Origin of the sequence: Streptomyces endophyticus, from assembly GCF_035798155.1 — a bacterium.
Taxonomy (GTDB): Bacteria; Actinomycetota; Actinomycetes; order Streptomycetales; family Streptomycetaceae; genus Streptomyces; species Streptomyces endophyticus.
In genome coordinates, this window is the sequence record NZ_JAOZYC010000113.1 from 1 (window position 1) to 57,281 (window position 57,281).

General features: G+C 70.7%; 49 protein-coding genes and 1 riboswitch (1 of these 50 running past the window's edge). Of the genes, 10 read left to right on the plus strand and 39 right to left on the minus strand.

Going from position 1 to position 57,281, the window contains the following annotated elements:
• A partial coding sequence (locus OKJ99_RS17170; protein WP_326017198.1) for a PucR family transcriptional regulator occupies positions 1–323 on the plus strand: 323 nt, incomplete at its 5' end.
• Here OKJ99_RS17170 and OKJ99_RS17175 read toward each other — a convergent pair.
• The gene (locus tag OKJ99_RS17175) at positions 312–902 is read right to left on the minus strand and encodes a TetR/AcrR family transcriptional regulator (protein ID WP_326017200.1); all 591 of its coding nucleotides are present in this window, start codon (positions 900–902) and stop codon (positions 312–314) included. The two genes, OKJ99_RS17170 and OKJ99_RS17175, sit on opposite strands and share 12 nt — an antisense overlap.
• Positions 903–998: 96 nt before the next feature.
• On the opposite strand from OKJ99_RS17175, the gene OKJ99_RS17180 reads away from it, so the two are divergent.
• Together OKJ99_RS17180 and OKJ99_RS17185 are read left to right on the plus strand one after the other, a co-directional pair.
• Positions 999–2,573: an MFS transporter gene (locus OKJ99_RS17180; protein ID WP_326017201.1), complete on the plus strand. Its 1,575-nt coding sequence runs from the start codon at positions 999–1,001 to the stop codon at positions 2,571–2,573.
• Between the two features lie 82 nt (positions 2,574–2,655).
• Entirely contained in the window at positions 2,656–5,622 is a 2,967-nt protein-coding gene (locus tag OKJ99_RS17185; protein WP_326017203.1) for a helix-turn-helix transcriptional regulator, read from the plus strand.
• An 83-nt stretch (positions 5,623–5,705) separates the two neighbouring features.
• On the opposite strand, the gene serA is transcribed toward OKJ99_RS17185, so the two are convergent.
• The 6 genes from serA to OKJ99_RS17215 form a co-directional block, all read right to left on the minus strand.
• A complete protein-coding gene (serA, locus tag OKJ99_RS17190; RefSeq protein ID WP_326017205.1) occupies positions 5,706–7,307 on the minus strand; it encodes a phosphoglycerate dehydrogenase in 1,602 nt (533 codons plus the stop codon).
• A gap of 227 nt (positions 7,308–7,534) precedes the next feature.
• Entirely contained in the window at positions 7,535–8,536 is a 1,002-nt protein-coding gene (gene ilvC, locus OKJ99_RS17195) for a ketol-acid reductoisomerase (protein ID WP_326017207.1), read from the minus strand.
• A 107-nt stretch (positions 8,537–8,643) separates the two neighbouring features.
• Positions 8,644–9,168 carry an acetolactate synthase small subunit gene (gene ilvN, locus OKJ99_RS17200; protein ID WP_266714397.1) on the minus strand — a complete coding sequence of 175 codons (525 nt, stop codon included), beginning with the start codon at positions 9,166–9,168 and terminating at the stop codon, positions 8,644–8,646.
• 31 nt (positions 9,169–9,199) lie between these two features.
• The gene (locus tag OKJ99_RS17205; RefSeq protein ID WP_326017209.1) at positions 9,200–11,056 is read right to left on the minus strand and encodes an acetolactate synthase large subunit; all 1,857 of its coding nucleotides are present in this window, start codon (positions 11,054–11,056) and stop codon (positions 9,200–9,202) included.
• A gap of 259 nt (positions 11,057–11,315) precedes the next feature.
• Positions 11,316–14,171, minus strand: a complete 2,856-nt coding sequence (locus tag OKJ99_RS17210) for a putative bifunctional diguanylate cyclase/phosphodiesterase (RefSeq protein ID WP_326017211.1) — start codon at positions 14,169–14,171, stop codon at positions 11,316–11,318.
• 491 nt (positions 14,172–14,662) lie between these two features.
• Positions 14,663–15,613, minus strand: coding sequence for a 2-hydroxyacid dehydrogenase (locus tag OKJ99_RS17215; protein WP_326017212.1), 951 nt, complete (start codon positions 15,611–15,613; stop codon positions 14,663–14,665).
• A gap of 241 nt (positions 15,614–15,854) precedes the next feature.
• Here OKJ99_RS17215 and OKJ99_RS17220 point away from each other — a divergent pair, with 241 nt between their 5' ends.
• Positions 15,855–16,907 (plus strand): aldo/keto reductase, encoded by a 1,053-nt coding sequence (locus OKJ99_RS17220; protein ID WP_326017214.1) that lies wholly within the window; start codon positions 15,855–15,857, stop codon positions 16,905–16,907.
• Positions 16,908–17,015: 108 nt separating this feature from the next.
• Positions 17,016–18,185: a PQQ-dependent sugar dehydrogenase gene (locus OKJ99_RS17225; RefSeq protein WP_326017216.1), complete on the plus strand. Its 1,170-nt coding sequence runs from the start codon at positions 17,016–17,018 to the stop codon at positions 18,183–18,185.
• On the opposite strand, the gene OKJ99_RS17230 is transcribed toward OKJ99_RS17225, so the two are convergent.
• The 17 genes from OKJ99_RS17230 to OKJ99_RS17310 all read right to left on the minus strand — a co-directional run bounded on the left by OKJ99_RS17230 (position 18,178) and on the right by OKJ99_RS17310 (position 38,588).
• The gene (locus OKJ99_RS17230) at positions 18,178–18,411 is read right to left on the minus strand and encodes a DUF6191 domain-containing protein (protein WP_326017218.1); all 234 of its coding nucleotides are present in this window, start codon (positions 18,409–18,411) and stop codon (positions 18,178–18,180) included. The two genes, OKJ99_RS17225 and OKJ99_RS17230, sit on opposite strands and share 8 nt — an antisense overlap.
• 45 nt (positions 18,412–18,456) lie before the next feature.
• Entirely contained in the window at positions 18,457–21,525 is a 3,069-nt protein-coding gene (locus tag OKJ99_RS17235; protein ID WP_326017220.1) for a helix-turn-helix transcriptional regulator, read from the minus strand.
• 59 nt (positions 21,526–21,584) lie between these two features.
• Positions 21,585–21,785, minus strand: a complete 201-nt coding sequence (locus OKJ99_RS17240) for a hypothetical protein (RefSeq protein ID WP_326017222.1) — start codon at positions 21,783–21,785, stop codon at positions 21,585–21,587.
• A 178-nt stretch (positions 21,786–21,963) separates the two neighbouring features.
• Positions 21,964–22,572 carry a hypothetical protein gene (locus tag OKJ99_RS17245; RefSeq protein WP_326017224.1) on the minus strand — a complete coding sequence of 203 codons (609 nt, stop codon included), beginning with the start codon at positions 22,570–22,572 and terminating at the stop codon, positions 21,964–21,966.
• A 35-nt stretch (positions 22,573–22,607) separates the two neighbouring features.
• On the minus strand, positions 22,608–23,177 hold the full coding sequence (locus OKJ99_RS17250; protein ID WP_326017226.1) for a GNAT family N-acetyltransferase: 570 nt from the start codon (positions 23,175–23,177) through the stop codon (positions 22,608–22,610).
• Positions 23,155–25,401, minus strand: coding sequence for an MMPL family transporter (locus tag OKJ99_RS17255; RefSeq protein WP_326017228.1), 2,247 nt, complete (start codon positions 25,399–25,401; stop codon positions 23,155–23,157). The genes OKJ99_RS17250 and OKJ99_RS17255 overlap by 23 nt, the downstream gene beginning before the upstream one ends.
• 140 nt (positions 25,402–25,541) lie before the next feature.
• The gene (locus OKJ99_RS17260; protein WP_326017230.1) at positions 25,542–26,780 is read right to left on the minus strand and encodes an arsenic transporter; all 1,239 of its coding nucleotides are present in this window, start codon (positions 26,778–26,780) and stop codon (positions 25,542–25,544) included.
• 121 nt (positions 26,781–26,901) lie between these two features.
• Entirely contained in the window at positions 26,902–28,422 is a 1,521-nt protein-coding gene (gene gatB, locus OKJ99_RS17265) for an Asp-tRNA(Asn)/Glu-tRNA(Gln) amidotransferase subunit GatB (protein ID WP_326017232.1), read from the minus strand.
• Positions 28,423–28,441: 19 nt separating this feature from the next.
• Entirely contained in the window at positions 28,442–28,675 is a 234-nt protein-coding gene (locus OKJ99_RS17270) for a hypothetical protein (RefSeq protein ID WP_326017347.1), read from the minus strand.
• 5 nt (positions 28,676–28,680) lie between these two features.
• Positions 28,681–30,186, minus strand: a complete 1,506-nt coding sequence (gene gatA, locus OKJ99_RS17275) for an Asp-tRNA(Asn)/Glu-tRNA(Gln) amidotransferase subunit GatA (protein WP_326017234.1) — start codon at positions 30,184–30,186, stop codon at positions 28,681–28,683.
• 6 nt (positions 30,187–30,192) lie between these two features.
• Positions 30,193–30,489 (minus strand): Asp-tRNA(Asn)/Glu-tRNA(Gln) amidotransferase subunit GatC, encoded by a 297-nt coding sequence (gene gatC, locus OKJ99_RS17280; protein WP_016432511.1) that lies wholly within the window; start codon positions 30,487–30,489, stop codon positions 30,193–30,195.
• Positions 30,490–30,727: 238 nt separating this feature from the next.
• A complete protein-coding gene (locus tag OKJ99_RS17285; RefSeq protein ID WP_407700714.1) occupies positions 30,728–32,941 on the minus strand; it encodes a putative bifunctional diguanylate cyclase/phosphodiesterase in 2,214 nt (737 codons plus the stop codon).
• Positions 32,942–33,592: 651 nt separating this feature from the next.
• Complete coding sequence (ligA, locus tag OKJ99_RS17290) at positions 33,593–35,794, minus strand: NAD-dependent DNA ligase LigA (protein WP_326017351.1); 2,202 nt, start codon at positions 35,792–35,794, stop codon at positions 33,593–33,595.
• 32 nt (positions 35,795–35,826) lie between these two features.
• The gene (locus OKJ99_RS17295; RefSeq protein WP_326017238.1) at positions 35,827–36,846 is read right to left on the minus strand and encodes a methionine synthase; all 1,020 of its coding nucleotides are present in this window, start codon (positions 36,844–36,846) and stop codon (positions 35,827–35,829) included.
• A 42-nt stretch (positions 36,847–36,888) separates the two neighbouring features.
• Positions 36,889–37,587 (minus strand): SDR family oxidoreductase, encoded by a 699-nt coding sequence (locus tag OKJ99_RS17300; RefSeq protein ID WP_326017240.1) that lies wholly within the window; start codon positions 37,585–37,587, stop codon positions 36,889–36,891.
• A 7-nt stretch (positions 37,588–37,594) separates the two neighbouring features.
• Positions 37,595–38,140 carry an LOG family protein gene (locus OKJ99_RS17305; RefSeq protein WP_326017242.1) on the minus strand — a complete coding sequence of 182 codons (546 nt, stop codon included), beginning with the start codon at positions 38,138–38,140 and terminating at the stop codon, positions 37,595–37,597.
• Positions 38,141–38,183: 43 nt separating this feature from the next.
• The gene (locus tag OKJ99_RS17310) at positions 38,184–38,588 is read right to left on the minus strand and encodes a nuclear transport factor 2 family protein (RefSeq protein WP_326017244.1); all 405 of its coding nucleotides are present in this window, start codon (positions 38,586–38,588) and stop codon (positions 38,184–38,186) included.
• Between the two features lie 83 nt (positions 38,589–38,671).
• On the opposite strand from OKJ99_RS17310, the gene OKJ99_RS17315 reads away from it, so the two are divergent.
• The gene (locus OKJ99_RS17315; protein WP_326017353.1) at positions 38,672–39,001 is read left to right on the plus strand and encodes a DUF427 domain-containing protein; all 330 of its coding nucleotides are present in this window, start codon (positions 38,672–38,674) and stop codon (positions 38,999–39,001) included.
• A gap of 59 nt (positions 39,002–39,060) precedes the next feature.
• On the plus strand, positions 39,061–39,525 hold the full coding sequence (locus OKJ99_RS17320; protein ID WP_326017245.1) for a hypothetical protein: 465 nt from the start codon (positions 39,061–39,063) through the stop codon (positions 39,523–39,525).
• Here OKJ99_RS17320 and mnmA read toward each other — a convergent pair.
• On the minus strand, positions 39,522–40,658 hold the full coding sequence (mnmA, locus tag OKJ99_RS17325; RefSeq protein ID WP_326017247.1) for a tRNA 2-thiouridine(34) synthase MnmA: 1,137 nt from the start codon (positions 40,656–40,658) through the stop codon (positions 39,522–39,524). The genes OKJ99_RS17320 and mnmA overlap by 4 nt on opposite strands.
• 84 nt (positions 40,659–40,742) lie before the next feature.
• On the opposite strand from mnmA, the gene OKJ99_RS17330 reads away from it, so the two are divergent.
• Positions 40,743–41,438, plus strand: a complete 696-nt coding sequence (locus OKJ99_RS17330) for an N-acetylmuramoyl-L-alanine amidase (protein ID WP_326017249.1) — start codon at positions 40,743–40,745, stop codon at positions 41,436–41,438.
• Positions 41,439–41,445: 7 nt separating this feature from the next.
• On the opposite strand, the gene OKJ99_RS17335 is transcribed toward OKJ99_RS17330, so the two are convergent.
• The 3 genes from OKJ99_RS17335 to OKJ99_RS17345 are packed head-to-tail and all read right to left on the minus strand — an operon-like array spanning position 41,446 to position 43,146.
• Positions 41,446–42,615: a cysteine desulfurase family protein gene (locus OKJ99_RS17335; protein WP_326017251.1), complete on the minus strand. Its 1,170-nt coding sequence runs from the start codon at positions 42,613–42,615 to the stop codon at positions 41,446–41,448.
• A 42-nt stretch (positions 42,616–42,657) separates the two neighbouring features.
• Positions 42,658–42,954 (minus strand): hypothetical protein, encoded by a 297-nt coding sequence (locus OKJ99_RS17340; protein WP_326017253.1) that lies wholly within the window; start codon positions 42,952–42,954, stop codon positions 42,658–42,660.
• A gap of 36 nt (positions 42,955–42,990) precedes the next feature.
• A complete protein-coding gene (locus tag OKJ99_RS17345) occupies positions 42,991–43,146 on the minus strand; it encodes a hypothetical protein (RefSeq protein WP_326017255.1) in 156 nt (51 codons plus the stop codon).
• A 101-nt stretch (positions 43,147–43,247) separates the two neighbouring features.
• On the opposite strand from OKJ99_RS17345, the gene OKJ99_RS17350 reads away from it, so the two are divergent.
• Both OKJ99_RS17350 and OKJ99_RS17355 read left to right on the plus strand, forming a co-directional pair.
• Positions 43,248–43,871, plus strand: coding sequence for a TetR family transcriptional regulator (locus OKJ99_RS17350; RefSeq protein WP_326017257.1), 624 nt, complete (start codon positions 43,248–43,250; stop codon positions 43,869–43,871).
• Between the two features lie 18 nt (positions 43,872–43,889).
• Positions 43,890–44,744 carry an alpha/beta fold hydrolase gene (locus tag OKJ99_RS17355; protein WP_326017259.1) on the plus strand — a complete coding sequence of 285 codons (855 nt, stop codon included), beginning with the start codon at positions 43,890–43,892 and terminating at the stop codon, positions 44,742–44,744.
• A gap of 10 nt (positions 44,745–44,754) precedes the next feature.
• Here the strand turns inward: OKJ99_RS17355 and OKJ99_RS17360 are convergent, their stop codons facing one another.
• The 11 genes from OKJ99_RS17360 to OKJ99_RS17410 form a co-directional block, all read right to left on the minus strand.
• Positions 44,755–45,630, minus strand: coding sequence for a thioesterase family protein (locus OKJ99_RS17360; protein ID WP_326017261.1), 876 nt, complete (start codon positions 45,628–45,630; stop codon positions 44,755–44,757).
• A gap of 61 nt (positions 45,631–45,691) precedes the next feature.
• The gene (locus OKJ99_RS17365; RefSeq protein ID WP_326017263.1) at positions 45,692–46,363 is read right to left on the minus strand and encodes a trimeric intracellular cation channel family protein; all 672 of its coding nucleotides are present in this window, start codon (positions 46,361–46,363) and stop codon (positions 45,692–45,694) included.
• A 33-nt stretch (positions 46,364–46,396) separates the two neighbouring features.
• Positions 46,397–47,794: a M1 family metallopeptidase gene (locus tag OKJ99_RS17370; RefSeq protein WP_326017265.1), complete on the minus strand. Its 1,398-nt coding sequence runs from the start codon at positions 47,792–47,794 to the stop codon at positions 46,397–46,399.
• Between the two features lie 183 nt (positions 47,795–47,977).
• Positions 47,978–49,117: an ABC transporter ATP-binding protein gene (locus OKJ99_RS17375; RefSeq protein WP_326017267.1), complete on the minus strand. Its 1,140-nt coding sequence runs from the start codon at positions 49,115–49,117 to the stop codon at positions 47,978–47,980.
• Positions 49,118–49,143: 26 nt separating this feature from the next.
• On the minus strand, positions 49,144–50,241 hold the full coding sequence (locus OKJ99_RS17380) for an ABC transporter ATP-binding protein (RefSeq protein ID WP_326017269.1): 1,098 nt from the start codon (positions 50,239–50,241) through the stop codon (positions 49,144–49,146).
• Complete coding sequence (locus OKJ99_RS17385) at positions 50,238–51,239, minus strand: ABC transporter permease (RefSeq protein WP_326017355.1); 1,002 nt, start codon at positions 51,237–51,239, stop codon at positions 50,238–50,240. Before OKJ99_RS17385 ends, OKJ99_RS17380 begins: the two co-directional genes overlap by 4 nt.
• A gap of 143 nt (positions 51,240–51,382) precedes the next feature.
• Positions 51,383–53,155 carry an ABC transporter substrate-binding protein gene (locus tag OKJ99_RS17390; RefSeq protein WP_326017271.1) on the minus strand — a complete coding sequence of 591 codons (1,773 nt, stop codon included), beginning with the start codon at positions 53,153–53,155 and terminating at the stop codon, positions 51,383–51,385.
• Positions 53,156–53,270: 115 nt separating this feature from the next.
• A complete protein-coding gene (locus OKJ99_RS17395; RefSeq protein ID WP_326017272.1) occupies positions 53,271–54,275 on the minus strand; it encodes an ABC transporter permease in 1,005 nt (334 codons plus the stop codon).
• A gap of 305 nt (positions 54,276–54,580) precedes the next feature.
• Positions 54,581–55,369: an enhanced serine sensitivity protein SseB C-terminal domain-containing protein gene (locus tag OKJ99_RS17400; protein WP_326017274.1), complete on the minus strand. Its 789-nt coding sequence runs from the start codon at positions 55,367–55,369 to the stop codon at positions 54,581–54,583.
• Between the two features lie 127 nt (positions 55,370–55,496).
• On the minus strand, positions 55,497–56,321 hold the full coding sequence (locus tag OKJ99_RS17405; RefSeq protein WP_326017275.1) for an enhanced serine sensitivity protein SseB: 825 nt from the start codon (positions 56,319–56,321) through the stop codon (positions 55,497–55,499).
• A 111-nt stretch (positions 56,322–56,432) separates the two neighbouring features.
• Entirely contained in the window at positions 56,433–57,035 is a 603-nt protein-coding gene (locus OKJ99_RS17410; RefSeq protein WP_326017357.1) for an AAA family ATPase, read from the minus strand.
• A 178-nt stretch (positions 57,036–57,213) separates the two neighbouring features.
• Positions 57,214–57,281, plus strand: a riboswitch (glycine riboswitch) (it continues 31 nt past the right edge of the window).

The following is a 57,281-nucleotide window of genomic DNA, read 5'->3' on the forward strand; positions in this document are numbered from 1 at the left end:
CGCTGGCCGACCCGCGGCTCGGCCCCGACGCGCAGTGGTCGTCGATCGGCCCGTACCGGCTGCTGACCGCGCTCCCCGCGGAGGCCGCGCACGACCCCGCGGTCGCGCCCCTGCTCTCCCCCGCCCACCGTCAACTGGCGCGCACCGCCGAGATGTTCCTCGACTGCGCGGGCCAGGCGGGCCGCACGGCCGCGGCCCTCGGCATCCACCGCCAGACGCTGTACTACCGGCTGTCGCGGGTGGAACAGCTCACCGGGCTCGACCTGGACGAGGGCGAGGACCGGCTGCTCCTCCACATGGGGCTGAAGGCGTCACGGCTGTGAGACTTCCGTGGACTGTGCGGCCGTGATCAACCGACGCATTCCCTCGGTGAGTTCCTCGGCGCTCGGCGCGCTCTCCGGGTCGAGCATGTACTCCGCGATGAGCCCGGTCATCAGCGTCATGTAGAGCTTGCCGAGGGTGCCGACGCTGGGGTGGTCGACCGGCGGTTCCTCGCCACCCATGAACGCGGGGATGACCCCACGGCCGCCCTCGCCCTGGGCCTTCGCCACGATCTCCCGCACGGCGGGCAACTTGTCGCCCATCACCACGAGTTCCATGCCCAGATGCCACATGGTGCCGGGCCTGCCCAGGCTCTCGATGACATTGCCCCACACCTCCTGGAAGCGCTCCAGGGAGCCGGCCGGAGCCGTCAGATCACCCCGGTCGAAGGCGTCGCCGGACTCCTCGGCCAGTACGAGGTAGGCCTGCGCCAGCAGCGCGTCCTTCGACCCGTAGTGGTAGCCGATCGACGCCAGGTTCGCCCCCGACTCCTTGACGATGTCGCGCGCCGTCGTACGCACGAACCCCTTCTCCAGCAGGCAGCGCTTGGCGCCTTCGAGCAGATCCTCACGATGTCCCATGGCCCCACTCTAACCGGAATTCAGACGCACGTCTTAAACGCATGTCCTACACACTCGTACTAGACAAGCGTTTAAGACGCTCGTACAGTTCCTGCCATGACGAACCCGACGAGCACCACCCCACCCGCCGACTCCCTCGCGGGGCGCCGCGAGTGGACCGCCCTCGGCGTGCTGATGCTTCCGCTGCTCCTGGTCTCGATGGACGTCTCCGTCCTCTACTTCGCGATCCCCCAGATCAGCGCCGACCTGGAGCCGAGCGGCACCCAGCAACTGTGGATCTTCGACATCTACGCGTTCGTGCTCGCCGGCCTGCTGATGACGATGGGCTCGCTCGGCGACCGCATCGGGCGCCGCAAGCTGCTCCTGATCGGCGCCGCCGCCTTCGGCACCGCCTCGCTCCTGGCCGCGTACGCGAACAGCGCCGAGACGCTCATCGCCGCCCGCGCGCTCCTCGGGGTCGGCGGCGCGACGCTCATGCCGTCCACCATGGGAATCGTCCGCACGATGTTCACCGACCCCGGCCAGCGCGCGAAGGCCATCGGCATGTGGTCCGGCGTCATGACCGGCGGCATCGCCCTCGGTTCGGTGATGAGCGGAGTCCTCGTCGAGCACTTCTGGTGGGGCTCGGTCTTCCTCGTCAACCTGCCCGCGATGGTGCTGCTCCTGGCCCTCGGCCCGGTCCTGCTGCCGGAGTCCAGGAACCCGGAGCCCGGCCGCTTCGACCTGCTCAGCGTGCCGCTGTCGATGGCCGCCGTACTGCCCGTCATCTACGGCATCAAGGAGATCCCGTCCGAGGGCTGGAACGTGCGGTACGTCGTCTCGATCACCGTGGGGCTGCTGTTCGCCGCCCTGTTCGTGCACCGCCAGCGCACCGCGAAGTCGCCGCTGGTCTCCCCCGCCCTGTTCCGCGGCCGGGGATTCGCCCCCGGAGTCGTCCTGAACCTCGTCTCCTCCTTCGGCATGATGGGCTCGGCGTACTTCACCACGCAGTACCTCCAGTCCGTGCTCGGCAAGAGCTCCATGGCGGCCGCCCTCTGGTCGCTGCTGCCCACCGTCCTGGTCGGTGTGGCGGCTCCCGTCTCGGCGCGGCTCGTCGCGAAGGGTGTGCACCGCGCCCATGTCGTCGCCGGCGGTTTCACCGTCGCCGCCTGCGGATACGCGCTGCTCGCCCTGGCCGGCACCGACTCGCTCTGGCTGGTCCTGGCCGGCGCGGGTGTCCTCGCCTCCGGAATCGTGACCGTGATGTCCCAGATGATGGACCTGGCGCTGGGCGCCGTCCCGGTCGCCAACTCGGGCTCCGCCGCGTCCCTGTTGGAGACGGGAGCCGAGTTCGGCGGCGCCCTCGGCATGGCCGTCCTGGGCTCCATCGGTACGGCCGTCTACCGCCACGGCGTCCCCGCCGACGCCCCGGCCGCGGCCCACGAAACGCTGGGCGGCGCCCTCGCGGTCGCCGGGAAGCTGCCGGGCGACGCGGGCCGGGCCCTGACGGCCGCCGCACGGGAGGCCTTCACCGACGGCATGCAGGCGGCGGCGATCGCCGGGGCGGTCCTGCTCCTGGCCGCCGCGGTCCTCTCCGTGGCGACCCTGCGCAAGGTGGTGGTCCGCGAGACCGCGGCGGCCGACGAAGACACGGCCCCCGACGCGGCGCCGGGCGAGAAGGCGACGGTCTGACAGCGCGGGCAGCGCTCCGGCAGCCCTCGCCAGCGCCCTCCGGTCAGGATGGACCGCGCCAGGACCGTGCCAGGATGGGCCCGTGGCTCAGACATTCGATACGCCGTTCATCGGCCGGGCGGACGAACTCGCCCGGCTCACCGGCGTCCTGGAGCGGGCCGCGGCCGGCGACCCCCGCGCCGTCCTGGTGGCGGGGGACGCCGGCGTCGGCAAGACCCGGGCGCTGACGGAGGCCGCGGCGCACGCCGTCGCCACCGGCCTGACCGTCCTGACCGGCCACTGCGTGGACCTCGGCGACGTGGGCCTGCCGTACCTCCCGTTCACGGAGATCCTCGGCGCGGCGGCCGCCGACGACAGGCTCGCCCCGGCCTTCGCCGCGTACCCCGCGGTGGACCGGCTCATCGGCGGGGCCTCGGGGGCAGGCCCCGCGCCCGACCCGGGCAGCCGCCTCCAGCTCTTCGAGGGCGTCGCCGGGCTCCTCGCCGACCTGGCCGACCTGGCCCCGCTGCTCCTGGTCGTCGAGGACCTCCACTGGGCCGACCAGTCCTCCCGCGACCTGCTCCGCTTCCTGCTCAGCCGGGGCGTCCTGCAGCGGCCCGCGCCGGGCGGCCCGCGCCGCCGCCTCGCGGTCTTCGCCTCGTACCGCGCGGACGACCTGCACCGCCGCCACCCCCTGCGGCCGCTGCTCGCCGAGCTGATCAGGCTGCCCGCCGTCGACCGTCTCGACCTGCGCCCGATGGCCGACGCGGACATGGCCCGGCTCGTACGCGCACGACGCACAGGCCCGGTGCCCGACGGCACGGTCCGCCGCATCGTCGACCGCGCCGAGGGAAACGCCTTCTACGCCGAGGAGTTGCTCGCCGCACTGCCCGGCGACGACGAGGGGGCCGACTCCCTCTCCATGCCCAGCGGCCTGGCAGACGTGCTCCTCATCCGGATCGAGCAACTCACCGAGACCGCCCAGCAGGTCCTGCGCACGGCGGCCGTCGCGGGCCGCCGGGTCGGGCACGAGCTGCTGCGGGCCGCCGTACAACTGCCCGAGGAGGAGCTGGAGTCGGCGCTGCGCGAGGCCGTCGGACGCCAGCTCCTCGTGCCGGGCGACGACGCGACGTACTCGTTCCGGCACGCACTCACCCGCGAGGCCGTGTACGCGGACCTGCTGCCCGGTGAACGGGTCCGGCTGCACGGGCGGTTCGCCGCGCTCCTCGCGGGCGAGGGCCGTTCGCCGCAGAGCGCGGCCGAGCGCGCCCATCACTCGCGCGAGAGCCACGACCTGGCCGACGCCCTCGCCGCCTCCCTCGAAGCCGCCGACCACGCCCAGCGCGTCGGCGCGCCCGCCGAGGAGCTGCGGCACCTGGAGGCCGCGCTGGAACTTCTGGCCGTGGTGGACCCGTCCGCACGCCCCGATGCCGGCGACACGACCACCCTCACCCTGCGCGCCTCGGCCGCCGCCGCCCGCGCGGGCGACCCCCATCGCGCGGTCCAGCTCACCCGCTCCGCGCTCGCCCGGGCCGGCTCCGACGCCGACTCCGAACTCGCGGCGCGCGTGCGCTACACCCTCGCGGGCAATCTGATCCGGATCGACCACCTGGAGGCCGCGTTCACGTACAGCAGTGAGGCGCTGGCACTGATCCCGGCCGAGCCGCCCTCGGGCACCTGGGTGTGGGCCGCCGCGACCCATGTCCTGACCGCGCGGCACGTGGGCCGGAACGAGGACGCCGAGCGGGTCGCCCGGCAGGCGCTCGACGTCGCGGAACGGCTCGAACTGGCCGACGCCCAGGCCGACTTGATGATCTCGCTGGTCGTCCTGGAGGCAAACAACCGGCGTACCCAGCAGGGCCGGGACCGCCTGCTCAGCGCCCGTGAGCTGGCCGGCGCCGCCGGGAACCTCGGCGTGGAGATGCGGGCGTTGTACAACCTCGCCGTCGGCTGTTACGAATCCGGCGACCTGGACGGGTGCCTGCCCTGGCTCACGGACGGCCTCGACCTCGCCCGCCGCGCAGGCCTCCTCACCTCGCCGTACGCCCTGGAACTGCGCTACCTGCAGTCCCTGCTGCTCTACACCCTGGGCCGCTGGGACGAGTGCGCGCGTGCGGCGGCCGCCGACACCGAACTGCTGCCGCCCGCGGGCGGGTTCGCGATCGCGCCCGCACTGTACGTGGCCCTGGCCCGCGGCGAGTACGACGCGGCCGTCACCGGGGCGCGGGGGCTGCTCGACCAGCACTTCGACTGGATGGCGGCGCTCGTCGCCGCGATCGTGCTGACCGACGCGGCGGCGCTGCGCGGCGCCGCCGAGGACTGTGTACGGCAGATGCGCGCGTCGGTCGATTCACTCACCGATGTCGCGGGGGGCGCGCGGCCCGACGTCGTGGTGCGGCTCGCCGCGCTGGCCCTGGCGGCCGTCGCGGACGCGGCGGAGGAGGCCCGCCTGTCCGGCGACACGGCGGGCGCGGACCGCTGGGCGGGGACCGCCACCGAGCTGGTGGAGCTGGCCCGCGACACGGCGGCCCACGGTGAGGACGGCACGGAGCAGGGCCCCGAGGGCCTGGCCTGGCTGGCCCGCGCCGAGGCCGAGCGGATCCGCGCCGCGACCGGTCCCGACGTCGCGGCCTGGGAGCGGGCCGTGACGGCGTTCGACTACGGCGATCCGTACGAACTGGCCCGCTGCCAACGGCGGTTGGCCGAGGCCCTGCTCACCGACGACCGCCGCGAGGAGGCCACCGAGCAGGCCTACGCGGCCCGGGACACGGCCGTACGGCTCGGGGCGGAGCCGCTGCGCGCGGCCCTGGACACCCTGATCCGGCGGGGCCGCCTCGCCGCCGGGGACCGCATCGCCGCACTGACCGCCCGGGAGAGCGACGTGCTGCGGCTGCTCGGTCGGGGGCGTACCAACCGCCAGATCGGCGAGGAGCTGTTCATCAGCGGCAAGACCGCGAGCGTCCACGTCTCGAACATCCTGGCCAAGCTGGGCGCCGCGAGCCGCACCGAGGCCGTGGGCATCGCCTACCGCGAGGGCCTGATCGAACCGGAGACGAGCGCTTCCGGCTAAAGACACGAGCTGAACGCACGAGGACCGGGTCACCCGTGGATGACCCGGCCCTCGGTTCAGCTCTGGCAGTGCGCCGTCAGGACTCAGACGAGGTTGACGGACCGCGACAAGGTCGCGCCGATCTCGGCGGCCAGCTCGTTGAGAACCGACTGCGGCACCGTGTCGTCCACGGTCAGGACCGCGAGGGCCTCGCCGCCGACGTCGGCGCGCGAGACCTGCATGCCGCCGATGTTGATGCCCGCCTCGCCGAGGACACGGCCCACCGTGCCGACGACGCCCGGACGGTCCTCGTAGCGCAGGACGACCATGTGCTCGGCGAGCGCCAGGTCCACGTCGTACTCGCCGACCGCGACGATCTTCTGCAGGTGCTTCGGGCCCGCGAGCGTGCCGGAGACCGAGACCTCCTGGCCGCTGCCGAGGGTGCCGCGCACCGTGACGACGTTGCGGTGCTCGGGCGACTCGGACGAGGTCGTCAGACGGACCTCGACGCCGCGCTCCTGCGCGAACAGCGGGGCGTTGACGTACGACACCGTCTCGTCGACGACGTCCTCGAACACGCCCTTGAGCGCGGAGAGTTCGAGCACCTTCACGTCGTGCTGGGTGATCTCGCCGTACACCTCGACGTCGAGGCGGGCCGCGACCTCGCCCGCGAGCGCCGTGAAGATCCGGCCGAGACGCTCGGCGAGCGGCAGGCCCGGCTTGACGTCCTCGGCGATGACGCCGCCCTGGACGTTCACCGCGTCCGGCACGAGCTCGCCGGAGAGCGCGAGGCGCACCGACTTGGCGACGGCGACGCCCGCCTTCTCCTGCGCCTCGTCCGTGGAGGCGCCGAGGTGCGGGGTACAGACGACCTGGTCGAACTGGAACAGCGGGGAGTCCGTGCAGGGCTCCTTCGCGTACACGTCGAGGCCGGCGCCCGCGACGCGGCCCTCCTTGATCGCCGAGTACAGCGCCTCTTCGTCGACGATCCCGCCGCGCGCGGCGTTGACGATGCGCACGTTCGGCTTGACCTTGTGCAGCGCCTCGTCGCCGATGAGACCGAGGGTCTCGGGGGTCTTGGGGAGGTGGACGGTGATGAAGTCCGAGACCTCGAGCAGCTCGTCGAGGGTGAGGACCTTCACGCCCATCTGCGCGGCGCGCGCGGGCTGCACGTACGGGTCGTACGCGACGACCTTCATGCCGAAGGCGGACATGCGCTGCGCGACGAGGGCACCGATGCGGCCCAGGCCCACGACACCCAGCGTCTTCTCCGCGAGCTCGACGCCCGTGTACTTGCTGCGCTTCCACTCGCCGGCCTTGAGGGCCTGCGAGCCCTGCGGGATGTTGCGCGCGGTGGCGATGAGCAGACCGCAGGCGAGCTCAGCGGCGGTGACGATGTTGGAGGTCGGCGCGTTGACGACCATCACGCCTGCCTTGGTGGCGGCGGACACGTCGACGTTGTCGAGGCCGACGCCGGCTCGTGCGACGACCTTCAGCTTCTTCGCGGCGGCGATCGCCTCGGCGTCGACCTTGGTGGCCGAGCGGATCAGGATCGCGTCGACGTCGGCGATGGCGGGCAGCAGAGCAGCCCGGTCCGCGCCGTTGCACTGGCGGATCTCGAAGTCCGGGCCCAAGGCGTCGACCGTCGCAGGCGACAGCTCTTCGGCGATGAGTACGACGGGTTTGCCGTTGGCAGCAGTGCTCACGTGAGTCCTCACAGGTCCATTGCGGACGGCCGTCCCGACGGCCGCAGGCGGTGGAGGGTGCTTGCCGCGATTAAGACGCACGACGCTGTGGGCCCAACGCGAATGTAGTCAGCAGTGTAGTGGCGCTGAGGAGGGCTTCTTACGCCTCCTCGGAAGGATCACCCGTCCGAGGCTGGACGGAATGGACAACGGGCCGCGGCATCGGCCGCGGCCCGTTGTCGTGAGGCCTAGGCCTCTTCGTCGTTCACCCAGCTCATGAGCTTGCGCAGCTCCTTGCCGGTGGTCGCCAGGAGGCTGTTCTCGTCCTGGGTCTTGTACTCGTTGTACTTCTTCAGACCGCCGTGGTACTCGTCCATCCACTGCTGGGCGAACGTGCCGTCCTGGATCTCGGCGAGGACCTTCTTCATCTCGGCCTTGGTGGCGTCCGTGATGATCCGCGGGCCGGTGACGTAGTCGCCCCACTCGGCGGTCTCGGAGACCGACCAGCGCATCTTCTCCAGGCCGCCCTCGTACATGAGGTCGACGATGAGCTTCAGCTCGTGCAGGCACTCGAAGTACGCGATCTCCGGCTGGTAACCGGCCTCGGTCAGCGTCTCGAAGCCGGCCTTGACCAGCGCGGCCGTGCCACCACAGAGGACGGCCTGCTCACCGAACAGGTCGGTCTCGGTCTCCTCGGTGAAGGTCGTCTTGATGACGCCGGCGCGCGTGCCGCCGATGCCCTTCGCGTAGGAGAGGGCCAGCTCGAAGCCCTTGCCGGTGGCGTCCTGCTCGACGGCCGCGATGCACGGAACGCCGCGACCCTCCTCGTACTGACGGCGCACGAGGTGGCCCGGGCCCTTCGGGGCGACCATGCAGACGTCCACGCCGGCCGGGGGCTTGATGAAGCCGTAGCGGATGTTCAGGCCGTGGCCGAAGAACAGCGCGTCGCCGTCCTTCAGGTTCGGGGCGATGGTCTCCTCGTAGACCTGGCCCTGGATCGGGTCCGGGACGAGGATCATGATGACGTCGGCCTCGGCCGCGGCCTCGGACGGCGTGACCACGCGCAGGCCCTGCTCCTCGGCCTTGGCCTTGGACTTGGAGCCCTCGTGCAGACCGACGCGCACGTCGACGCCCGAGTCGCGCAGCGAGAGCGCGTGGGCGTGGCCCTGGGAGCCGTAGCCGATCACCGCGACCTTGCGGTTCTGGATGATGGACAGGTCGGCATCGTCGTCGTAGAACAGCTCGGCCACTGGGGTTCTCCTTGGTGTGCTGGTGTTACGTCCCACCGTACGGCGGGGTGCGGAAGGGAAGTTTTCAGGTCTCGCCATGCGAGAGGGCGCGCGGTGGTGCCGCGCGGTTACGCGGTGCGGTCGAGCGCCCGCAGGCTCCGGTCGGTGATGGAGCGCGAGCCGCGGCCGACCGCGATGGTGCCGGACTGGACGAGCTCCTTGATGCCGAAGGGTTCCAGCATCTTGAGCATCGCCTCCAGCTTGTCGCTGGAGCCGGTGGCCTCGATGGTGACGGCCTCCGGGGAGACGTCCACGGTCTTGGCGCGGAACAGCTGGACGATCTCGACGATCTGCGAGCGCGTCTCGTTGTCGGCGCGGACCTTGGCGAGCACCAGCTCGCGGGCCACGGCCGCGTCGGGCTCCAGCTCGACGATCTTCAGGACGTTGACCAGCTTGTTGAGCTGCTTCGTGACCTGTTCGAGCGGGAGCGATTCGACATTCACGACAATGGTGATGCGCGAGATGTCGGGGTGCTCGGTGACGCCGACGGCGAGCGAGTCGATGTTGAAGCCGCGGCGCGAGAAGAGGGCGGTGATCCGGGCCAGGACACCGGGCTTGTTCTCGACCAGGACGGAGAGCGTGTGCTTGGACATATCTCTTGGTCTCTCTCTACGTCTCGGCGTCTCAGTCGTCTTCGCTGTCGCCGAAGTCGGGACGGACGTCCCGAGCGGCCATGATCTCGTCGTTGGAGGTGCCGGCGGCGACCATCGGCCACACCATGGCGTCCTCGTGGACGATGAAGTCGACCACGACCGGGCGGTCGTTGATCGAGTTCGCCTCCTCGATGCACTTGTCGAGGTCCTCGGGGCGCTCACAGCGGATGGCGTAGCAGCCCATGGCCTCGCTCAGCTTCACGAAGTCCGGGATACGGGTGCCCTTGTTGGGCGGGGTCTCGCCGTCCGGGCCCGCGTGCAGCACGGTGTTCGAGTAGCGCTGGTTGTAGAACAGCGTCTGCCACTGGCGGACCATCCCGAGGGCGCCGTTGTTGATGATGGCGACCTTGATCGGGATGTTGTTCAGGGCGCAGGTGGTCAGCTCCTGATTGGTCATCTGGAAGCAGCCGTCGCCGTCGATCGCCCAGACCGGCCTGTCCGGCGCGCCGGCCTTGGCGCCCATCGCGGCGGGCACCGCGTAGCCCATGGTTCCGGCGCCGCCCGAGTTCAGCCAGGTGGCGGGCTTCTCGTACTGGATGTAGTGCGCGGCCCACATCTGGTGCTGGCCGACGCCCGCCGCGAAGATCGTGTCCTCGGGGGCGAGTTGGCCGATGCGCTCGATGACCTGCTGCGGGGAGAGCGAGCCGTCCGCGGGCTGGTCGTAGCCCAGCGGGTACGTCTCGCGCCAGCGGTTGAGGTCGTTCCACCAGGCGCTGTAGTCGCCCGTGTGACCGTCGCTGTGCTCCTTCTGGACCGTCTGGATCAGGTCGGCGATGACCTCGCGGGCGTCCCCGACGATCGGCACGTCGGCGACGCGGTTCTTGCCGATCTCCGCCGGGTCGATATCGGCGTGCACGATCTTCGCGTACGGGGCGAAGCTGTCCAGGTTGCCGGTGACGCGGTCGTCGAAGCGGGTTCCGAGGGCGACGATCAGGTCGGCCTTCTGCAGCGCGGTGACGGCGGTGACCGCACCGTGCATGCCCGGCATTCCCACGTGCAGCGGGTGGCTGTCGGGGAATGCGCCGAGCGCCATCAGGGTGGTGGTGACGGGCGCTCCGGTGAGCTCGGCGAGCATCTTGAGCTCGGCGGTGGCCTGCGCCTTGAGGACGCCGCCACCGACGTAGAGGACGGGCCGCTTCGCATTTGTGATCAGCTTCGCGGCCTCGCGGATCTGCTTGGCGTGCGGCTTCATCACCGGGCGGTAGCCGGGCAGGTCCTGCTGCGGCGGCCAGGTGAACGTCGTCTGCGCCTGCAGGATGTCCTTCGGGATGTCCACGAGGACCGGGCCGGGGCGGCCGGTGGCCGCGATGTGGAACGCCTCGGCGATCGCCTTCGGGATGTCCTCGGCCTTCGTGACCAGGAAGCTGTGCTTGGTGATCGGCATGGTGATGCCGACGATGTCCGCCTCCTGGAAGGCGTCCGTACCGATCGCCTTGGAGACGACCTGGCCGGTGATCGCGACGAGCGGCACCGAGTCCATCATCGCGTCGGCGATCGGCGTCACCAGGTTGGTCGCACCCGGACCCGAAGTCGCCATGCAGACACCGACCTTGCCGGTGGCCTGCGCGTAACCGGTGGCCGCGTGGCCTGCGCCCTGCTCGTGACGGACGAGCACGTGACGCACCCGGCTCGAGTCCATCATCGGGTCGTACGCGGGAAGGATCGTGCCGCCGGGGATACCGAATACGGTGTCGACCCCGACCTCCTCAAGCGAGCGAATGAGGGACTTCGCACCCGTGACGTGCTCGACGGGGGCGGACTGCTGTCCTCCGGAACGGGGCCGCGGCTGCGGCTGGCTGGCCCCGGTGGCCTGCTCGGTCATCGGCATTCTCTTCTCGATGCTGAGGGTTTTTGCGAGGGTTATGCAGGGTCTTACGTGTGTGTCGGGCGGTTGGCGGCGGATCTGAACCGGCACCAGTGCAACAAAAAACCCCCCGTGCCGTGAGGCAAGCGAGGGGAGCGCGCCGGGTGCGGTCGCTGGGTTTCCGGTGTTCGAACCAGTGGTCCCAGCGTCAGCCGACGCGCTTTCCAAGTACGAGAATTCGGGTGCGCATGGCACTGACCCTCCCCCCGGCGCCCAGGGCGTGTCAAGTGGGTGGGACGGCCGTCTCATTATGTGAGCGCAGGGTGGTGAAGCCCGCGAACACCGGCTCGGCGGAGCTCCCGGGGACCGGATACTCCCCCGAGGTGAGCGCGCGACGCAGCCGGTACTCGTCGAGCGGCCCGGAGAACGCCATGCCCTGCCCGTGCGTGCACCCCATCGCACGCAGCGCGGCGACCTGCTCGGGCAGGTCCACACCGTCCGCCACGGAGTTGAGTCCGAGGTCGCCCGCGATCCGCAGCAGCCCGCTGGTGATCTTGTGCAGCCGCGCGGACTCCACGACGCCCTCGATCAGCGAGCGGTCCAGCTTCAGTACGTCGACGGGGAGTCGACGCAGCGCCGTAATGGCCGCATAGCCGCTGCCGAATCCGTCCAGCGCGATCCGGACGCCGAGGCGGCGCAGCGCCGTCAGACGCCGCTCCAGCTCGTCCAGCGGGACTCTGGGATCGCTGTCCGCCAGCTCGATCACGAGCGCGCCCGAGGGCAGCCCGTGCCGGGTGAGGAGCGCTTCTATCGAGCCGAGCGGCATGGCCCGGTCAAGGAGTCTGCGGGCGCCGATCCGCACCGCGACCGGCGTCGCATGCCCGCTGTGTCCGCGCTCGGCGGCCTGCTCGACGGCCTCCTCCAGCATCCAGCGGCCGAGCTCCGCGGTGCGCTCGCTGTCGTCGGCCACCCGAAGGAACTCGGCGGGCGTGAACAGGATGCCCTGCGCGCTGCGCCATCTGGCCTGCGCGGCGACCGCCGTGATCCGGCCGTCGTCGAGCGAGACGATCGGCTGGTGGAGCAGCGCGAACTCGCCCTCGTGCAGCGCCGATCGCAGCCGCGTCGCCAGCTCCGCCTTGCGTACGACGTCGGCCTGCATCTGCGGCGCGTACAGCTCGACGCGGCCCTTGCCCGCCGCCTTCGCCCGGTACATCGCCAGGTCGGCATTGCGCAGCAGCTCGCCCGCCCCTATGTCCGGCTCGGCGAAGGCGACACCGATGGAGGCGGCGACCCGCACACCGTCGTGCCCGTCGATCGAGTACGGCTGGGACAGGGTGATTCTGAGCCGGTCGGCCAGCTCGTAGATCTGCTGTTCTCTCGCGGTGTGGTCGCGCCCCCCGTCACCCACGATCAGCGCCGCGAACTCGTCACCGCCCAGCCGGGCCGCGGTGTCCGAGGCGCGTACGGATTCGGCCAGCCTTCTCGCCGCCTGGACCAGCAGCTCGTCGCCCGCCTGATGGCCGATCGTGTCGTTGACCTGCTTGAAGCCGTCGAGGTCGATGAAGAGCACGGCGGTGCCCAGGTCGCCGGCCCGCCGCCCGGCGAGGGCCTGTCCGACCCGCCTGGTGAACAGCGACCTGTTGGGCAGGTCGGTCAGCGGGTCGTGCTCCGCGTTGTGCTGCAACTGGGCCTGAAGACGCACCCGCTCGGTCACGTCCCTGCTGTTGAGGATCAGCCCGCCGTGGTGGCGGTTGACCGTCGACTCCACGTTCAGCCAGGTGCCCGTGCCGGAGCGGAAGCGGCATTCGATGCGCGTAGTGGGCTCCTCGACCTGGCTCGCGGCGAGGAATCTGCGCACCTCGTGCATCACACGCCCGAGGTCCTCGGGATGGATGATCGACGCGAGCTCGGAGCCGACGAGGTCCTCGGCGTCCCGTCCGTAGACACCCGCGGCGGCCGGGCTGACGTATCTCAGCGTCCCGTTCGGCGCGGCGATCATGATGACGTCGCTGGAGCCCTGGACCAGTGAGCGGAAGTGGTTCTCCTTCTGCGCCAGTTCCTGGGTGAGCGTGATGTTGTCGAGCAGCATGATGCCCTGGCGCATGACGAGTGCCAGGACGACGGTGCAGGCCGTGAAGAGCACGACGCGGTCCACCCGATGCCCGTTCAGCACGTTGTAGAGAATGCCCAACGTGCAGACGGCGGCGGCCAGATACGGGGTGAGCGCGGCCAGCGAGCCGGAGATGGGCCGGGTGTAGCTGACCTGGTAGCGGCCGCCGGGCCCGAGCGAGTGGTCCTCCTCGCGCACACCGCGCCGCGCCCCCACCCACGGCGCGTACGCGAGCAGCAGCGAGCCGGCGAACCAGCCGGCGTCCAGGATCTCGCCCGAGCGGTAGCTGGCGTGCAGCAGCGGCGAGGTGAACAGGGCGTCGCACATCACGGTGAGGGCGAGCGCGCCGATCGCGGTGTTCACCGCCGTGCGGTTCCCGGGAGAGCGCCGGAAGTGCAGCGCGAGCACCATGCTGACCAGGGCGATGTCGAGCAGCGGATACGCGAGGGAGAGCGCGGTGCGGGTGACGCTCTGGCCCTCGAACTCGGCGGTGTGCGCGAGGGCGAGGCTCCAGGAGAGGGTGACCAGGGAGCCGGCGATGAGCCAGGCGTCGAGCGCGAGGCAGATCCAGCCGGCCTTGGTGACGGGCCGCCGGGCCAGGACGAGCAGGCCGATGATGGCGGGCGGCGCGAAGCAGAGGAAGAACAGGTCGGCGAGGCTCGGCGTGGGCACCGGCTCGCGCAGGACGACCTCGTACCAACCCCACACCCCGTTGCCGAGGCTGGCCATGAGCGAGGAGAAGGCGAACAGGAGCCAGGCGGGTCGAAAGCGGCTGCGACTGCTGCGCGCGTACACGAAATTCGACACGGCGGCGATCGCCGCCGCGATGCTCAGGCCGAAGTCACCCATGATCAGGGCGAGTCGGTCCGATCCCCAGCCGAGCGCGGACCCCACCGCGAAGCCGGCGCACAGCAGGGCGAGGAACAACTGGGCTCCCGTGCCGCCCCGCTGCGGGGCGCGGGCGGGGGCCTGGCCGCCGGAGTACATCGAGGCGCCCAGTGCCGTCGTCGGCGTGGGGTGCGTGCTCACCGGGCCGCCTCGGTCCGCGGCGCGGCTCCCGTGTCCGCCTTCCCCTGGCCCGCCGGCTGATGCCTTCTGCGGCCGCCGCGCGGACCGGTCCGATGCACATGCGTCCTGCGGCAGCCGGGACTTCGGCCCCGCATCGCCGCGCGGGTCAGCGCACAGGACCGCCGTCGGCGGCCCCGTCGCGTCGGATCGTTCGCCCATAGGCCGTGCATCGCCCGTCGCCCCCCTCGCAGTCCGTCACTCTTCCCCGGCGCCGCGTGCTGGCACGGCGCTGCCCCAGTCGGGACGATACACCAGTCTCGTCACTCAGGGACATAGTTCCTCTACTCTCCGTGACGACCAGGCACGATGCGGGCGGCGGGTGGGCACGGGGTGCATCCGAGCGGGCGCACAGCGTGCCCGACGAACGCCGTGCGGCGACGCGGGAGTTACCCGTGGGGCCGGTGTGGTTCGCGGACTCTGCGGGGTGTGCCGAGTCGCGGGGTGACCAGGTGTCAGTCGCTGCGCCCGTCGATGGTGAGCACGACGTTCTCGAGCGGCTCCCCCGCCGCGAACCGCGTGAGCTGAGCGGCGAGGAGACGCTTGGCCCGCGGCAGGAAGGCGGATGTGGGTCCGCCCACGTGCGGCGAGATGAGCACCCCTGGAGCCTGCCACAACGGGTGCTCCTGGGGCAGCGGTTCGGGGTCGGTGACGTCGAGGGCCGCTGTGATTCGGCCGGTCTCCAGTTCCGCGAGGAGGGCCTTGGTGTCGACGACCGGGCCGCGGCCGACGTTCACGAGCAGCGCGCCGTCCTTGAGGCGCGCGAGGAACTCGGCGTTCACCAGGCCGCGGGTGTCCTCGGTGAGCGGGGTCACCATGATGACGACATCGGCCTCCGGCAGCAGTTCCGGCAGTTCGGTGAGCGGGTGCACGGGCCCGCGCTCCGTTGTACGTGCGGAGCGCGCGACGCGTGCCACCCGCGCGACCTCGAACGGCGTGAGCCGGTCCTCGATGGCACCGCCGATGGCGCCGTACCCCACGATGAGGACGTGCTTGTCGGCGAGCGCAGGCCGAAATCCGCCGCGCCACTCGCCGCGGTCCTGCCCACGGACGAAGTCGGGGATGCCGCGCAGGGAGGCGAGGATCAGGGTGAGCGCGAGCTCGGCGGTGCTGGCGTCGTGCACGCCCCGCGCATTGCACAACTGGACGCCGGGGCGCAGGTACTTCAGCCCGCCCTGTACGTGGTCGACCCCCGCGGAGAGCGTCTGCACAGCACGTAGGGACGTCATCTCGGGCATCGGGCGGACGCCGAGGCCCGGCGGCTTCATGTAGGGGACGACGTAGTACGCGCAGTCGGCGGGGTCCGCCGGGAAGTCGGGTTCGCCGTTCCAGAAGCGGTAGTTGAGCCCTTGCGGGAGGTCCGGAATCTCATCGGCGCGGAAGGGCAGCCACACATCACCAGTCATGGCCAGGAGGCTATGTCAACCGAGTGAAGGTACAGAGGTTAGGTTGGGGACCTCGGCAGGAGGGGCCGGAGGGCCAGGGCCTTTCCGGCGGATCAGGTCGCATACGGGCGGCCGTAATGGATCGGTGCAGGTGAGCGAGGGCTGGTGCGTGCAGCTGCAAGGCGGAGGATTGAGGCATCGCGGAGCGATGGTGATTGACGACAACGCCGCAGATGTGCGTGCCAGCCCTCGCGACCGCGACATGATCCGCCGGACAGGCCCTGGGGAGGGTCACGGGCACGTGAAGCAAGGTGGTGCGCGCAAGGCGATCGGCGCGACGGGCCTCGACGTGGGTGCCGTCGGAATCGGCTGCATGCCGATGAGCTGGGCGTACACGGGCTCGCGGCAGCGCGGTGAGGAGTCCCTGCGCACCCTGCACACCGCCCTGGACCACGGGTGCAGCCTGGTCGACACCGCGGACATGTACGGGCCCTTCACCAATGAGCTGCTGCTCGGCCGCGTGCTCAAGGAGCGGCGGGCCGACGCCTTCGTGTCGACGAAGGTGGGGCTGCTCGTCGGCGAGCAGCACATCGTCGCCAACGGCAGGCCCGGTTATGTGAAGCGGGCCTGCGACGCGTCGCTGCGGCGCCTGCAGACCGATGTCATCGACCTGTACCAACTGCACCGCGAGGACCCCGAGGTTCCCGTCGAGGAGACATGGGGCGCGATGGCGGAGCTCGTGAGCGCGGGCAAGGTGCGCTCGCTCGGGTTCTGCGCCGTGGGCGCGCGGGGCTCGCGGCGCGGTGGCCGGGCCGCGCGGCATGCCGGAACGATCCGCCAGTTGGAGCGGATCCAGCAGGTCTTCCCGGTCAGCGCGGTCATGGCCGAGCTGTCGGTGTGGTCGCCTGAGGCGCTCGGGGCGCTGCTGCCGTGGTGCGCGGCGCGCGGCGTCGGGTTCCTCTCCGCGATGCCGTTGGGCAGCGGGTTCCTGACCGGCACGCTCACCCCCGGAGGGGGCTTCGAGCCGGACGATCTGCGCGCCCGCCACCCCCGTTTCACCGCCGAGATGATGGCGGCGAACCAGCCGATCGTGGCGGGCCTGCGCCGTGTCGCCGCGCGCCACGGCGAGCACGTGACACCGGCCCAGGTGGCGCTCGCCTGGGTGGCGGCGCAAGGTGCGGGCGTGGTGCCGGTGCCGGGCACCAAGCAGGAGCGCTGGGCGCTGGAGAACGCGGCTTCCACGCAACTGCGGCTCACCGCGGAGGACTTCACGGAGATCGCGGGGCTTCCGGCGGCGCAGGGGTCGTGGGACTGAGCGACCGGGTTCACCGCGAGGGGTTCGGGAACCTGAGCGGCGTGCGAGGTGTTTGGACGGTAGAGCAGTGTGTGAACGGCAGAGCTTCGCGTCGAAGGGATCCTGATCGTGCAACGTTCAGCTGTGCGGCCCGCGTTGGCCCTCACCGCCTGTGCCGCACTCCTGCTCACGGCCGGGTGCTCCTCCGGTGACGACTCCCCCTCGCCGAGCAAGGACTCGACGTCCGCGCCGAGTGAGGGCGGTTCGGGCGGCTCTTCGTCCCCCAAGGGGAACGTGCCTCCGGCGAAGGGCTCGGTGCGCGTCGAGCGGACCGTCACGGACGGCCTGAAGTCACCGTGGGGGCTCGCCGAGCTGCCCGGTGGCGACCTGCTCGTCTCGTCCCGCGACGAGGGGACGATCACGCGTGTCGACACGAAGACCGGAAAGAAGACCGTGCTCGGCGAGGTGCCCGGCGTCGCGCCCGAGGGCGAGGGCGGGCTCCTCGGCCTCGCCCTCTCCCCCACGTACGCCTCCGACCACATGGTCTACGCGTACTTCACGACGGAGTCGGACAACCGCGTCGTGCGGATGATCTACGACGAGAAGAAGCCCTCCGGCGAGCAGTTGGGCGCCCCCGACACCGTGTTCCGTGGCATCCCCAAGGGCACGAACCACAATGGCGGGCGGATCGCGTTCGGTCCGGACAAGCTGCTGTACGTGGGGACCGGCGAGACGTACGACAAGCCGCTGGCGCAGGACAAGAAGTCGACGGGCGGCAAGATCCTCCGGCTGACCGCGGAGGGCGAGCCCGCGCCGGGCAACCCCTTCGGCGACTCCCCCGTGTACTCGTACGGGCACCGCAATGTGCAGGGGCTGGCCTGGGACGAGGACAAGCGGCTCTGGGCCTCGGAGTTCGGGCAGGACACCTGGGACGAGCTGAACCGCATCATGGCGGGTGACAACTACGGCTGGCCCGACGCCGAGGGGAAGAGCGGCGACGAGAAGTACCACGACCCGGTCGCCCAGTGGCACACCTCGGACGCCTCGCCCAGCGGCATCGCGTACGCCAAGGGGTCGATCTGGATGGCCGGGCTGCGCGGCGAGCGGCTCTGGCGGATTCCGCTCGACGGGGCGAAGGCGGCCCATGATCCGCAGTCGTTCCTGGAGGGGAAGTACGGGCGGCTGCGCACCGTGGTCGCGGCGGGCGGCGACAAGCTGTGGCTCGTGACGAGCGAGACGGACACGCGCGGGACGCCGGAGAAGGGCGACGACCGGATCCTGGAGCTGAAGGTCAGCTGACGTCCTCGTCCGGCTCCGGGATCCGCTCCTCCGCGGATTCCGTTTCCGGGGACTCCGCTTCCGGAGGCTGCGGCGGGCGGACGACGACCTTGCCCGACGTGAGGTCTATCGGGCCGCGGCCCGGATCTCCGTCGCTCGTGTCGGTGCGGGTCAGCTCCAGGCGCTTGCGCTCGTCGTTGGTGTGCTTGCGGCCGGGCGAGAACAGCTCCTCGAACATGTTGAACACGGCGCCTCCAGGTGGCGTGGGCCCGGCCGGGCGGGCCCTCCCTCCTCAGCGTACGGGAGCGCTCCCCGCCGGGAAGAGGTGCAGGCGGTGGGCCAGGGCCGCCGCCTCGCCGCGGCCCGCGACGCCCAGCTTCGCGAGGATGTTGGAGACGTGGACGCTGGCGGTCTTCGGCGAGATGAACAGTTCCTCGGCTATCTGACGGTTGCTGCGGCCCGCAGCGACCAGGCGCAGCACGTCCCGCTCGCGGCTCGTGAGGCCGAACTCCTGCGCGGGGTCGGCCGGAGCGCTCTGCCGCGGCACGTCGCGGGTCAGGGGCAGCCGGGCACGCCGACCGAGCAGGGCGACGGATTCGGCGAGCGGGCGCGCGCCCAGGTGCTCGGCGACGGCGCCGGCGAGGCGGAGCAGCTCGGTGGCGCGGTCCCTGTCGTCCTCGGCGCCCCGCGCGACCAGGGATTCCGCGAGGCGGAACCGGACGCGGCCCAGGTCGTGGGGACGGTCGAGGGGTTCGAACGCGGTGGCCGTGGCGGACCAGTCGTCGGCGGTGTCGCGGCCCTCCGCGCGCAGGAGCTCGGCACGCACCCACTGCTCATGGGCCTGCCAGACGGGGACCGCGGTGGCCTGACGCTTGGCCGCGTCCCGGATACGGGCGACCGCGTCGGCGCGACCGGCGTCGGCGGCCGGCAGACCGCGGGCGTCCGCCTCGGCCGCGGCGGCGGTGCGCAGGAGCGGCCACACGTAGCGGTGCATGGAGGGCGGCAGCCCGGCCGTGACCAGCCGGTCGAGCTCGGCGCGGGCGTCCAGGAGGCGGCCCTGGGCGGCGGCGAGCGCGAGGGCGAGGTGGGCGCGGGGCAGCGTGTACTGGGGCTGCGGGTCGTGCGCGCCGTAGTACCCGTTGGCCGCGGCGAGGTGGTCGGCCGCTTCCTGAAGGGCGCCGCGGCCGAGTGCGATCACCGCGAGGTGCGCGCACGCGGTGCCGCGAGGCTTGTCGCTGAGCCCGAAGCGCCGGCTCACCCAGTCGGCCACCTCGACCGCTTCGTCCCAGCGGCCGAGGGAGACGAGGGACTCGGCCAGATTGGAGCGGACCCAGCCCTTGTTGTCGGTGAGGCCGTAGCGGCGGCACAGGACGACGGCCTCTTCGCAGATGCGCGCGGCTTCGGCGGAACGCCCGACGCCCTCCAGGTGGGAGGGCAGGTTGACATTGACATTGATGAGGCGGGTGGTCATGCCATGCGCCAAGGAGCGCTCGCGGACCGCGTACATCTCGGCGAAGCCCTCCTCGATGGCCCCCGCGTCGACGAGGAGTCCGCCGCGGACCAGACGCGCGTGGAGTTCGATCTCCTCGGCGTCGTCGACCATGCGCGCGTACTCGACGGCTCGCTCGGCGGCGGCGAGGGTCTCGGCACCGGGGCTGTGCAGCATGCCCCAGGCCGCCACGTTCGCCAGGACCTCGGCGTGCACGGCGGACGGCGGGAGGCCCCGGACGAGCTCCTGAGCCGTGGCGATCTCGTCCCACCCGTCGCCACGGCCGATATGGGAGACGATCTTGGAGTTCTGGATGTGGAACCACGCGGCCCGCAAGGGGTCCGCCTTCCCGCTCCCCTCGGCCTCCGCCAGGATGCCCAGCGCCCGCTTGCCGGTCTTCAGCGCACGCTCCCGCTCCCCGCACAGACGCGCCGCCACCGCGGCCTCGGACAGCAAGTCGAGGTAGTCGAGCGGGGTCTCGGCGGGGTCGCAGCCGCAGGAGTTGAACGCGATGACGTAGGCGCCCATGCGCAGCGCGGCGCGGATCTCCTGCGGCGCGCCGTCCCACAGCTCCATCGCCCGCTCAAGGAGGCGCAGTTGCTCGGAGTACGCGTGCCGGCGGCGGGCCGCCACGGACGCGTCGAGGACGGCGGGCAGGGCCTTGGCCGCGTCGTGCGCGTGGTACCAGTAGCTGGCGAGTCGCGTCACGCGCGCGTCGGCGGGCACCAGCGTCGGCTCGGCCTCCAGGGCCTCCGCGTAGCGGCGGTTGAGCCGGGAGCGCTCGCCGGGCAGCAGATCGTCACTGACCGCTTCGCGCACCAGGGAGTGGCGGAACCGGTAGCCGTCACCGTCCGGCGAGGCGAGCAGGATGTTGGCGCCGACGGCCGCGCGCAGCGCCTCGATGAGCTCGTCCTCACCGAACCCGGCGACGGCCGCGAGCAGCGGGTACTCGACCGTGGAGCCGCCTTCCGCGCAGATCCGGGCGACGCGCTGGGCGGACTCGGGCAGCGATTCGACGCGGACGAGGAGGACGTCGCGCAGCGAGTCGGTCAGGCCCGTGGCGCAGCCCTCGGCGGCGGACACGGCGAGCTCCTCGACGAAGAACGCGTTGCCGTCGGAGCGCCGGAAGATGTTGTCCACGTCGGCGGGTTCGGGTTCCGCGGCCATGATTCCGGCGATCTGGCGGGCCACCTCGCCGCGGCTGAGGCGGCCGAGGTCGATGCGGGTGACGGTGCGCAGCCGGTCGAGTTCGGCGAGCAGGGGGCGCAGGGGGTGGCGGCGGTGCACGTCGTCCGCGCGGTAGCTGGCGATGACGGCGAGGCGGCCGCTGCGCAGCGTACGGAACAGGTAGGTGAGCAGGTGGCGGGTGGAGGCGTCCGCCCAGTGCAGGTCTTCGAGGATGACGACGACGGTGCGCTCGGCGGCGACGCGTTCCAGGAGCCGGGCGGTGAGTTCGAAGAGGCGGGCCGTGGCGCTCTCGTCCCCGCGCCCGTTGAAACCCCGGCCTTCGTGGTCGCCCAACTCCGGTAGCAGGCGGGCGAGTTCGTCCTCGCGGCCCGCGACGGCCGCGTCCACCACGTCGGGCAGGGTGCGGCGCAGGGCGCGCAGGGCGGTGGAGAACGGCGCGAACGGCAGTCCGTCGGCGCCGATCTCGACGCAGCCGCCGGTGACGACGACCGCGCCCCGCTCGCGGGCGGCCGCGCCGAACTCCTCGACGAGGCGCGTCTTGCCCACGCCGGCCTCGCCGCCGAGCAGCAGTGCCTGCGGCTCGGCGGCCTCGGCCCGCTCAAGGGCCTTGCTCAGTACGCCCAGTTCATCGGCTCGGCCGACGAATACCGGGCTGACGGACCTGGTCTCCACATCGCTGAGCATCGCACACGGCTCTGACAGCGGGGCCGCGGTTTCGGCGCCGCCGACCGCGGCGGGCGCGCTCACGCCGCGCGCGGGGCGCGGCGCCGGCGGATACGGCCGATAGTCACCGGCCTCTCGGCGTCCTGGCTGCTTTCCTGGCGGCCCCGGCGCTCCGCACGGCGGGCCTTGGCCTGCGTACGGGCGAAGCGTGCGAGGCGGAACCGCTCGGCCTGCTCGATGAGTTCGGCGGAGCGGAGCTGGTGCATTTCGTACTCGAACATCTCGTCTCCCTGGTGACGATTTCTGCGGCTCTCGCGGAGCGTTCTCCGCGATGCCTCGACTCTCGTCTCCCAGGGGGGTGCGGCACATCGGGAGAGTGCCGCATGTTTGTGGGCCGCGCCTCCTTAGGCGCGGCCCACGGTGTGCCTTAGGCGGCTCGGCCGCCCTTACGTAAGTGCCTCAGCCGCTGGTGCCGGGCATGCCGAGGATGAGGTCGGTGTACTTGGCGACGGCGAGCAGCAGCCCGATGAGGCCGACGGCGAGGCCCGCCCACGCGGTCGACTTGATCCACAGCGCCTGCGGCTTGCCGGGCGCGCCGAACGCGGGCCTGGCCAGGACGGCGGCGCCGATCACCAGGGCGACGAGCGAGAAGAGCCCGCCGACCAGGGCGGCGGAGTGCCAGGCCTCGCCGTACATCGCGGAGATCTGCTTGGCGATGCCCGCGCTCTGCGCGGTGGTGAGCTGGCCTTCGAGCTGCGCGCGGGCCGAGGCGATGGTGCCGAGCCAGCCGCCGCTGAGCCCGACGACGCCGAGGGCCACGGAGACGATCGCGCCCGCACCCTGGCCGACGCCGGACGGCTTGTCGGCCTCGGCCTCGGCGAGGGCCGAGAGCTCGGCCTCGGCTGCGGCCTCGGCGGCCGCGTCGTCGTCCTGCACGTCCTCGGCGGCCTCCTTGGTCGCCTCGGCCTCCTTGGTCGCCTCGGTCGACTCGGTCGCCTCGGCGGCCTGGGCCTCCGTGCTCTCCTCCCGCGTCTCGGCGTCGCGCTGCGCTTCAGTCTTCGTAGTCATGCTGCGCACCGTACGGACGGAGTCTGAGAGGTTTCTTAACGTTCCCTGTGCTCGTTTCGTGCGCTGCGCCATTCCGGCGCTAGCACGGACCAAACCTCCATGTCATGGCGCTCGCCGCGCCAGGGAAAACTCTCCCGGAGCACTCCCTCTTTTGTGAACCCGAGGCGCCGGGCCACGTTGAGACTCGGGACATTTCCGGACGCGGCAAGCCACTCCACCCGGTGGATTCCGCGTTCCTCGACGGCCCAGTCGATGAGGTGCCGCATCGCGCGCGTGACGAGGCCGCGCCCGGCGCCGGCCGGCTCCAGCCAGCAGCCGACCTCGCAGTTGCCGTTCTCCTCGTCGAAGTTGAGCGCCAGCACGCCTCCGACGAGCAGTCCGTCCAGCCAGATGCCGTGGTACGCGCGCGTGCCGGCGGCCCGCGTGTCCGTGAACTGCTGGAGCAGCTCCCGCGTGGAGGCGAGGTCGGTCGCCGTGGCGCCGAACGGGATGAACCGCCCGATGAACTCCCGGCCCCGGTCGAGGTGGGCCAGGAACTCCTCGGCGTGCCAGGGTTCCAGTGGCCGCAGTTCGGCGCCTGCCTCACCCAGCGGGATCGCGTACATCGGTCTCCTTCGTCAACAACTCGTCCAGCGCGCCGTCAGTGGCCGTGCGCCGCATCGGGATCCTCGCACTCGCGGCCGCGCGGCACTCCGGAGGCTCGATGCTCAGGCGCGGCAGGCGCCGGTCGAGCCACTTGGGCAGCCACCAGTTGGCTCCGCCGAGCATGTGCATCAGGGCGGGCACGAGGAGCGTACGGAGGATGAACGCGTCGACGGCGACGGCCACGGCGAGCGCGATGCCGAACATGGCGATCACCCGGTCCCCGCTGAGCACGAACGCCAGGAACACCGAGATCATGATCACCGCGGCCGAGTTGATCACGCGGCTGGTCTCGGCGAGCCCGACCCGGACGGCCCGCCGGTTGTCGCCGGTCTCCAGCCACTCCTCGTACATCCGGCTCACGAGGAACACCTGGTAGTCCATGGAGAGCCCGAACAGGACCGACACCATGATCACGGGGAGGAAGGGCTCGATCGGCCCGGCCGCCCCGAGCCCGAGCAGCTCGATCCCCCAGCCCCACTGGAAGATCGCCACGACGACCCCGAAGGCGGCGGCCACCGCCGCGACGTTCATCGCGGCGGCCTTGAGCGGGATCCCGATGGACCGGAAGGCCAGCAGGAGCAGCAGGCATCCGAGTCCGACCACGACCCCGACGAACAGGGGCAGCTTGCCGACGATGACCTCCGCGAAGTCGTCGTAGCTCGCGGTGACGCCGCCTACCTGCACGTCCAGGCCCACATCGGGGACCACCTCCGTACGCAGCCGGTCGACGAGCTCGCTGGTCCGCTCGGACTGCGGCGACGAGGTCGGTACGACGGTGACGTGGGCGGCGCTGTCGTCCGCGTTATACGTAACACGTGAGACGGAGGCGACCCCGTCGGTGGCCCGCAGCTCGCTCGTCAGCTCCGCGAGCGCGGCCTTGTCCTTGGCGCCGTCGACCTGGGTGACGAGGGTCAGCGGCCCGTTCACACCGGGCCCGAACCCGTCGGCAAGCAGGTCGTACGCCTGCCGGGTGGTGCTGCTCGCCGGACTGTTGCCCTGGTCGGACGTGCCCAGGTGGAGGAAGAAGGTGGGCAGCGAGAGCACCGCGATCACGGCGACGGCCAGCGCGCCGAGCAGCTTCGGCCTGCGTTCCACGAAGGCGGCCCAGCGGGCGGCGAGCCCTGTGGGCAGTTCGGGTTCGGGTCCGTGTTCGGTGAGCCGCCGCCGCTCACGCCGCGACAGGGCCCGCATACCGATGAAGGACAGCAGCCCCGGCAGCAGCGTCACGGACGCGGCGACGGTGAGCAGCACGGTCACGGAGGCGGCGATGGCGACGCCGTTGAGGAAGCTCAGGCCCAGCATCAGCATGCCGAGCAGGGCGATGCACACGGTGGCCCCGGCGAACACCACGGCCCGCCCGGTGGTGGCGACGGCCCGCTCGGCGGCCTCAGCCACCGGCAGCCCCCGCTTCAGCCCTCTCCTGTGCCGGGTCACGATGAACAGCGCGTAGTCGATCCCGACGCCGAGCCCGACGAGCATGCCGAGCATCGGCGCGAAGTCCGCGACCGTCATGAAGTGCCCGAGCAGCACGATTCCCGCGTACGCGGTGCCGACGCTCACCAGCGCGGTGGCGATGGGCAGCGCGGCCGCGGCGAGCGAGCCGAAGGCGAGGAAGAGCACGACGGCCGCGACGACGACGCCGATGATCTCGGAGGTGTGGGCCGAGGTCGACTCGGTGAGCGCGACGGCACTGCCGCCGAGCTCCACCTGGAGCCCGTCGGGCCCGTCGGCCTCGGCGGCCTGCGCGGTGTCGACGACGGCCTGCGCCTGCCCCTTCGGGATGTCGTCGGCCTGCTTCTCGAAGGTGACCGTGGCGTACGCGGTGTGCCCGTCGGCGCTGATCTGACCCGTGCCACCGGCCTCGTACGGCGATCCGACGGACGCGACGCCCGGGAGCCCGGCGAGCTCGCCCAGGGTGTTGCTCATCGTCTTCTCGACATCGGCGGCGCGCACGGTGGAGCCCTCGATGTGCCAGACGACGGTGTCGCTGTCGCCGCCGAGCCCGGAGAAGTTCTCGTTCAGGAGCTGCGTGGCGTGCCCCGACTCCGTACCGGGCGCCTCGTAGTCGTTCGAGTACGCGGATCCCGCGACGGCCGCGGCGGCGCTCGTGCCCACGAGGGCGGTCAACCACAGAAGTACGACCACGAGCCGGTGACTGACACACCAGCGGGCAAGTGCGGCCACGGACGCGCTCCCTGAGTCATTTCGTCGATCTTTGACCGGGAACATCCGCTTGGTGCGTGAACCGCCCGCAAAGAACACATGAGCAATGACGAGACACTCTTACAGCAGGAACTGATCCTTTGTCTCTTTCGTGTCCTTACTCACAAGGAGAGCACGGCCCACAGCGCCACCGTCGACGCGGCCAGCGTCGCGGGGACCGTGAGCAGGCCGAGGCGGGTGAACTCGCGCAACTCGGGCTCCGTGCCGTGGTCGTGCACGATGCGGCGCCACAGGAGGGTCGCCAGGGAGCCGACGTAGGTGAGGTTGGGGCCGAGGTTCACGCCGATCAGGGCGGCGAGCACCGGCCCCGGGCCCATCGGGGTGACGACCGGGAGCAGGGCGAGGATCGCCGGCAGGTTGTTGATGACGTTGGAGAGAAGCGCCGCGACCCCGGCGATCGCGAGCAGCGTCGGCAGGGACGAACCGTCCGGCAGGAAGCGGGCGATGGCGTCCCCGAGCCCGTTGTCGACCACGGCCTTCACCACGACCCCGAGTGCGAGGACGAAGAGGCAGAACGGCAGGTTGGCCGCCTTGAGCAGCTCCACCGGGGTGCTGTGACGGCGGGCGAGGGCCCGGACGCCGAGCACGGCCGCCCCCGCGAAGGCCGCCCACAGCGGCTCGACTCCCGCGAAGGACGTGACGGCGAATCCGGCGAGCGTGAGCGCGAGCACCGTGAGGGTGAACAGCGGGACGCCGGGCGGCTCTTCGGGGTCCGGGTCGTGCGCGGGCGCGGCCAGGTCGTCGGCGAAGTAGCGGCGGAACACCGCGTACTCGATGCCGATCGCCACCAGCCACGGGAGCGCCATGAGCCCTGCGAAGTGTGTGAACGTGAGCCCGCTCGCCGCGAAGGCCAGCAGGTTCGTGAGGTTCGATACGGGCAGCAGGAGGGACGCCGAGTTGGCGAGGTGGGCGCTCGCGTAGACGTGCGGGCCCGGGCGTGCGCCGATCCGGGCCGCTGTCGCGAAGACGACCGGGGTGAGCAGGACGACGGTGGCGTCGAGGCTCAGTACGGCGGTGATCCCGGCGGCGACCGCGAAGACACCGCCGAGCATCCGCTTCGGACTGCCGTGACAGGCACGGGCGACCGCGTCTCCTGCGGCCCTGAACAGCCCCTCGTCGGCGCAGAGTTGGGCCAGGAGCAAGATCCCGGCGAGAAACCCGACGACCGGAAGCAGCTCCTGCGTCTCGGCCCAGGCGTGGGCGGGCGTCACTTCCCCCGTCACCACAGCCACACCTGCCGCAGGCACGGCGACAACGGCCTCCGGCCATTTACGGGGCCGTAGGACCGCGAAGAGGAGGGTGGCAGCGAGAAGAGCGAGGGAGACGAGCAATTCAGGCACCGATCATTCAAGCCCCGCATTTCGGACGAGAGCCAGCGCGGTCCGGGGCAGAGCCCCGCGACGTCGGACACGGAAAGGCGGCGGCGCATCGGCTGCCCGATGCCCCGCCGCCGCAATCCGGTCAGCCGTCGGAGACGCCCAGCTTCTCCAGGATCAGCTCCTTGACGCGCGCCGCGTCGGCCTGACCCCGGGTCGCCTTCATGACCGCACCCACAAGCGCGCCCGCGGCAGCGACCTTGCCGCTCTGGATCTTCGCGACGATGCCGGCGTTGCCCGCGATCGCCTCGTCGACGGCGGCCGAAAGGGCACCCTCGTCCGAGACGACCTTCAGGCCGCGCTTCTCGACGACCTCGTCCGGCGTGCCCTCACCCTTGAGGACGCCGTCGATGACCTGGCGGGCCAGCTTGTCGTTGAGGTCACCGGTGGCGACCAGCTCGGACACGCGGGCCACCTGCTCCGGCGTGATCGGCAGCGCGCCGAGCTCGACGCCCTGGTCGTTCGCGGAGCGGGCCAGCTCGCCCATCCACCACTTGCGGGCGGACGCCGAGTCGGCGCCGGCGTTGATCGTGGCGACGATCGGCCCGATCGCACCGGCGTTGCGGATCGACTGCATGTCGTGGGCGCTGACGGCCCACTCCTCGATCAGCCGGTTGCGCTGCGCGAGCGGCATCTCAGGGAGCTCGGCACGCAGCGCCTCGACCCACTCGCGGGACGGGGCGACGGGCACCAGGTCGGGCTCCGGGAAGTACCGGTAGTCCTCGGCGTTGTCCTTGATGCGGCCCGACGTGGTGGAGCCGTCCTCCTCGTGGAAGTGACGGGTCTCCTGCACGATCGATCCGCCGGAGGACAGCACCGCGGCGTGCCGCTGGACCTCGTACCGCGCGGCCCGCTCGACGGAACGCAGCGAGTTCACGTTCTTCGTCTCGGAGCGCGTGCCGAACTTCTCGGTCCCGTGCGGACGCAGCGACAGGTTCACGTCGCAGCGCATCTGACCCTTGTCCATCCGGGCCTCGGACACGTCGAGCGACCTGATGACCTCGCGCAGCTCGGCGACGTACGCCTTCGCGACCTCGGGGGCCCGCTCGCCCGCACCCTCGATGGGCTTGGTGACGATCTCGATGAGCGGGATGCCCGCGCGGTTGTAGTCGAGCAGCGAGTGCGAGGCGCCCTGGATACGACCCGTGGCACCGCCGACGTGCGTCGACTTGCCGGTGTCCTCCTCCATGTGGGCGCGCTCGATCTCCACGCGGAAGACCTCGCCGTCCTCCAGCTGTACGTCGAGGTAGCCGTCGAAGGCGATCGGCTCGTCGTACTGGGAGGTCTGGAAGTTCTTCGGCATGTCCGGATAGAAGTAGTTCTTCCGGGCGAAGCGGCACCACTCGGCGATCGAGCAGTTGAGCGCGAGGCCGATCTTGATGGCCGACTCGACGCCGATCTCGTTCACGACCGGCAGCGCGCCGGGCAGGCCGAGACAGGTCGGGCAGGTCTGGCTGTTGGCGTCCTGCTTGAGCTCGGTGGAGCAGCCGCAGAACATCTTCGTCTTCGTACCGAGCTCGACGTGGACCTCAAGGCCCATGACCGGGTCGTACGACGCGAGCGCGTCCTCGTACCCCATCAGCTCGGTCGTGGTCGTGGCAGTCACGATTTCTGAAACTTCCCTCTCAGCCCAGCAGGACGTCGTCGTCGCCCAGGCGCTTGAGCTCCCGGTAGAGGATCGCCATACCGGTGACGATGGCGGCGGCGGACACGGCGGCGTCGATCAGCCGCAGAGTGTCGGCGTCGTTGCGGGCCATCTTCGCCTGCTTCGCGACGCTGATCGCGCCGAAGGCGGTGCTGGCCAGCGAGACGTAGACACCGGTCTTGGACTTCTTGAAGTTCTTGGCCTTCTTTGCCATGGCACTCACAGCGACGGAGCCTCCTCAAGCAGCGGGTGCCCCCACTTTTCCACGAAAGCGGCCTCGACGGCGGACCCCACCTTGTACAGGCGGTCGTCCTTCATGGCGGGGGCGATGATCTGCAGACCGACCGGCAGCCCGTCCTCGGGGGCCAGGCCGCAGGGCAGCGACATGGCCGAGTTCCCCGCCAGGTTGGTCGGAATCGTGCACAGGTCCGCGAGGTACATCGCCATCGGGTCGTCGGCGCGCTCGCCGATCGGGAAGGCGGTGGTCGGCGTCGTCGGCGAGACGATGACGTCCACGCTTTCGAAGGCGGCCTCGAACTCCTGGGTGATCAGCGTGCGCACCTTCTGGGCGCTGCCGTAGTACGCGTCGTAGTAGCCGGAGCTCAGCGCGTACGTGCCCAGGATGATGCGGCGCTTGACCTCGTCGCCGAAGCCGGCCTCGCGGGTCAGCGCGGTGACCTCCTCGGCGGAGTGCGAGCCGTCGTCGCCGACGCGCAGGCCGTAGCGCATGGCGTCGAACCGGGCGAGGTTCGAGGAGCACTCGGACGGCGCGATCAGGTAGTACGCGGAGAGGGCCAGGTCGAACGACGGGCAGTCCAGCTCGACGATCTCGGCGCCCAGCGACTTCAGCAGCTCGACGGACTCGTCGAAGCGCTGCACGACGCCGGCCTGGTAGCCCTCGCCGCGGAACTGCTTGACGACGCCCACGCGCATGCCCTGGACGCTGCCGTTCCTCGCGGCCTCGACGACCGCCGGGACCGGGGCGTCGATGGACGTCGAGTCGAGCGGGTCGTGGCCCGCGATGGCCTCGTGCAGGAGCGCCGCGTCCAGGACGGTGCGGGCGCAGGGCCCGCCCTGGTCCAGGGAGGACGAGAACGCGACCATGCCGTAGCGCGAGACGCCGCCGTAGGTCGGCTTGACGCCGACGGTGCCGGTGACGGCCGCGGGCTGGCGGATCGAGCCGCCGGTGTCCGTGCCGATGGCGAGCGGGGCCTCGTACGCGGCGAGGGAGGCGGAGGAACCGCCACCGGAGCCGCCCGGGATGCGAGTGAGGTCCCACGGGTTGCCGGTCGGGCCGTACGCGCTGTTCTCGGTGGAGGACCCCATGGCGAACTCGTCCATGTTGGTCTTGCCGAGGATGACGACGTCGGCGGCCTTCAGCTTCTTGACCAGCGTCGCGTCGTACGGCGGGATCCACCCTTCGAGGATCTTCGAACCGACCGTGGTCGGGATCCCCTCCGTGGTGAAGATGTCCTTCAGCGCGAGCGGGACGCCGGCCAGCGGGCCGAGCTTCTCGCCGTTCTTGACCTTCGCGTCGACGGCGGCGGCCTGCTTCAGCGCGCCCTCACGGTCGACGTGCAGGAAGGCGTGCACCTTCTCGTCCACGGCGCCGATCCGGGCCAGGTGGGCCTCGGTGACCTCGACGGCGGTGAGCTCGCCGGACGCGATCTTGCTCGCGATCTCGGCGGCGGTCAGCTTGATGATGTTGACGTTGATGTCCGTCATGACGGTTTAGTCCTCCCCCAGGATCTGCGGCACCTTGAAACGCTGCTGCTCCTGGGCCGGGGCGCCGGAGAGCGCCTGCTCGGGGGTGAGCGACGGACGGACCTCGTCCTTGCGCATGACGTTCGTCAGCGGCAGCGGGTGCGAAGTCGGCGGTACGTCTTGGTCGGCGACCTCACTGACGCGGGCGACCGCGCCGATGATGTCGTCGAGCTGGCCTGCGAAGTGGTCGAGTTCTTCGGGCTTCAGCTCCAGACGCGCCAGCCGGGCGAGGTGGGCGACCTCCTCGCGCGTGATGCCAGGCATGCGGATCCTCACGGGGTGCGTTTTCTCGGTTTGGGCCCAATCCTATGGGGCGCGGAGGCGTGCCGAGGAACGGGTTTCGCGGGGGCGGGGCGGGGCGGCACGCCGGTGCGGGGTCCTCCGGGCTGGTGACCGGCCCGCGGGGCCGGGGCGGGGCCGCACCCCGGTGCACGTATGAGGTGGCTGGGGTTGCGCAGTTCCCCGCGCCCCCAAGATGGCTACCCGTGGCTGGGCGCACCCGTCAACCCAGGGGACCGCACTCGTCGCCCTGGGCCGCCGGAAGCGCCGCAGGCAACCGTTGCCAGCCCCGGTCCCCGCGAGCCCGCAGCCACGCGGTCGTCTCGTCGGGCGGCATCGCGGCGGCGACCAGCCAGCCCTGCACCGCGTCGCACCCCAGGTCCCGCAGCCGCTCCCACGTCTCGTCGTCCTCGACGCCCTCGGCGACGACCAGCAGGCCGAGCGAGTGCGCCAGGTCGACGGTGCAGCGGACGATCTCCGCGTCCTCGTTGTCCACGGCGAGCCGGGCCACGAAGGACCGGTCGATCTTCAACTCGCTGACCGGGAGCCGCCTCAGGTGCACGAGGGACGAGTACCCGGTGCCGAAGTCGTCGAGCGACATCTTCACGCCGTGCCCGGTGAGCCCCGCCAGGGTGTCGGCCGCCCGCTGCGGGTCCTCCAGGAGTACGTGTTCCGTTATCTCCAACTGCAGGGATCCGGCCGGGACACCGTGCCGGGCGAGCCGCGCGGCGACCGCTCCCGCGAAGCCGGGCGTGTGCACATCACGCGGCGACACGTTCACCGCGACCGGCACGTGCAGCCCCTGCGCACGCCAGCGCGCGACCTGTCCGAGCGCCGTCTCCAGGACGTACTCGGTCAGATGCGGCATGAGCCCGGACGACTCGGCGATGGCGATGAACTCGTCCGGCGGCACCCTTCCACGCTCCGGGTGCACCCACCGTACGAGCGCCTCCAGGCCCGCGACGTGCCCGTCGAACCTGACCTTCGGCTGGTAGTGCAGCTCCACCTCGCCCGCGTCGAGCGCGCGCCGCAGGTCGCCCAACAGGCCGAGCCGGTCGGGCGTGTTGGAGTCCCGCTTCGACTCGTAGACCTCCACGCCGGTGCGGTCCCGCTTGGCCTGGTACATCGCGACGTCGGCCCGGCGCAGCAGGCCCTCGGCGTCCAGCGCGTGGTCGGGGAAGACGGCGAGTCCCGCGCTCGCCTCCAGTACGAGGGTCAGACCGTCCAGGTCGAGGGGCGAACCGAGGGTCGCCACGAGGTTGCGGGCCACGCGTGTCGCGGACGTCGTGGAGTCGGCGACGGGCAGCAGCACGGCGAACTCGTCGCCACCCAGCCGCGCGACCTCCGCACCGCGCGGCAGGGCCGCTCTCAGCCGATCCGCGATCTGCAACAGGAGCCGGTCACCGGCGAGATGACCGAGCGTGTCGTTCACCGAACGGAACCGGTCGAGGTCGATCAGCATCAGCGCGCTGCGCACCCCGATCCGCTCGGCGTCGTCGAGCGCGGTCCAGGTGCGCTCGAGCAGCCACTGCCGGTTCGGCAGTCCGGTGAGCGGGTCGCGCAGTTGTTCCTCGGCGCGGGCCCGCGCGATCCACAGCGTGGAGTCGAGCGCGATCAGCGGGATCGCGAACAGCGGCAGCAGCACCGGCAGCGCGATCGCGACGACGCAGATCAGCGGCGCGATCCCGAGCAGCGCGACGGCGACAAGGCCCTGCCGCACGAGCGCGGTGCGGGCGACGGTCGGCATGCCCGAGTTCGGTGGTGCATGCACGTACCAGAGCAGGGTGCGCGTGATCAGCAGATACGCAAGCGCCGCGAGGACGACCTCGGGCACGGTGGAGAGGCCCCAGCTCTCCGGCTTCCACGGCGCCTCGACGGACGACATGCGGCCGAACGCGGCGAGGACGAGGGCGCCCCCGCCGATGCCGAGGATGTCGATCGCGCCGTGCAACAGGCCCTGGCGCCAGCAGTGTCTGCGGGCGATGCCGACGAGGACGACGACCGTGAGGCTGACCATGCCCGCGGGCACCCAGCCGTAGAGGAGCAGGACGGCGAGGGTGAGGGCCGCGCCGGATCCGGTGCCGCCCCACCAGCGGTCGCGGCCGAGCGCGACGAGGTGGCCGACGATGATCCCGGTCAGGATCGCGAGACTCCAGCCGACCGTGCCGGACGGGAAGAGCGCGTGCCCCTCGTCGAGCGACCAGTAGAACCCGGCGCCGAGCACCACGGCGGCGAGCGCCACCACCACGCCGGGCAGCAGCGGTACGAGCGCGGCCCGCGAGGTCTCCCCCTGGCCCGCGTACTGATTGCGCGCGGGTGTCGCCATTCCGACGCTGCCGCCCGCGGGGACGGTCCCGGGGAGCGGACCCGGGGCCCTGCCGGGACCAACGGCCCGTCCGGGCATGCCTCGGCCGTCGCCCGTACGGTCGCCGGATATCCGCACGCCGGGCGCGCCCTCGGCCTTCCGGATGCGGGCCGGCAGGCCGCGCAGGGGCTGCTCGTCGGCGTCTCGGGGCCGGGCCGGGGCGGACGCCTCCGGGCCGGACGCGGTGTGGGTGTCGATCGAACTGCCGCTGTCCGCAGGGCGATCCTTCGCCCCGCGCTTCAGCAGCCCTCTGTGGCCCGCCACTTCGGATCCGGATGCGTCAGGGGCCGGTGACCCGCCCGCCCGGTCAACGCCGAATCCGGCCGCGCGCCACCATGTGCGCCAGCTCACCACACCACCGCGCTCGCTCTCCCCGTGGCCGCTTTCGCTGCCGTCGACCCCGTCACCGCGGTCGCGGCGCGGTGCCGTATCGCGCCGCGCACGTCGACGCGGGCGCAGGCGTGAGTCCGGGTCGGCGCTATCGGTCGGTTCCATTCCCGTCCCTCTCACTGCCGGCGGTGCCTGCGTCCGCTGCCCGCTCTCCTCGCTTCCGATGAGCGAGGATTCGCCCCATCCGCAGCAGGACTCGGCAGCCGCACTCCTCAACAGTAGGCCGCAGAAGGCTTCCACGGGCACCAGACGGACGCGCCCGGGCACGGTTGCCCGAATGAACCCGGCGTTCCGTCCGCGTCTGGTATGCGCCGATCGAGTGACCCACGACCGCTACTCGCCGGTCTCCTGCTCCGCGGGGAGCGCCACGTCGACGGCGGCCTCCGGCCCCTGTTCCAGCAGGACGGCGAACCCGTCCTCGTCCAGAACCGGAACCTTGACCTGCATGGCCTTGTCGTACTTGGAACCGGGGTTGTCCCCCACGACCACGAAGGACGTCTTCTTGGAAACGGAACCCGTGACCTTGGCGCCTCGGGTCTGCAGGGCCTCTTTCGCGCCATCCCGCGTGAAGTTCTGCAGTGTCCCGGTGACCACCACGGTGAGTCCTTCGAGGGGCCGCGGCCCCTCGTCCTCACCAGCCCCTTCCTCCTCCATCCTCACACCGGCCTCACGCCATTTCCGCAGAATCTCCCGATGCCAGTCCTCGGCGAACCACTGCTTCACGGAGGCGGCGATGATCCCGCCCACGCCGTCCGTGGCCGCGAGCTCCTCCTCGGTGGCCTGGTCGATGCGGTCGATGGAGCGGAACTCGCGCGCGAGCGCCTCGGCGGCGACCGGGCCGACGTGACGGATCGAAAGACCGTTGATGACCCGGGCCAGCGGGCGGCTCTTGGCCGCCTCGATGTGCTCCAGCATCGAGACCGCGTTCTTGCGCGGCTCTCCCGCCTTGGTGGCGAAGATGTCCGCGATCTTCTCCTCGCCCGTCTTCGGATCGCGCTTGGGCAGTCCGCTGTCCTGGTCGAGGACGTACGCCCTGATGGGCAGGAGCTGGTCCATCGTGAGGTTGAACAGGTCGCCCTCGTCCGTGAGCGGCGGCTGCGTCGGTTCGAGCGGTCCGGTGAGCGCGGCGGCGGCGACGTACCCGAAGTTCTCGATGTCCAGGCTCTGGCGGCCGCCCAGGTAGAAGAGGCGCTCGCGCAACTGGGCGGGGCACGTGCGGGCGTTGGGGCACCGGAGGTCGATGTCGCCCTCCTTCATGGCCCGTAGCGGGGTGCCGCACTCGGGGCACTCGGCGGGCATCACGAACTCGTACTCGCTGCCGTCCCGCAGGTCGGCGACCGGGCCGAGGATCTCGGGGATGACGTCACCGGCCTTGCGGATGACGACGGTGTCCCCGATGAACACGCCCTTCTTCTTGACGATCTCCTGGTTGTGCAGCGTCGCGAACTCGACCTCGGAGCCCGCCACGGTGACCGGCTCCACCTGCGCGTACGGCGTCACGCGGCCCGTGCGGCCCACGCCCACGCGGATGTTGATCAGCTTGGTGTTGACCTCTTCGGGCGGGAACTTCCAGGCGATGGCCCAGCGCGGGGCGCGTGCCGTGGAGCCGAGGCGGCCCTGCAACCGGATCTCGTCGAGCTTGATGACCGCGCCGTCGATCTCGTGGTCCACGGAGTGGCGGTTCTCTCCGTAGTACGCGATGAACTTCCGGACGCCTTCGAGGTCCTCGACCACCTTGCTGTACTTGGTGGTCGGCAGGCCCCACTCGCGCAGCAGGTCGTAGCCCTCCGAGAGACGGTCGATGTCGAAGCCCTCGCGGGCGCCGATACCGTGCACGACCATGTGCAGCGGGCGCGTGGCGGTGACGCGCGGGTCCTTCTGGCGCAGCGAACCCGCCGCCGCGTTGCGGGGGTTGGCGAAGGGCTTGTCGCCGGCCTCGACGAGCCGGGCGTTCAGCTCCTCGAACTTGTCCATGGGGAAGAAGACCTCGCCGCGGATCTCGACGAGCGGCGGGATGTTCTCGCCCTTCAGGCGGTTGGGGATCTCCGTGATCGTGCGGACGTTGGACGTGATGTCCTCGCCGACCCTGCCGTCCCCACGCGTGGCCGCGCGGGTCAGCCGCCCGTCCTCGTACGTCAGGTTCACCGCGAGGCCGTCGATCTTCAACTCGCACAGGAAGTGGTAGCCGGGCGCGCCCACGTCCTTGGCGACGCGGTCGGCCCAGGCCGCCAACTCGGCGTCGTCGAAGGCGTTGTCGAGCGAGAGCATGCGCTCGCGGTGCTCGACGGAGGTGAACTCCGTCTCGTACTGCCCCGCGACCTTCTGGGTCGGCGAGTCCGGCGTGCGCAGCTCGGAGTACTTCTCCTCCAGCGCCTCCAGGGAGCGCAGGAGCTTGTCGAACTCGGCGTCGTCGACCACCGGAGCGTCGTTCACGTAGTACCGGAAGCGGTGCTCCTCGATCTGCTCCGCCAGCTGGGCGTGCTCGTCCCGCACCTTGGCGGGCACCGTGCCCTCGCTCTGCAGTTCGTCAGCCACCGTCTCGTCCTCCCGTTCGCCTTCGTCCACGGTCACTCAGGGTTGTCCGCGAGTGATCTCGCCGCCCGGACGCAGTGCGCGAGTGCCGCGCGGGCGTACGCGGGCGACGCACCCGCGAGTCCGCACGACGGCGTGAGCACCACCGAGTCCGCGAGGGAACCCGGATTCAGCCCCAGCCTGCGCCACAGCGTCCTGACACCCATGACGCTACCGGCAGGGTCTGACAATGGGCCGTCCACGCCCGGCACGACACCCGCGACGAGTCGCAGGCCGGCCTCGACGGATTCCCCGATCACGTCGTCGTCACGCTCGGTGAGCAGCGAGAAGTCGAAGGAGACCGCGTCCGCGCCGGCCCGGCGCAGGAGGGCGAACGGCACGTCGGGGGCGCAGGAGTGGACGAGCCGCGGCCCGTCCTCGATCACGGAGAAGACGTCCCGCAGCGCGCTCTCGACGAGCTGACGGTCGACGGAGCGGTGCGTGCGGTACTCGCTGGCGGTCTTGACCTGTCCGCGCAGCACGGCGATGAGGGAGGGCTCGTCGAGCTGCAGCACCAACTGGGCGCCGGGCACCCGGCGGCGTACGTCGGCGATGTGCTCCCGCAGCCCCTCGGCCAGGGACCCGGCGAGGTCGCGGCACGCGCCGAGGTCGGAGAGCGCGGCCTCCCCGTTCCTCAACTCCAGTGCGGCGGCGAGCGTCCACGGCCCGACGGCCTGCACCTTGAGCGGGCCCTCGTACCCCTGCGTGAACTCCTCGAGCGCGTCGAGGTCCTCGCCGAGCCAGGACCTGGCGCGCTTGGTGTCCCGGCCCGGCCGGTCGCCGATCCGCCAGCCGCTGGGCTCCACGCGCGCGTAGAGGTCGACCAGCAGCCCTGCCGTACGGCCGATCATGTCGGCGCCGGGGCCGCGCGCGGGCAGCTCGGCAAGGAACGGCATCCCCTGCTCAGGGCCCTCGAAGCTGCCGGTCACGGTCCTGGCGGCCTCGCGGGCATCGCCACCGGGCATCGAACCGACGCCTGTGGCCGGCCCCCACCTGAAGTCGCTCTTTTCACTCACCCACGAAGGGTACGTAACGCCGGCCGTCGGGCGGGCGGCGCGTCAGCGGCCGGGGCGCACCGTCAGGTCGTTGACCTCGGCGTCGCGCGGGAGGTCGAGCGCCATGAGGATCGTCGTGGCGATCGACTCGGGGTCGATCCAGCGCTCCGGGTCGTACTCCTTGCCCTCCTGGTGGTGCACCTTGGCCTGCATGGCGCTCGCGGTGCGGCCCGGGTAGACCGAGGTGACGCGCACGCCGTTGCCGTGCTCCTCCTCGCGCAGCGCGTCCGCGAGGCCCTTCAGGCCGTGCTTGGAGGCGCCGTACGCGGACCAGCCCGCGTGCGCGTTGAGGCCGGAGCCCGAGTTCACGAAGACCACGTGCCCCTGGGCGAGGCGCAGTTGGGGCAGGAAGTGGCGGGTCAGCTCGGCCGGGGCGATGAGGTTGACGTTGAGCTGGTTGCGCCAGGCCTTCGGGGTGAGCTCACCGACCTTGCCGAGGTCGACGACGCCGGCGATGTGCAGCAGCGAGTCGATCCGGTCGGGCAGCGTCTGGTGCGAGAAGGCCCAGGACAGCCTGTCCGGGTCCGCGAGGTCGCCGACGAGCGTCCTGGCGCCGGGGAACTCGGCGGCGAGCTCCTTGGCGCGGCCCGCGTCGCGCGCGTGGAGGTAGATTTCGTCGCCGCGCTCGTGGAGTCGGCGGGCGACGGCGGCGCCGATTCCGGAGCCGGCGCCGGTGATCACATGTGTAGCCATGCCCGCCATGCTCGCACTACTCGACGCCGCGCGACTCCTCCAGGTAGGCCAGGGCGCCGACCGGCTCTTCGGCGAAGAACACGAGGTCAGTGAGGGGGATCGGGAGGAAGCCCTCGTCCTCCATGCGCCGGAACTGTTCCTTCAGGCCGTCGTAGAAGCCTTCGGAGTTGAGCAGCACGATCGGCTTGTCGGTCTTGCCGTGCTTCTTCAGCTCAAGGATCTCGGTGGCCTCGTCGAGGGTGCCGGTGCCACCCACCATGATCACGACGGCGTCGGACTTCTCCAGGAGCAGCGCCTTGCGCTCCGCGAGGTCCTTGGCGATCACCATCTCGTCGGGCGCGGTGACGACGCGCGCCTTGGCCGCGAGGAAGTCCACGGACACCCCGGTGAGCCGCCCGCCGGCCTCCGCCACCCCATCGGCGACGACCTTCATGAGCCCACTCTCCGAACCGCCCCACACGAGCGTGTGGCCGCCCTTGCCGAGCAGCTCGGCGAATTCACGGGCGGGGCGGGTGTAACGCTCGTCGAGTTCGGCGGCGGAGAGAAAGACACAGATGTTCATGCCACCTACCGTACGGTCCGCCACTGACAGCTGGGCCACCCCGTCACCGGCCGCCGAGCGGCACCCGGCGCGCGATGATCTTGCGGCGGGCGATCCGCCATCCGTCCGCCCCGTGTACCACCGTGTCCTCGTAGGTCGCGCTGCCAGTGGTGCCGTCCGCGTTGATGCCGATGCCCTTGGACAGGGCGTGTACGCGGTCCGCGGCGACTTCGGTCAGGACGACGTTCGTGATGTGGTGGGCGACCGGGTTGCCCGTGCCGAGGGCGAGCCCGGCGTCCTTGATGGCGGCCGGGCCATGGAGAGGCGGCTGCCCGAAGTCCGTGATGTCGTAGACGACGTCCGGGGTGAAGAGCTCGTCCAATCGGTCCAGCTCACCGGAGTCGATCAAGTGGCCGTGCATGGAGAGCAGTTCGGTGATGGCGGTCCGGTCGATGGGGTCGAGTGCCATGGCGATCCTCTCGTAGACCTTGATCCTTCCAAGGGTGCGGCCGCGTCGGGAAGAACTCGCCCGCTGTGAGCGCTGACACAGTCATGACTCAAGGACACACGATCACTGTCGAGCAGGGATCCGAGCACGTGCGGGTCGTCCATGACGGGCAGGTGCTCGCCGAGAGTGCGCGCCCGCTGGTGTTGAAGGAGACGGGCTGTCCGGTGCGGTACTACCTCCCGCCGGAGGACGTAAGGACCGAGCTGCTTACGCCCTCGAACACGACTACGCACTGCCCCTTCAAGGGCGACGCCTCCTACTGGTCGGTGCCCGGTGGGCAGGACCTGGTGTGGGCGTATCCGGAGCCGAAGGCAGAGGTGGCCGCCATCAAGGACCACCTGTGCTTCTACGAGACGCAGGTCGACGCCGCGTAACCACGCGCGCGTGGTCGAATGAGGAGGTACGGCAGAGCAAGACGGAGGGTGAGGCGGACATGGCTCACGGAGACGGGCAGCAGGACGTTCCGACGGGAGGGTTCGGTGGCGCCCCGCCGCCGTTCGCGCCCGCACCGCCGCCGCACCCACCGGCGGCCCCGCCGCCACCCGCGCACCCTCCGCAGTTCGCGCCCGCGCCGCCGCCACCCGCTCCCCCGGCAGGACCCGCAGGACCCGCAGGACCCGCAGGACCGGAGTTCGTTGCCGCCGACAAGCACAACGGCGTGGTCGTGGACGCGGACGGCCTGCACTTCGAGCAGGGGCCGCACGCCATCGACCTGCCCTGGTCGCACGTCCGCACCGCGAACTTCCAGCCGATGCCGTCCGGGGTGTTCGTCACGGTCTCGATGTCGGACGGCGCCGTCTACACCTGCCAGGTGCAGGCCACGAAGAAGGCACAGGCGTCCGAGTGGTGCGGTCAGCTGGGTGCCGTGCTGCACCACTACCTGCAGGGCCGGGTCTAGGCGACCGCCGCGGCCCGCTCCGTGGTGGCGATCGTCGCCGAGCCCACCACGCGCGTGCCGTCGTACAGCACGATCGCCTGGCCGGGGGCGACGCCGCGGACGGCATCCGTGAAGCGCACCCGCAGCTCGTCGTCGACCAGCTCCGCGGCCACCTCGGTCTCGCCGCCGTGCGCGCGCAGTTGGGCCGTATACGTGCCGGGTCCTGTCGGGGCGGCGCCGCACCAGCGGGGCTTGATGGCGGTGAGGGCGGTGACGTCGAGGGCCTCCACCGGGCCCACCGTCACCGTGTTGTCCACCGGGGAGATGTCCAGGACGTAGCGCGGCTTGCCGTCGGGGGCGGGCCTGCCGATGCGCAGGCCCTTGCGCTGGCCGATCGTGTAGCCAAAGGCGCCTTCGTGGGTGCCGAGCTTGTCGCCCGACTCGTCGACGATGTCGCCCTCCGCCTTGCCGAGGCGGTTCGCGAGGAAGCCCTGGGTGTCGCCGTCGGCGATGAAGCAGATGTCGTGCGAGTCGGGCTTCTTGGCGACCGCCAGGTCGCGGCGCTCCGCCTCCGCGCGGATCTCTTCCTTGGTCGTCTCCGTGTCACCCAGCGGGAACATCGCGTGGGCGAGCTGACGGTCGTCCAGGACGCCCAGGACGTAACTCTGGTCCTTGGCCATGTCGGCGGCGCGGTGCAGCTCGCGGTCGCCGTTCTCGTTGACGATCACCTGCGCGTAGTGGCCCGTGCAGACCGCGTCGAAGCCGAGGGCGAGCGCCTTGTCGAGGAGCGCGGCGAACTTGATCTTCTCGTTGCAGCGCAGGCACGGGTTCGGCGTGCGCCCCGCCTCGTACTCCGCGATGAAGTCCTCCACCACGTCCTCACGGAAGCGGTCGGCGAGGTCCCAGACGTAGAACGGGATGCCGATGACGTCGGCCGCGCGGCGCGCGTCGCGGGAGTCCTCGATGGTGCAACAGCCGCGGGCGCCCGTGCGGAACGATTGGGGGTTCGCCGAGAGCGCGAGATGCACGCCGGTCACGTCGTGACCCGCTTCGGCGGCGCGGGCCGCGGCGACGGCGGAATCCACGCCACCGGACATGGCGGCGAGGACACGGAGGGGGCGGTCGGCGGGGAGCATCGAGGTCTGCGAAGTCATAGCACTAACAGGGTACGGGCCCACGGGAACCGAATCGTTCGGATATCCGTTGTCGATCTCGTACGGGACTGACGGGGGCGTCATATGGGGAAGCAGGGAGCCGGGTCCGGGAAGGGCCGCGGCGGGGACCGTGATCGCGGGATCAGCCGACGGACCTTGATCATCGGCGGGGCCGCTTCGGCCGTGGGTGTCGGGCTGCTCGCGCGCGGCGATCTCGCCCGCATGTGGTGGCAGATGCCGGGGGTCGACAAGCCGCGCGAGGCCGGCGCGGTGGACTTCAAGGGCGCGGAGTGGGTGGCCGCGGCGGCGGCGAACTGGCGGCGGGCGGACCGCCCCGCCGACTACACCATCGACCGGGTCATCATCCATGTCACCCAGGGCAGCTACCAGGGCACCCTGAAGGTCTTCAAGGACCCGTGGCACGGGGCGGCCGCGCACTACGTGGTCCGGCAGGACGGGCACATCGCGCAGATGATCCGGGAGTTGGACGTCGCGTTCCACGCGGGGAACAAGGACTTCAACGAGCGCAGTGTCGGCATCGAGCACGAGGGCTTCGTGGACCGGCCCGAGGACTTCACGGACGAGATGTACGAGGCGTCCGCGCGGCTCACCGCCCGGATATGCAGGCGCTACGACATGCCGGTCGATCGCGAGCACATCATCGGGCACGTCGAGGTGCCGGGCACCGACCACACCGACCCGGGGCCGCACTGGGACTGGGACCGGTACATACGCCTGGTGAAGGCGGCGTACGAGCGGGACGGTTCCACCAAGGCGTAACGGCGTCCTACGTCAGCCCCGCCGACCTCGCCCGCTCCACCACCGGTCCGATCGCCGTCGCCACCGCTTCCACATCCGCCTTCGTGGTGGTGTGACCGAGGGAGAAGCGGAGCGTGCCGCGTGCCAGGTCCGGGTCGGTGCCGGTCGCGAGCAGGACGTGGCTGGGCTGGGCCACGCCCGCGGTGCAGGCCGAGCCCGTGGAGCACTCGATGCCCTGCGCGTCCAGGAGAAGGAGGAGCGAGTCGCCCTCGCAGCCGGGGAAGGTGAAGTGGGCGTTGGCGGGCAGTCGGCCGCCGGGCTCCGGGTCGCCGCCGAGGATCGCCTCGGGGGCGGCGGACCGGACCGCCGTGACCAGGGCGTCCCGGAGCGCGCCGATCTCGCGTGCGAACCACTCGCGCCGCTCGGTCGCGATCCGGCCGGCCGTGGCGAAGGCCGCGATCGCGGGGACGTCGAGCGTGCCGGAGCGGACGTGCCGCTCCTGCCCGCCGCCGTGCAGCACGGGGACCGGGGTGTACTCACGACCGAGAAGGAGGGCGCCGATGCCGTAGGGACCGCCGACCTTGTGGCCCGACACGGTCATCGCGGCGAGCCCGGAGGCGGCGAAGTCGACCGGGATCTGCCCGTAGGCCTGCACCGCGTCGGCGTGCAGCGGGATGTCGAACTCCCCTGCCACGTCGGCCAGTTCACGGACCGGCTGGATCGTGCCGATCTCGTTGTTGGCCCACATGACGGTGGCGAGGGCGACGTCGTCGGGATTGCGCGAGATCGCTTCCCGTAGCGCCCGCGCGTGCACCCTGCCGTAGGCGTCGACCGGCAGGTACTCCACGGTCGCGCCCTCGTGCTCGGCGAGCCAGTGCACGGCGTCGAGCACGGCGTGGTGTTCGACGGGGCTGGCGAGGACGCGGGTGCGGGCCGGGTCGGCCGCGCGGCGCGCCCAGTACAGGCCCTTGACGGCGAGGTTGTCGGCCTCGGTGCCGCCGGAGGTGAACACGACCTCGCTGGGGCGGGCGCCGAGCGACTCGGCGAGGGTCTCGCGGGACTCCTCGACGGTGCGGCGGGCGCGGCGCCCCGCGGCGTGCAGGGAGGAGGCGTTGCCGGTGACGGCGAGCTGGGCGGTCATCACCTCGACAGCCTCCGGGAGCATCGGAGTGGTCGCGGCGTGGTCGAGGTAAGCCATGGTGGGCTCGATTCTACGAGCCCACGTGCGCGCACCCGACGGTCAGCCCGTCATGCTCCAGGACATCGTGCCGTCGGCGGCGATCAGGGCGCCGAGCACGACGAGGTCGGCGACGCCGAGACCGAGCCCGAGGAGGGCGCGGCCGCGCCGCTCGGTGCCGCGCCACAGGGCGACGGACGCGAGGACGATCGAGACGGGTCCGAGGAAGACGTTCATGACGAGCAGCCCGACCAGGCCGAGGACGAACGAGGCGACGGCCATGCCGTCGGCGTCACGTCGGCCGGCGGGGCCGGCCTGCGTCTTCGGCTCTGTGGTGCGCGGTTCCGCGGTGAGTTCCATGGTTGTACCCCCTTGATCGGTTGATCGGTGTCGGTGTCAGCCGTGACGGCGCGCGAGGCGCTCGCGGGCCGCGAAGACGGCCAGCCAGACGCCGATGACGGCGGCCGCGACGAGCGTGACGGTCAGTGGAGCGTGGGCCACGGTGCCGAGCGCGAAGCCCAGCAGCAGGAGGGCCGCTACGAGGAACAGCATGGGAGCCTCTCGAAAAGTTGGGTTACAACTGTTCACTGACTATGGAGTCTAGCTCGCGGCTCGACTTCCCCATTACAGAGAACAGTTGTTAACTGGATGACATGAGTCACACATGCGGCACCCGTCAGGCGCGGAAGCAGAAGACCCGACAGGCGCTCCTGGACGCCGCGTTGGAGCTGCTGGAGGGCCAGAGCCTCAGCAGCCTCGGCCTGCGCGAGGTGACGCGCGCCGTGGGCGTGACTCCGACCGCGTTCTACCGGCACTTCGAGAGCACGGCCGACCTCGGGGTGGCCCTGGTCGAGGAGGCGCTCGGCAGCCTGCACACGGTGATCCGCGACGCGCTGACGGCGACGTGGGACAGCGACGAGCGCATCACGCGCACCATCGAGCTGATCGTCCGTCATGTGCGCGCGTACCCCGCACACGTCCGCTTCATCGCGCGCGAGCGGCACGGCGGCGTCCAGCGGGTACGGGAGGCGATCGGTGAGCAGCTCGCGCAGTTCGCCGACGAGGTGCGGGAGGCGCTGCGCCACGACCCCGACGCGGCGGGCTGGAGCCAGGAGGACCTGGAGATGCTGGCGGGCCTGTACGTCGATCACATGCTGGAGACGGCATCGCTGCTGCTCAGCATGGGTGACGAGGGCTTCGAGCAGGTGGCGGACCGGGCCGAGCGACAGCTGCGGCTCGTGAGTATCGGCCGAAAGCACTGGCTCGACGTGTCATGAGCAACTAGCGTTACGGTCATGACAGCAGCCGACTGGAACCTCGACCGAAGCTTCTCCAGCTCGTCCGGCGAGATCCGCTGGACGTCACTCGGGCCGGCCGACGCGCCGCCCGTCGTCCTCGTCCACGGCACGCCGTTCTCGTCGTACGTCTGGCGGGCACCGGCCCGCGCGCTCGCACGTCAACACAGGGTCTACGTATGGGATCTGCCGGGCTACGGAGTCTCCGAGACGGGTCCGGGCCAGGACCTCTCGCTCGACGCCCAGGCCCGCGTCCTGACCGAACTCCTCGACCACTGGGGCCTCACGGACGGCCGGGCTGAGCACCTGCCGACCGTCGTGGGCCACGACTTCGGCGGCTGCATCGCGCTGCGCGCACACCTGGTGCACGGCGCCGCGTACGCGCGCCTCGCCCTGGTCGACCCGGTGGCCCTCCGGCCGTGGGGCTCCCCCACGTACCGGCTGCTCGGCGAACACGCCGACGTGTTCCGGCAGTTGCCGCCCGATCTCCACGAGGCGCTCGTGCACCGCTACATCGCCTCCGGCAGCCACCCCGGACTGCACCCGGACACGCACGCGCGCGTGGTCGCGCCCTGGCTGACCGAGGCCGGCAAGGACTCCTTCTACCAGCAGATCGCGCAGAACACCCCGCATGACGGCACCGACGACATCCAGGGCCGCTACGGGGAGTTGGACCTGCCCGTGCTCGTCTGCTGGGGCGCCGAGGACACCTGGATCCCGGTCGCGCGGGCGCACGAGCTGGCCAAGCTGATCCCCGGCGCCGAGCTGCGGATCATCGCAGGCGCCGGGCATCTCGTCCAGGAGGACGCGCCCGCGGAACTCGCCGCCGTACTGGGCGAGTTCCTGCGTTCGTAGAAACCCGGGCTCAGCCGAGCCGTACGCGCGCGAGCTGGCGCGACTGGGCCACCAGGCGGTCCTTCGCGTCCCAGATCTCGGCGTCCTCCTCCAGGAAGCCGCCGGCCAGGTTCCGCGTCGTGATCGACACACGGACGGGACCAGGCGCCGGGCGGCAGCGCACGTGGACGGTCAGCTCGACCGTCGGCACCCAGCCCTTGAGACCCATCTCGAAGGCGGTCGGCGGCAGCGCGTCCACCGCGAGCAACAGCGACAGGGGGTCCATGTCGCGGCCGTCGGCGAGGCCGAACCAGGCACGCATCTCGCCCTTGCCGGACGGCGCGCCGAGCGCCCAGCCCAGCGTGGCCGGGTCGAGCTTCAGGTGCAGCCGGTCGGAGATCGCGGAGCTGCCGGGGACGGGCGGCGCGCTCTCGGGTGCGTCGCCCGCGCCGAAGCACTGCTCGGCGGGCGGCATGACGGGCGGCTCGGCGCTCGTGCGTACGTCGTCGGGGAGCGTGTCCAGGTCGCCGTAACTGGCGATGACCCGGATCCGCTCGACCTCGCTGCCGTCCTCCGCGAACTGGAAGAGGGAGGCCTGCCCCGTGGAGAGGGTGCGGCCGGAGCGGGCCACGTCGGTCCTGATCACGGCGGGGCCGGGCGCGGACGCGGTCAGGTAGTGCGCCGAGACCGTGAACGGGTCGTCGTGCGGCAAGGCGTCCGCGAGGGCGCGGCCGAGCACGGCGAGGAGGTAGCCGCCATTGAGGGCGTTGATGATCGTCCAGCCAGCGGAGAGGTCGATGTCGTAGACACCGGGTTCGCCCGCGCGCCGGGTGACGGCGGTGTCGCGGTCGAACTCGCTGTCGCCGATGACGGCCGGGCGACTCTGCGTGGATACTGCGTCTGCCATACACGGAAACGTACAACAGGAAATTACTAAGCGGTAGCTTTCATTGGCCACCGGTCCCCGGCTACGGCGTCTCCTCCGTCACTTCCACCCCGGCCGACCTGCGGTTCCACGCGCGCGGAGCCCGCCAGTGGTAGCGCATCGCGAGCAGTCGCAGAACAAAAGCGGTGAGGACCGCGAGGCCGCTGGTGAAGCCGTCCAGGGCGTCGAGGTGGATGCACAGGACGACGATCCCGGCGCCGACCATGGCGGGCACCGCGTAGAGATCGCGGTCCCAGCGCACGAGGGACGGCACCTCGTTGGCGATGATGTCGCGCACCACGCCGCCGCCGACCGCGGTGGCGAGGCCGAGCGCGGCGGACGCGGTGAGCCCGAGCCCGTAGTCGTACGCCTTCGTCGTGCCCGTGACGCAGAACAGGCCGAGGCCCGCCGCGTCGAAGACGTTCACCGCCGTCTGGGTGCGCTCGACCTCCGGGTGCAGGAAGAAGACGAGCGCGGCGGCGATCAGCGGCGTGACGAAATAGCCCAGGTCGGTGAAGGCGGCCGGGGGCACGGCGCCGATCACCAGGTCACGAAAGACCCCTCCGCCCAGCGCGGTGACCTCAGCGAGCGCGGCGATCCCGAAGACGTCCCAGTTCTTGCGGACGGCCATCAGGGCACCGGAGATCGCGAAGACGAAGATCCCGATGAGGTCGAGCCAATGCTGGACGGAGGGACTGAACAGTTCCTGGAGCACGCGACATTCTTACCTGCCGCGCCCGCGGGGTCCCTACAGGCTCGGCTTGCCCGTCGTGAACAGCCAGGTGTCGAAGAGGTCGTCGAGCTGCTGCCCCGAGACCCGTTCGGCCAGCGCGATGAAGTCGGAGGTCTGGGCGTTGCCGTAGCGGTGCAGCTTGGTCCACTGCGGCAGCAGCTTGAAGAACGCCTTGTCGCCGATGCGCTCGCGCAGCATCTGGAGCGTCATCGCGCCGCGCTGGTAGACGGCCGAGGCGAACATCGTGTCGCGCTGCGGGTCGCCGACCTTCACCTGCCAGAAGCTGGAGTTCGCCGGGCGGGAGTTGTAGCCCGCGAGGAACGAATCGTGTGCGGACGCACCGCCCTTGTGCTCGGTCCACAGCCACTGGGCGTACGTGGCGAAGCCCTCGTTGAGCCAGATGTTCTTCCACTGCTCAACGGAGACGGAGTCGCCGAACCACTGGTGGGCCAGCTCGTGCACGATCGTCGACTCGGAGCGGACGGCCGAGTAGATCGGCTTGGACTGGGTCTCCAGGGAGAAGCCGGCCTGCGGCATGTCGTCGACGATCGCACCCGTCTCCTCGAAGGGGTACGGGCCGAAGACCTGCGACCAGTAGTCGGTGGCCTCGGCGGTCACCGCGTACACGTCGACGTTGTTGCTGTTGGCGAGGACCGGGTCGATGGCCACATAGACGGGGGTGCCGCCGGGTGACGTGCCGGTCTTCACGTCGAACTTGCCGATGGTGGCGGTCGCGAGATACGTCGCCATGGGCTTGGACTCGCGCCAGTGGTGGACGGTCTGCTTGCCCTTGTCGGTGTCGTACGTGTCGACGAGGCGGCCGTTCGATACGCCGGTGAGGCCCTTCGGCGCCTTGATCTTGATGTCGTACGTGGCCTTGTCGGACGGGTGGTCGCTGGACGGGAACCAGGTGGAGGCGGCGTTCGGCTCGCAGGCGACGAAGACGCCGTCCGCCGTCTTCATCCAGCCGTAGTCGGAGCCGAAGACGATGGGGCCGCTGAGGGGTTCGGGCACGCCGCCATAGGTCACGGTCACGGTGAAGGACTTGCCCTTGTGGATCGAGGCGCTCGGCGTGATGCGCAGTTCGTCCCCGCTGCGCGTGAACTCGGCGCGTCTGCCGTTCACCTCGACCTTGGTGACGGTCAGCTTCTGCAGGTCGAGGTCGAAGGCGGAGAGGTTCTGGGTGGCGCGCGCGGTGAGGGTCGTGCGGCCGTCGAGGCGGTCGGTGTCGGGGTTGTACGCGACATCGAGGGCGTAGTGCTCGGCGTCGAAGCCGCCGTTGCCGAGCTGCGGGAAGTACGGGTCGCCGATGCCGTCGGAGCCGGGGGTGGGGGCGGGGGCGGCGGCTATCAGGCAGAAGGAGGCGGCCGCGACGGTGAGCGCGGCCAGACGTGCCGAACGGGAGAGGGCCATGGGGCGTCCCTTCGAGCGGGTTCCGGTGTAACGGACAGCGAAATGCTGCCGCTCGAAGGTGGGCGTGTACATGACCCTTTTGGGCCATGTACACGCCGTTCCGGTGGAAGCTCGCCCACGTCACGGGGCTCCGCCCCGGACCCCGCTGCTCAAACGCCGCAGGGGCTTGAAATGCCCGGGCCTCTATTTGCCTGCCGGAGGCTCCGTGTCCACTGTCTTCGGGACCGTGATCACGTCGATCGCCTCCTTCGCCACCTGGAGGAGGTTCGTGTCCTGCGGGGCCTGGTCCGGCGCGTTCTCCGGGTGGTGGCACGCGACCTGGTGGGCCGTGGCGAGCGGAATCAGCGGGGGCTCCGTCGTTTTGCAGAGCTCCGTCGCCTTCCAGCACCGTGTGTGGAAGCGGCAGCCGGTGGGCGGGTCGATCGGCGAGGGGACGTCGCCGCGCAGCAGGATGCGTTCGCTCTTGGCGCCGCGGCGCTTGGGGTCCGGTACGGGGACGGCCGAGAGCAGCGCCTTCGTGTACGGGTGCATCGGCGTCGCGTACAGGTCGTCGCGGTCCGCCAACTCGACGATCTTGCCGAGGTACATGACCGCGATCCGGTCGGAGACGTGCCGGATGACCGAGAGGTCGTGCGCGATGATCACGTACGTGAGGCCGAGCTCGTCCTGGAGGTCGTCCAGCAGGTTCACCACCTGGGCCTGGATCGAGACGTCGAGCGCCGACACCGGCTCGTCCGCCACCACCAGCTTCGGCTTCAGGGCCAACGCCCGGGCGATACCGATGCGTTGCCGCTGCCCGCCGGAGAACTCGTGCGGGTAGCGGTTGTAGTGCTCGGGGTTGAGGCCGACCTTCTCGAGCAGCTCCTGCACCGCCTTGCGCACGCCGCCCTCGGGCTTGACGCCCTGCAACCGGAACGGGGCGCCGACGATCGCGCCGATGTTGTGGCGCGGGTTCAGCGACGAGTACGGGTCCTGGAAGATCATCTGGACGTCGCGGCGCAGCGGGCGCATGCCGCCGGTGCTCAGGTGCGTGATGTCCTGACCCTCGAACTCGACGCGCCCGTCCGTGGGTTCGAGCAGCCGCGTGATCAGGCGGCCCATGGTCGACTTGCCGCAGCCGGACTCGCCCACGACGCCGAGCGTCTCACCGGCGCGGACGTCGAAGGAGAGCCCGTCGACCGCCTGCACGGCGGCGACCTGCCGCTTGAGCAGTCCCTTGCGGATGGGGAAGTGCTTGACCAGGCCGTCGACCTTGAGCAGCGGCTCACCGGCCGCCGCGTCCGGAGAGGTCGTCGCCTGCTGGGGGATCGTAGGGGGCGTCATCTCGGCTTCAGGTCCTTTGGCGTCCGTCACAGCTTCGGCGCAATCTCTTCGTTCCAGATCCGCTCGCGCTCCTCGCCCGACATGTGGCAGGCGGAGAAGTGTCCGGAGCCGACCTCCCGCAGTTCGGGGCGCTCGGTGCGCGTGATGTTGTCCTTGGGTACGTCCGCGTACGGGCAGCGCGGGTTGAAGGCGCAGCCGCTCGGCAGGTTGATGAGGCTGGGCGGGGAGCCCTTGACCGGGGTGAGCCGCTCGGTCTGCTCCCGGTCGATGCGCGGCATCGAGCCCAGCAGGCCCCAGGTGTACGGGTGTTGGGGCGTGCTGAAGACCTGCTCGGCCGTGCCCCGCTCGACGCAGCGGCCGCCGTACATCACGAGGAGCTCGTCCGCCATCTCCGCGACGACCCCGAGGTCGTGCGTGATCATGATGACGGCCGAGCCGAACTCCTTCTGCAGATCGCGGATCAGGTCGAGGATCTGCGCCTGCACCGTCACGTCGAGCGCGGTGGTCGGCTCGTCGGCGATCAGCAGCTCGGGGTTGTTGACGAGGGCCATCGCGATCATCGCGCGCTGGCGCATACCGCCCGAGAACTCGTGCGGATAGGAGTCGACCCGCTTGTCCGGCTGAGGAATCCCGACCCGGTCGAGCATCTCGACGGCCCGCTTGCGCGCGACCTTCTTGTCGACGTTGTGGTGGACCCGGTAGGCCTCCACGATCTGCTTGCCGATCGTGTAGTACGGGTGCAGCGAGGAGAGCGGATCCTGGAAGATCATCGCCATGTCGCGGCCGCGCAGCCTGCGCACGGTGCCCTGGTCGCCGGAGAGCAGCTCGGTGCCGTCCAGCCAGATCTCGCCCTCGATCCGCGCCTTGCGCCGGCCGTACTGGCCGGTGGTGTGCAGGCCCATGATGCCGAGCGAGGTGACGGACTTGCCGGATCCCGACTCGCCGACGATGCCGAGGGTGCGGCCCTTCTCCAGCGTGAAGGAGAGCCCGTCGACGGACTTGACCACGCCGTCGTCGGTCGGGAAGTGCACCTTGAGGTCGCGGACCTCGAGGAAGGAGCTGGGGGCGCCGGAGGCGGTGACGGGTTCGCCGACCGCCGCTCCGGTCTTGTTCAGTTCGGTCATCCCAGCCTCACTCGCGGGTCGATGACGGCGTACAAGAGGTCCACGACGAGGTTGGCGACGGCGATCGCGAGGGCCGCGATGAGCGTCACGCCGAGGATCACGGGCAGGTCCTTGTTGCTGATGGCCTGGACCGCCGCGAGGCCGAGACCCGGCAGGTTGAACGTGGACTCGGTGAGCACGGCGCCGCCCATCAGCACGCCGAGGTCGAGCCCGAAGACGGTGAGGATCGGCGTCATCGCGGAGCGCAGCGCGTGCCGCGTGATGACGGGCCCCTCGCCGAGGCCCTTGGCACGCGCGGTGCGGATGTAGTCCTCGCCGAGGATCTCCAGCATGGTGGCGCGGGTGAGCCGGGCGTACATCGCGGCGTTGAGGAAGGCGAGCACGATCCACGGCAGGATCAGCGTCTCGATCCACGTACCGATCGAGTCGTCGGTGGAGAGCGAGTCGGCGATGTGCACCCAGCCGAGGCTGTGCACGAAGATCCCCATCGCGACCATGCCGGTGAAGAAGACCGGCAGGGAGACGCCGGCGAGGGCGGTGGTCATGGCGGCGCGGTCCCAGAACGAGCCGCGCTTGAGGGCGGAGACGACACCGGTGGCGACGCCGCCGATGAGCCACAGCACGCAGGCACCGAGCGCGAGCGCGCCGGTGACGGGGAGCGCGTCCTTCAGGGTGGTCCAGACGGGTTCCTCCGTACGGAAGGAGTACCCGAAGCAGGGCGCCGCGCAGTGGGTCACGTCGCTGCCATTGGCGTAGTCGCGCCCCAGCGGGATGCCCTTGACGAAGTCCCAGAACTGAACGAGCAGAGGGTCGTTGAGCCCCAGCTTGATCCGGATCCCCGCGAGCTGCTCGGCGCCGGACGACTTGCCGGCGAAGAGCACGGCAATGTCCTGACCCGCCCATTTGGGCAGCATGAAGAAGATGGTGAAGGTCGCGAAGAGAACGACGAGCACCATGATGACAACGGCGAACAGGCGCCGGATGAGATAAGCAAGCACTGTGCGCGGCCCGGCCGCGACCATGGGCTCCTTGTGGGAGCCCACGACCGCAGCCCGGGGCCATCACCTGCCCTTCGGACTGGCGGGTTTCGGCGGCTGGGGCAAACCGGACGGCGGATGAACTCCGCCGTCCGGCAGGGGTGTTACTTGACGACGCCCAGGGAGGCGTAGTCGTAGCGGCCGCTGTAGGCGTCGGCCATCATGGCGTTGGTCAGACGCGGGCCACGCCACGTGATGTTGTTCTCGTAGATGAACGGCATCCAGTCGGCCTGGTCGAGGATCCGCTTGTCGAGCGCCTTGTAGGTCTCGCCGGCCTTGTTCGGGTCCGTCTCGGCGATGGCCTTGTCGAACATGCCGTCGATCTTCGGGTCGTTGATCTCGGACTCGTTGTAGTTACCGGTCTGCGCGAGGAAGCGGCTGTCCCACAGCGGCTGACCGAAGCCCTGACCGGACGGGAAGTCCGGGCCCCAACCACTCATGATCATGCCGTAGCCGCGGGCCTTGACGACCTTCGGGGAACCGGTGACCGAGGCCGACTCGGCGCCGTCGAAGGAGTCCACCTCGACCTTGATGCCGACCTTGGCGAGCTGCTCCTGCAGCGCCTCTGCGGTGTCGACCTCGCCCGGGTTGTTGGTACGGGCGGTGATCTTCGTGGAGAAGCCGGTCGGCTTGCCGCACTCCTTCAGCTCGGACTTGGCCTTGGCCGCGTCCGGCTTGCCCTTGCGGGCGAGGACGCCGTACGGGTCGTAGTCGCTGTGGCCCTTGATGGACTTCGGCAGGGTGGAGTTGGCGATGTCGCCGCCGGCCAGCTTGCCGCCGCGGGTCTGCTGCAGGCCCGCGAAGTCGGTCGCGTAGAACACGGCCTTGCGGCAGTGGACGTTGTCGAACGGCTTGGCCTTGTGCACCAGGGCGACGTAGCGGACGAAGGACGTCCGCATGTTGTCGACGCTGTCCTTGTGGTCCTGGACGGCGGAGACGCGACCCGACTGGGTCATGCCCGTGCCGTTCATGTCGACGTCGTAATCGCCTTCCATCAGGCGCTTGTCGTTCTCCTCCAGGTTGGCGGAGATCGTCACGTCGACCTTGTTGGGAAGCGCGGCACGGATCGGGTCCGAGGCCTTCTTCCACTTGTCGTTGCGCACCAGGACGATCTTCTTGTTGGCCTTGTACGACTGGAACTTGTACGGGCCGGCGGAGAACGGGTGCGCGGTGTACTTGGCCTTCGTGTCCTTCTCCTGCTTGACCGGCGAGCCGGACGGCATGGCGAGGAACTGCTCGAAGTCACCGTTCGGCTTCGGCAGCTTGAAGACGATGGTCTGGTCGTCCGGCGTCTCGATCGACTTCAGACCCAGCTTGTCCTTGGACTTGTCCTTGTACGGGCCCTTGTACTCGCCCTTGGGGTCCAGGTTCTGCTTCAGGTACTGCGGGCCACCGGTGATGGTGTCCGTCGCCCAGATGCGCTCGATGCCGTACTTGACGTCCTTGGAGGTGATCGGCGAGCCGTCCTCCCAGGTGACCCCGTCACGCAGGTGGTACGTGTACGTCTTGCCGTCGTCGGAGATGTCGGCCTTGGACTTGGCCAGGTCACCGACCAGCTCGTTGGACGCCGCACCCGGCTTGGGCGCGTAGGTCACCAGTTGGCGCGTGTAGAACCGCATGAAGTCCCACGACATGCCGTAGTAGGCGCGCTGCGGGTCGGCGGAGTCCAGGTCCTGCTTGCCGACCATGCGCAGCGTGCCTCCCTTCTTCTTCGAAGGGTTGGCGATCTTGTTGTACGCGGCGTCGTAACCGGCGCCCTTCGACGAGTCCTTGGAGTCGTCGTCGCTGCCACCGCCGCACGCCGTGGTCGACACCAGAGCCGCGACCACGAGGGCGGCGCCGGCGGCAAGCCGTCGTTTCGAGGAACCTGTGGGCATTTTCTCGTAACCTCCGAGATCGCGGTCCCGGACACCTGCCGGAGAACCATGGAGTCAAGCCACCTGACGGTGCTGCAGGGGCAGTTCGGTGAAAGCCGGTTGGACTTGTACGGCGTTACCGGGTGCCCTTCGGGTCGAGGGCGTCGCGCAGCCCGTCGCCGAAGAGGTTGAACGCGAGAACGGTGATGAAGATCGTGACACCCGGGAAGACCATGAACATCGGGTCGTGCTCGTACGTCTCCAGGGCGTCGCGGAGCATGCCGCCCCAGGAGGCCGTGGGCGGCCGGACACCCGCACCGAGGAAGCTGAGCGCCGCCTCCGTGAGGATGTTGGTCGGGATCATCAGCGTCATGTAGACGACGATCGGCGCGACCAGGTTCGGCAGCAGTTCACGGAACAGGATGTGCCGCGGGCCACCGCCCAACGACCGTGCCGCCTCGACGTATTCACGCTCCCGCAGGGACAGCGTCTGCCCGCGGACGATGCGGCCGATGTACGGCCAGCCGAAGAACCCGATGACGAGGATGAGCACGGCGATGCGCACCCCGCTGCCGGTCAGACCGAGCAGATCGTCGGGGAGCACCGAGACCAGGGAGATGATGAAGAGCAGCTGCGGGAAGGAGAGCAGCACGTCCATCACGCGGCTGATCACCGCGTCGATCCAGCCGCCGAAGAAGCCGGCGACGATGCCGAACAGCGTGCCGAGCACCACGGCGACGATCGCCGCGAGGAACGCCACGAGCAGCGAGATCCGGGCGCCGTAGACGATGCGGCTGAAGACGTCGCGCCCCTTGTTCGGTTCGAGGCCGAAGAGGAAGTCGCTGCTGACGCCCCCGAGCGAGCCCTGCGGCAGGTTCGTCAGCGGGTCGAGCTTGTCCTGGTGGAACTGGTTCGGCGGGTGGCCGAGCAGGCTGACGATGAGCGGCGCGAAGACCGCGACCAGGACCAGGAGGACGACAACGATGCCACCGCCGAGAGCGACCTTGTCGCGCTTCAGCCGGTTCCAGGCGATCTGCTTGAGCGACCGGCCCTCGACCTTGCGCTCTCCGTCTCCCTTGGCAGGCTCGACCGGTGCGCTCGGTTCCGCTTCCGCGCTCGTGTCGTGCAATGGTGCCGTCATCGTGGCAGGGACCCCTCTCAACCGGCGGTGACCGGCCCGCACTTGCCGCTGTGGCGGCGTGGTTCAGTCCGTCGTACACAGAGGCGAAGCCCCCTTGCTGCGGGAGTCTTCAACCTGGGCGCGATCTGTTGCCAGACTTGACAGCGAAAGGATGCCTAAACGTGATGCAGGCTGGGGTGTTCCGTTATCCGGACTGCCGTGAACGGGGGTCGGACACGGGGCAGTTGGGGTGAACCGGACATGATGTCCTCAAACGCCGGACGGGCTGGATATTCCAGCCCGTCCGGCGATTGAGGACAATCTTTTCAGTACGTCGCCCCGTACGGCGGCGGGAATCCGTACCCACCCCCGGCGGGAGCCGCATGGGCCTCCCGGTCATAAAACGGACGTGCCTGCCGCAGCCACATCGCCACCGGGTCGTACTCGTCCGACATCGCGACCGTGGAGACCGGGAGTCCCTCGGGGACCGCCGGGATGGACTGCTGCATCATCGCCCGGACCGCGTCCACGGACGCCGGGGACGTGTCGTAGACGTCCAGGCCGATGGCGAGGTAGGGCGCGCCCAGCGTGGGCTGGACCCAGGCGCGGCGCAGGGAGCGGATCGCCGTCGTACGGTGCGCGTTCTGCGTCAGGACCGCGTAGAACTGGGGGATCTCGATGGCGGGTTCGGAGAGCCGCAGCGGGCCCGCCGGCTGCCGGTCCAGGCCGCCCGCGATGCGCCGCAGGTCGAGCCACGGGATGCCGACGCCGCCGCCCGGCGCGTGCGGGTTCAGCCAGAGCCCGTAGTGGTCCGGGTAGAGCGTGCGCGCCGCGTCGACCCCGCTCACCACCTCGTACGCCCGCGACCAGCCGGAGGCGGAGAGCTCCTGGGCGGAGGTGACGCAGGGGGCGTACGAGAAGCCGTCCACCTCCATGTTCCCGAACTGGGCGTCCGGGGAGCCGGCCTGGCCGTGCCAGAGCAGCATCCAGACCTGCCCGGCCCCGGGGTCGGCGAGGGCCTTGAGGAGCGCCTCGTACGCGTCGTAGCGTCCCGGCGTCACCTGGCGCAGCATGTGCTCGACCTGTCCGGCCGCGGCCGTGCCCGACGCGCTCACCCGTAACCGCCCCTTCGGCTCTTCAAATACGTCCGTGTCCCACATGTGGCCGGAAAGCGAAGCGCCGACCGGTCACGTCATGAAACCAGCTTAAGCGGCGATACTGACACCGACTTGACGGACGCCGTCACCCTTCTCGTACGTAGAACGGCCGTACGTGTGTACGCAGCCAGTCCGCGACCGGGTCCTGCGTCACATCCAGGAACACCAGGTTGACGGTCCAGGCCAGCGGTGCGCGGCCCAACGCCCGCCCCAGCGCGTCCAACGGAAGGTCCCGCACGGCGCCCGCGGCACCCGCGGCCTGCGACAGCTCCACGCCGATGAACAGGGACGGCTCCGCATCCTCCACGGTCGCGAGGCAGCGCCGGGCGCTCAGCACCGTGCCGAGCGCCTCGAACTCCTCACGCACCGCGGCCAGGAAGTCCATGGGGTCGAGCTGCCAGTCCGGCTCGCTCAGCACCACGCGGCCACCCGTCGCCGGGCCGTCCAGCGCCGTGCGACCGCTGCGGGCCAGCTCGGCGACGGCCGGCGGCGGCAGCGGGACGCCCACCGTGCCGTCCGGGTTCACGGCGATGCCGACCTGCGGCGGAAGGCCGCGCGCGAACTCCACGGCCGGGGCCACCGTGCAGTCCATCCGGCCACCGGTGACGGCCATGAACTGCTGCTCGGAGCTGAACACCGGGACGTAGGCCTGGCCCTCGATCTCCAGAGTCGGCAGGTCGAGGTCCCTGCTGGCGTTCGAACCGCCCCTGGGCAGCGGGATCCACACGTGGCTGCGGCCGAGCGCCTCGACGATCCGGCCGCCCGCCGAGTTCCCCGCCTGTTGGCCGAGTGCCGCGGCGAGGACCTCCTCCAACTCGTTGGCGGGCCAGCCCTGCGCGGGGTGGGCGTAGCCGCCCTCGTGCCCCTGGGCGTGACCGTGACCCGACTCCGGGGTGCCTGGGAACTCCATGACTGCCATCAACCTCTGCTGTTCTGCCCGCTGCTGTGCCCGCCCGACCTTAACTCGTCCACACAATTGGACACGGTGCGGTTCCTTCCGCTTGCGCAGGGGGTCCCGGGGTCAGTCGCCGAACGTGATCCCTCCCAGCGCCTCCATCGCCGCCCGGTCGAGCAGCACCGCGGACTCCATCCCGGCCGGCAGGTCCCCCCGCTCCGTCGAGCTGACGAGCGCCCCCACCGCCCTGCGGTGCCGGGCGAAGGCGTACCGGGACACCCCGCGGCCGCGGTCCCGCTGCCCTTCCAGGGCCGTGTCCGCCGGTACGTCGAGCAGCATCAGATGGACGGCCACCCCACGCCGCCGCGCCGTGCGGATCACCCAGCGGCGCACCCACGCCTGCGTACCGCAGTCGTGCACGACGACGCTCGCCCCCGAGCGCATCGCCCGGCGCAGCCCCACGTAGTGCGCGACGCGGACCAGCGGGCGGTACAGCCCGTACGGCAGGTAGCGCGGCATGCGCGCGGCCCAGCGCTCGCGGGTGTCCTGCGAATCGATCCGGATCTCGGTCACGGCCCGCCGCATCAGCGTCGACTTCCCGCTGCCCGGCAGGCCCGAGAGCACGACCAGGTCGCCCGCCGCGAAGGCGAGCTGCCGCGGTGTGTGGCCGCGACGGCCGCGCAGGTCCCGCACCGAGCGCTGGCCGGGGATCCGCACCCCCGCCACCACCGACGCCGAAGCGGATACCGCGTAAGCCCCCGCCACTGCCTTGTGCACCGTGATCGTCCTCCCCGTTCCGGTCACGTCACCCTTGCCCCTCAAGTGTAAAGAGAAGGTAATGCCCCTCAAGGGCTTTCCCTGTCGGACGGGCATGCAATGATGTGCCCGCAACTGCATACCGGCCGCTTGAATCCGCGCGGGAGAGTTCTGGGTACGACGAGTGCCCGGACGCCGAAGGAGCAAGTTCCTCCCTTG

Excerpts from the sequence above, each read along its gene's own strand:
- OKJ99_RS17405 (WP_326017275.1), bottom strand. The coding sequence starts at position 56,321 with ATGGAGTTCCCAGGCACCCCGGAGTCGGGTCACGGTCACGCCCAGGGG.
- OKJ99_RS17240 (WP_326017222.1), bottom strand. The coding sequence starts at position 21,785 with ATGTTCGAGTACGAAATGCACCAGCTCCGCTCCGCCGAACTCATCGAG.
- OKJ99_RS17375 (WP_326017267.1), bottom strand. The coding sequence starts at position 49,117 with ATGACGCCCCCTACGATCCCCCAGCAGGCGACGACCTCTCCGGACGCG.
- OKJ99_RS17310 (WP_326017244.1), bottom strand. The coding sequence starts at position 38,588 with ATGGCACTCGACCCCATCGACCGGACCGCCATCACCGAACTGCTCTCC.
- OKJ99_RS17205 (WP_326017209.1), bottom strand. The coding sequence starts at position 11,056 with ATGCCGATGACCGAGCAGGCCACCGGGGCCAGCCAGCCGCAGCCGCGG.
- OKJ99_RS17250 (WP_326017226.1), bottom strand. The coding sequence starts at position 23,177 with ATGTACGCGATCCCGCTGGGTGAGGCAGGCGCCGAACTGCGGCCACTG.
- OKJ99_RS17380 (WP_326017269.1), bottom strand. The coding sequence starts at position 50,241 with ATGACCGAACTGAACAAGACCGGAGCGGCGGTCGGCGAACCCGTCACC.
- OKJ99_RS17395 (WP_326017272.1), bottom strand. The coding sequence starts at position 54,275 with ATGACGGCACCATTGCACGACACGAGCGCGGAAGCGGAACCGAGCGCA.
- OKJ99_RS17360 (WP_326017261.1), bottom strand. The coding sequence starts at position 45,630 with ATGGCAGACGCAGTATCCACGCAGAGTCGCCCGGCCGTCATCGGCGAC.
- mnmA (WP_326017247.1), bottom strand. The coding sequence starts at position 40,658 with ATGACTTCGCAGACCTCGATGCTCCCCGCCGACCGCCCCCTCCGTGTC.
- OKJ99_RS17390 (WP_326017271.1), bottom strand. The coding sequence starts at position 53,155 with ATGCCCACAGGTTCCTCGAAACGACGGCTTGCCGCCGGCGCCGCCCTC.
- OKJ99_RS17320 (WP_326017245.1), top strand. The coding sequence starts at position 39,061 with ATGGCTCACGGAGACGGGCAGCAGGACGTTCCGACGGGAGGGTTCGGT.
- gatA (WP_326017234.1), bottom strand. The coding sequence starts at position 30,186 with ATGACGGACATCAACGTCAACATCATCAAGCTGACCGCCGCCGAGATC.
- OKJ99_RS17300 (WP_326017240.1), bottom strand. The coding sequence starts at position 37,587 with ATGGCGGGCATGGCTACACATGTGATCACCGGCGCCGGCTCCGGAATC.
- OKJ99_RS17215 (WP_326017212.1), bottom strand. The coding sequence starts at position 15,613 with ATGACTGGTGATGTGTGGCTGCCCTTCCGCGCCGATGAGATTCCGGAC.
- OKJ99_RS17270 (WP_326017347.1), bottom strand. The coding sequence starts at position 28,675 with ATGGCAAAGAAGGCCAAGAACTTCAAGAAGTCCAAGACCGGTGTCTAC.
- OKJ99_RS17175 (WP_326017200.1), bottom strand. The coding sequence starts at position 902 with ATGGGACATCGTGAGGATCTGCTCGAAGGCGCCAAGCGCTGCCTGCTG.
- ilvN (WP_266714397.1), bottom strand. The coding sequence starts at position 9,168 with ATGTCCAAGCACACGCTCTCCGTCCTGGTCGAGAACAAGCCCGGTGTC.
- OKJ99_RS17180 (WP_326017201.1), top strand. The coding sequence starts at position 999 with ATGACGAACCCGACGAGCACCACCCCACCCGCCGACTCCCTCGCGGGG.
- OKJ99_RS17305 (WP_326017242.1), bottom strand. The coding sequence starts at position 38,140 with ATGAACATCTGTGTCTTTCTCTCCGCCGCCGAACTCGACGAGCGTTAC.
- OKJ99_RS17315 (WP_326017353.1), top strand. The coding sequence starts at position 38,672 with ATGACTCAAGGACACACGATCACTGTCGAGCAGGGATCCGAGCACGTG.
- OKJ99_RS17355 (WP_326017259.1), top strand. The coding sequence starts at position 43,890 with ATGACAGCAGCCGACTGGAACCTCGACCGAAGCTTCTCCAGCTCGTCC.
- gatC (WP_016432511.1), bottom strand. The coding sequence starts at position 30,489 with ATGCCTGGCATCACGCGCGAGGAGGTCGCCCACCTCGCCCGGCTGGCG.
- OKJ99_RS17370 (WP_326017265.1), bottom strand. The coding sequence starts at position 47,794 with ATGGCCCTCTCCCGTTCGGCACGTCTGGCCGCGCTCACCGTCGCGGCC.
- OKJ99_RS17245 (WP_326017224.1), bottom strand. The coding sequence starts at position 22,572 with ATGACTACGAAGACTGAAGCGCAGCGCGACGCCGAGACGCGGGAGGAG.
- OKJ99_RS17220 (WP_326017214.1), top strand. The coding sequence starts at position 15,855 with ATGATCCGCCGGACAGGCCCTGGGGAGGGTCACGGGCACGTGAAGCAA.
- OKJ99_RS17345 (WP_326017255.1), bottom strand. The coding sequence starts at position 43,146 with ATGCTGTTCCTCGTAGCGGCCCTCCTGCTGCTGGGCTTCGCGCTCGGC.
- OKJ99_RS17235 (WP_326017220.1), bottom strand. The coding sequence starts at position 21,525 with ATGCTCAGCGATGTGGAGACCAGGTCCGTCAGCCCGGTATTCGTCGGC.
- OKJ99_RS17350 (WP_326017257.1), top strand. The coding sequence starts at position 43,248 with ATGAGTCACACATGCGGCACCCGTCAGGCGCGGAAGCAGAAGACCCGA.
- OKJ99_RS17340 (WP_326017253.1), bottom strand. The coding sequence starts at position 42,954 with ATGGAACTCACCGCGGAACCGCGCACCACAGAGCCGAAGACGCAGGCC.
- OKJ99_RS17335 (WP_326017251.1), bottom strand. The coding sequence starts at position 42,615 with ATGGCTTACCTCGACCACGCCGCGACCACTCCGATGCTCCCGGAGGCT.
- OKJ99_RS17330 (WP_326017249.1), top strand. The coding sequence starts at position 40,743 with ATGGGGAAGCAGGGAGCCGGGTCCGGGAAGGGCCGCGGCGGGGACCGT.